This window comes from Vibrio penaeicida (assembly GCF_002933855.1).
GTDB classification, from domain to species: domain Bacteria; phylum Pseudomonadota; class Gammaproteobacteria; order Enterobacterales; family Vibrionaceae; genus Vibrio; species Vibrio penaeicida_A.
Window position 1 is genome coordinate 57,672 of the sequence record NZ_BFAQ01000028.1, and the last position, 57,671, is coordinate 115,342.

Genomic DNA, 57,671 nt, shown 5'->3' on the forward strand with positions numbered 1-57,671 from the left:
AAAGATAATCACTTAGTCATCGAAGTAGCTAGCGCTTCCGTTCAAATGAAACTGAATTATGATCGTTTGCACTTATTGACTCAGCTTCGCCAACAAGGGTACGCAAAACTGATGGGGGTTCAAATTCGAATAAACCCGTCTCTTTACCGAGGGCAAGATATGTCCGATCCGGATCCAGAATGGCAGGACGCTCCTGTTTCAGAGGTCGCCGCAGAGTTCTTAATTGCTACAGCAAATATGCCTAACGCCACACCTAAAGTGAAACAAAGGCTAGAAAACATTGCCAATTTGGCGAAAAAGAAGAAATAACCTAACACTAGAAATAAGAAAATTTGAGAAATAAGAAAATTGGCAGTAAATAAATTCTGTTTTTCAAAAACAAAAAAACCAGACTAGTGTCTGGTTTTTTTAATTATTTGTTTTTTGTGTTCGCTTCTACGCAAGAACCATATTAGGTTCACCGAACGCGACTGGAGACCCAACTTCTTCTTCGAAAGTTGCCCATTCCCACGCTTCTTGATCGGCAAGTACCGCTCTTAGTACTTTGTTGTTCATCGCATGACCGGATTTATAGGCGCGAAGTTCACCAACAATACTATGACCGCACATGTACAAGTCACCAATAGCATCAAGCACTTTATGAGTCACAAATTCGTTTTCGAAACGTAACCCTTCTTCATTAAGAATTCGGTACTCGTCCAAAACAATTGCACAATCAAAGCTACCACCAAGACACAAGTTCTGAGATTGAAGGTATTCAATGTCCTTCATGAACCCAAAAGTTCGTGCTCTTGAGATATCTTTGACAAACGCTTGAGAAGAAAAATCAAAAAGTAGATGCTGTTCGTCAGATTCAATTGCTGGGTGATCAAATTCGATAGCAAAATCCATACGGAAGCCATCATGAGGGACTAACTCAGCCCACTTATCACCATCTTCAACGCGAACCTTTTTCTTAATACGTACGAAACGTTTAGGGGCGTTGAGCGTCTCAATACCAGCCGACTGCAACAGGTAAACAAACGGACTCGCACTGCCATCCATAATAGGGATTTCAGGTGCATCCACTTCAACTATTACGTTGTCAATCCCCATGCCAGCTAGTGCGGCATTGAGGTGCTCAACGGTTGATATTCTGATACCTTCATCGTTGACTAGTGCAGTACAAAGCATGGTGTCGCGAACTGACGCAGGATCGGCAGGGAAATCGACAGGCGGATTCATATCCGTTCTGCGATAAATAACCCCTGTGTTCGCCGCAGCTGGACGAAGAGTAAGTGTGACTTTTCTACCCGAGTGTAAACCCACTCCGGTTGTCTTCACCATCTCTTTCAGAGTTCTTTGTCTGATCATTTACCTACCCCTACTACGTATACCAGCCGTGCGACCGGAAAATCGACCGCACATGCTACCACGTTTCTGACGAATATCAATTATTTCGTACAATAATCAGTCAGCTTGGCGTCTCAAGAACGCTGGAATGTCCAAATAACCATTCTCTTTTTCCTGCTTCGGTGCAGTGTTTGCACCACCTTGAGCAGGAGTCGAAGGGCTAGCTGGCGCAGCTGGCTGACTCTTCACCTCTTCACCTTTTGGCAAGTTATTCGCTTGCAAAGGCTGTGCCGTTTTTTCTTCAACTTTCGCTGCTGGAGCAGCAGGCTGTTGAGCTGGCGTGGTGTTTTGTGGCTTAGAAGCACCTGTTACTAAAGTAATTTCAGGTTTTTTTTCATTGCCAATTCCAGTTGCAACAACAGTTACACGGATTTCATCGGTCATGTCTGGATCCAGAGATGTACCAATAACCACCGTTGCATTATCTGATGCAAATGCTTTTACAGTATTACCGACAGTTTCGAATTCGTCCAGACGCATATCCAAACCTGCAGTGATGTTCACAAGAACACCTCTTGCACCTGCCAAATCAATGTCTTCCAGAAGTGGGCTAGAAATTGCCGTCTCTGCCGCTTCCTCTGCTCGGTCTTCTCCTTTAGAGACACCGCTTCCCATCATCGCATGACCCATTTCCGACATTACAGTGCGTACGTCCGCAAAGTCGACGTTAATCATGCCTGGGCGAGTAATCAATTCAGCAATACCTTGTACTGCGTTCTTAAGAACATCATTCGCGCTTGCAAATGCCTCAAGTAGAGTGACACCACGTCCCAATACTTTAAGCAGCTTTTCATTCGGGATGGTAATCAAAGAATCAACATGCTTTGATAATTCTTCGATGCCTTGTTCGGCAAAAGCAAGACGCTTTTTGCCTTCAAATCCAAATGGCTTAGTCACTACAGCTACAGTTAGAACACCAAGCTCTTTCGCTACTTCTGCGATTACTGGAGCTGCACCTGTACCTGTACCACCACCCATACCGGCCGCTATAAATACCATATCGGCACCGGTTAGAATTTCTTTAAGTCTGTCTCTGTCTTCAAGAGCCGCTTCGCGACCTACCTGCGGGTTTGCGCCAGCTCCAAGACCTTTGGTGATATCGCCACCAATCTGAATGACAGTGTTTACGCTCGTTTTACGAAGTGCTTGAGCATCTGTGTTGACACTGATGAATTCCACGCCTTCAATAGATTCACGCACCATGTGCTCTACGGCATTACCACCGCCACCACCAACTCCAACGACTTTAATTACCGCATCGTCAGACATTTCCATCATCGGTTCAAACATTTGTTATCTCCGTTTTTCCTGTATTTCAGGTTAAAACTCTTTCTGTATCCAATTACGCATTTTTTGAAACAACCCAGAAACATTAGACTGTCGCTTGGGTTCGTTGTAGTCGCCATCTTCAGAGAATTGGCTGTCTTTTGCGTAATGAAGTAATCCAACTGCCGTAGAATCATACGGCTCTTTAACGTAGTCAGTTAGACCACTGATTTCCAACGGTTTACCTACTCTGACTTGGTTGCGAAAAACCCTTTCGGCACATTCCACAACCCCTTCAATCTGTGCAGCGCCACCCGTTAAGACTACCCCTGCTGCGAGATGGTGTTTAATCCCCTCTGCACGCAGTTTGTCTTGAACGTTATCGATGGTCTGATTGACTAAACCCATAAGTTCAGTATATCTGGGCTCTATCACTTCCGATAGTGTTTGTCGTTGCAAACTTCGAGACGGACGACCACCAACACTCGGAACATTCACGGTATCGTCTTTACTGACAAGCTCACTTAGCGCGCAACCGTACTTTACTTTTATCTCTTCAGCATCGCTAACAGGCGTACCAAAAGCAAATGCGATGTCACTTGTCACTGCGTTACCGGCGTAGGAAAATACTTCCGTATGCCTAAGCGCACCACCAGTCCAAATGGATACATCCATTGTCCCAGCACCAATATCGACGACACAAACACCTAGCTCTCGCTCATCTTCGGTTATGACTGCATTACTCGAAGCTAAGCCAGAAAAAACCAGCTGCTCAACTTTCAGTCCGCAACGCTCTACCGCTTTAATAATATTTCTGGCCATGTCGTTATGGCAAGAAATCAGATGAACGCTGACCTCCATCCTTACCCCTGATAAGCCAAGCGGATTCTTAATCCCTTCTTGATAATCAATAGTAAATTCTTGAGGAATTACATGTAAAATTCGCTGTTCATCACCAATTTTTATGGACTTTGCTGTGTGGATCGCACGATCCATATCGTCCTGAGAAACCTCTTCATCTGAAATGGTTCCCATTCCTTTTTCAATCCTGCTAGCAATATGACGCCCGGAAAGCGAAATAAATACTTTGCTGATTTGGCATTCAGCCATTAATTCAGCTTGATCAACAGCCCTTTGTACTGACTTGACCACAGATTCAAGATCATTTACGCCACCTTTGTCCATGCCTCTCGACGGACTTGTGCCAGCGCCAATAATATTAATCTGTCCATCTGGCAGGCATTCACCTACCAAAGCGGAAACGGTCGCAGTACCAATATCAAGACCAACAATGATGTTGTCATCTGTGGTTTTAGTCATCTGTGCTCTCTTGTACTAAATCCTGATTTGGAAACCAACCTATTGCCGCTCCTGTATCATACCGTAAGTCGATATGACTAATCTGTTGCGATTTTGAGCCAAGCTTTTGATAAAGCGCAACAAAACGTGTTATTCGTTCAAGAAGCGCTTCTTTTCCAAGCTCCAAACGTATTCCGCTAGTCAAAATAACTTGCCATGCACGTCTGTCGTTTAGAAGTACGGAAGAAACATTGAGGTCCACTGGAACCAATAACTCTTGAATTTTTTGCCAAGCTTGCAATACTTGCTGATGGCTCCCTTTGGGACCATAAAGTTTAATTTTTTCACTCGTCAGCTCTGCAATATCAGCATCAAATACATTTCCTTCCATATTGAGCATGGAAATACCATTCCAAATAGCTTGGGCTTCATGCTCAACTAAATATACTTTGATTGTGTCTGGCCATTGTTTACGTATCGACACTCTCGCTACCCACGGTAGGGCTAATAAAGCATTTTGAAGCTCATCGACGTCTTGAGACATAAAGGTGCCAATATGCTCGAAAGAAGCAAAGGCACTTTGCACCTCTTTTGGCTGCACGTGGGTCAATTCCCCTTGCAGTACCAATTTAGATAATGGTAGCCGTTGCTCATCCCACATCCAATTTAATGTAGAAAACATCAACCAACCAATAAACAAGACAACAACGACTAAAAAACCTATTCCCAAGAATGTATTATGGGGTTTGGGTAACTCTTCGTACGTTTCTATTTCGCTTTCGTGGCTCACTGAGTACATACCAATGCTATCAATTCTTTAACGATATTCTTGTTCGGTTTGGAGCAGAACATCCTAAAACTAAAGATCATTCGACTGATTTACTCAAACTAGCGATTATACTGACCATCATCCCATAGTCCATCAACCACAAGAATAAATATGGTCTAGTGTGACACACCGGACAAAAAACAGACAAAATAAAGGCTTGGCTATTATTCCTGACGCATACGTTCTACGTTCAACTCTAAACCAGCCAACACTTTGGCAACTTTACCAACATCACCAGCCCCTTGTGTTAATACTAGGTCACCATCTTGGAGAACATTTGCTAGGACACTCGGTAAGTTTTGAGTTTCTGGAACAAAAATTGGGTCTAATTTACCCCTACTACGAATCGTTCGACATAAAGCACGACCATCTGCTCCAGCAATAGGCGCTTCACCAGCTGAATAGACGTCTAGCATAATAAGCACATCAACCTTTTCGAGCACATTCGCGAAATCATCATACAAATCTCTCGTTCTGCTATATCGGTGCGGCTGAAATACCATGACCAATCGCTTGTCTTCCCACCCAGCTCTTGCTGCATCGATAGTGACATCCACTTCACTAGGGTGGTGACCATAGTCATCGACGAGCATTGCCTTACCACAGCCCGTTTCGAACTCTCCCAAGTGATCAAAACGTCGTCCAGTACCTTGAGTACCAGCCATTGCGCTTAGTATCGCTTCATCAGCCACGTCATCTTCTGTTGCTACAGCAATAGCAGCGGATGCGTTTAGTGCATTGTGCTTACCCGGGATGTTCAATGTAATGTCTAGATTGGCTTTGCCTTTGCGCACAACAGTGAATTTACCCTGTTGCCCTTCTTGGCGGTAGTTTTCAATTCTTACGTCTGCATCTTCTGAGAATCCGTACGTAATGACTTGGCGACTGACTCTTGGAATCAGCTCGCGCACAACCGGATCGTCTATACACATGATTGCTTGCCCATAGAATGGCAGGTTATGGAGAAAATCAATGAACGTTTGTTTTAAGGTCTCGAAGTCGCCGCCATATGTATCCATATGATCGGCTTCTATATTGGTAACGATACTGACCATTGGCTGTAAATGTAAGAATGACGCATCACTTTCATCGGCTTCCGCAATAAGAATACGGCTAGACCCTAAACGAGCATTTGTACCGACACTTTTAACTAAGCCGCCATTGACAAATGTTGGATCGAGCCCAGCTTCAGAATAAATCTGCGTGACAAGCGCTGTTGTCGTTGTTTTACCATGCGTTCCTGCCACAGCAATACCATGTCGGAATCTCATTAATTCAGCCAACATTTCAGCACGACGAACGACTGGAATACGCCTTTCTTTCGCGGCAACTAACTCTGGGTTATCTTGTTGAATGGCAGTCGAGACAACGACTACACTCGCTTTTTCAACATTGCCTGCATCATGACCAAAATAAATCGTTGCACCTTTACCACTCAACCTTTCTGTTACTGGATTTTCGGCTAAGTCAGATCCTGAGATGTGGTAACCTTCATTTAAGAGCACTTCAGCGATGCCACTCATTCCGGCACCACCAATTCCGACAAAATGAATGGACTTCACTCTTCTCATCTCAGGCACCATTGCACGGATTTGAGAAATATCTTGGTTGTGTTCTATTGTCATTTTGTGTTTCTCATTCTATCGGTCAACAGACTGTTGAGTTAATTCTTTAATCGCATTCGCTACGTATTGATCAGCATTGGGTTTTGCTGACTTTAGGGCATTGCTTGCCATCTTCACCAAGCTCGCTCTGTCTAGCTGTTTTATGGCTTCTGACAATTTTTCGGCAGTAAGGTCAGGTTGCTCAATCATAATCGCGGCATTAGCACCAACAAGATGATCGGCGTTTAATGCCTGTTGGCGATCTTTATGCATGAAAGGAACAAAAATTGCGCCGACTCCTGCAGATGAGATCTCGGAGACAGTTAATGCTCCGGATCGGCATACAACTAGGTCTGCCCATTCATAAGCAGCTGATACATCATCAATAAACTCGGTTGCTTCAGCTTGAATACCAGCACTGTTGTAGGCTGATTGGACAGACTCTTGGTTTCCTTTACCTGCTTGATGGCGAATAACAAAGCCGTTTCCAAGCAAAGCTGCTGTTTCAGGCAATGTTGTATTGAGAATTCTCGCCCCTTGGCTTCCCCCCATTACCAAAATACGTATGTCGCCTTCACGGGACGCTATCCGAGATTCCGCAGAACCAAGAGTAGTCACATCTTTTCTCACGGGGTTACCCACTACCGGAACATCTTTAAAAGCACCGGGAAAGGCCTGAAAGACTTTGGTTGCGATTTTTGATAGCCATTGATTCGTTAAGCCCGCTACCGCATTTTGCTCATGAAGAACCAAAGGAATCCCCGACAACCAAGCCGCAACACCACCAGGTCCACTGACATATCCACCCATTCCTAACACAACGTCAGGCTGCCATGCTTTGATATGCTTTTTAGCTTGAAAGATAGCATTGAGGATTTGAAAAGGTGCTTTAATCAATTTTAAAACGCCCTGCCCACGAAGACCTTTCACTTGAATAAAGTCGATATCAATGCCGTGTTTTGGTACAAGGTCGGCTTCCATACGGTCAGCCGTGCCTAACCAACGAATTTCCCAGCCTTGGTCTTGCAAGCATTTGGCAACAGCAAGTCCTGGGAAAACATGCCCTCCCGTACCACCAGCCATCACTAATAAACGTTTATTTTGTTTCATTTGAGTTCTTATTTTCAGGAATCTTTATTTGTTGCGACAGTCGCCGCTCGTGATCTATTCGCATCAATATAGCTACCGCGACACACATCACTATTAAACTGGAACCACCATAGCTAATAAGCGGCAGAGTAAGACCTTTAGTCGGAACCATACCCGCTGCTGCACCAACGTTCACCAGTGTTTGAAACGCAAACCATATTCCAATACCAAATGCCAAGTATCCACCAAACATTTGCTTTGCTTCAAACGCTTTCTTTCCAATGAATATCGCTTTCAGTACTAACGCAAAGATCAACATCAGTACAATGCTAACACCAACGAATCCTAGCTCCTCGGCGATAACCGCGAAAACAAAATCGGTATGAGCTTCTGGAAGGTATTCTAACTTTTGTATTGAGTTACCTAACCCCTGGCCGAACCAACCACCTCGACCAAATGCCATCAAAGATTGAGTTAACTGATAACCGCTACCAAAAGGATCGTCCCACGGGTCTAAAAATGACGTGACTCGTCGTACTCGATAGGGCTCGACCAATATCAATACAACAACACCAGCAATCCCAACCATCATCAGTGCTAAAAACTGCCACAGTTTTGCGCCTGCAATAAATAACAGACCAAACATGGTCACCAGCATGACAATCACGGTGCCCAAATCTGGCTGCCCTAACAATAACAGAGCGACAAGACCGAAAACGATAATGGGCTTCATAAAGCCGCCGAAGAATGTTTTCCTAACTTCATCTTGTTTACGAACCAAATAACCCGCCATAAACATGAACAAGGATAACTTGGTCAATTCTGCTGGCTGCAAATTGAAAACCCCTAACGGGATCCAGCGAGAAGCACCATTAACGGACTTACCTGCCACCAACACAACAATCAATAGAACGAAACAAATTCCCAATAATATATGACTATATTTGAACCAACGATCCATGGGTATTTGAACAACAACTGAAGCCGCAGCAAACCCCACAACACAAAACACAAGCTGCTTATACATGAAGTAAAATGGTGTATCTGTAAGGCGACTACTAACGGGAAAAGAAGCTGATGTCACCATGACTAAGCCGATAAGCATTAATCCAAACGACAGCCAAAGTAGCTGTCTATCAAATAGCGCTTTGGGTGCCGGTTCAAACAACCAACGTTTGCAGTCTGAGAATGTTTCGATTAAACGTCCCAACAGAATACCCTTTAGCCTTACAAGGACGCGTAACGTTGAGCGAGTTGAGTAAACGCATCGCCACGTGCCATAAAGTTTGGATATTGATCAAAACTGGCACAAGCGGGGGACAACATGACAATATCGCCCTCGTTTAATTTGGATGCAATGTTTGCTAATGCGTCATCCATAGTATTCCAGCGAATGGCGGATGGGTGTAAAGACAAAAACTCACCGCCATCTTCGCCATAACAATGCAATGTCACTGGTAAAGACGCTAACACAGGTTCAAGTTCAGAAAAATCGGCACCTTTTCCATCCCCCCCAACCAACAAATGAAGTTGTCCTTCGCATTGCAAACCCGACAAAGCCGCTAGAGTACTGGCGACATTGGTAGCTTTGGAATCGTTCACCCACTTTACGCCGCGAGATTGAGCAACAACCTGACAACGATGAGTTAATCCAGTGTAGTTTTGGAGAGCGGATACGGATGAATGGTAGTCGATACCTGCCGCATCAAGTAAAGCCATGGCGACCAAGGCATTCATACTATTGTGTTGACCAACGAGGCTTAACGAAGAAGTCGAAACAAAGGGCTCTTCGCCTTTCGCGAGGAAAAAGTCATCATTCACTGTATTCAAACAATAGTCTGCATTGGAAGGCGCAAAAGTGATGATATCACCGGAATAATTAGGCGTTGGGAACGTCGCTGAATCCTGTTGATTAACAATGGCTTTTTGGGCATTTAAGAAAATTCGCTGCTTGGCGGCACCATAGGCGGCAAAATCGTCGTATCGATCCATATGATCTTCGGTCAGATTCAAATAAGCGGCAGCAGTTAGTGGTAAGTTTGATGTCGTTTCCAGTTGGAAGCTCGATAGCTCAAGCACGTAAAGGTCGGCATCCTCTACAAGGAGATCCAAAGCGGGAATCCCAATATTACCGCCAACTCTTGTCTTACAGCCTGCAGCATTAGCCATCACTCCAGTCAAATCGGTAACGGTGCTTTTACCATTTGATCCTGTAATAGCTATAACAGGTTTCGTTACTGCCCAACCAAACAATTCAATGTCACCGACAATAGGGATGCCTTGCTCAATAGCACGCTGCAATTCTGGTGTGGCTAACGCAATTCCAGGGTTCGCCACAATGAGATCAGCATTCTTAAGCCAGCTCTCATTCCAACTTCCAGTGTGGACAGCAACATCCGCATTCAGTTTATCCAAACCCGGTGGATTGTTTCGGGTATCGATGACTTTCACATTCAGAGATTGCTTCTGGCGTAGCAAGTGATTAACGACAGAAAGGCCTGTAATACCAAGCCCCACGACCACGACGTCTTTCACGTTCTCCCAACGCTGCTTGTTTGGATTTCCATTCATCGATTAACGTACCTTCAAGGTCGCCAGACCAATAAGAACCAAAATAATAGAGATGATCCAGAAGCGCACAATAACGCGAGGCTCTGGCCAGCCTTTCAATTCGTAGTGATGGTGAATAGGTGCCATACGGAAAATACGTTGACCACGAAGTTTGTATGATCCGACTTGAAGAATAACGGATACCGTTTCCATCACGAACACGCCACCCATGATCACCAACAGAAGTTCTTGGCGCACTAATACCGCAATAGTGCCAAGTGCTCCACCTAATGCAAGTGAGCCGACATCACCCATGAAAACCTGAGCAGGGTATGTGTTAAACCACAAAAAGCCCATACCAGCGCCAACGATCGCGGTACACACAACAACCAGCTCACTGGTATAAGGGATATGAGGGATATGCAGGTAGGCGGCAAAATTCACGTTACCCGTAGCCCACGCGATAACAGCAAAACCGGCGGCAACCATGACTGTCGGCATAATTGCGAGACCATCTAACCCATCGGTTAAGTTCACCGCGTTACTGGTACCGACGATCACGAAATACGTAAACACGATATACAGTAAGCCCAGTTGAGGCATAACATCTTTAAAGAATGGCACTACCAATTGAGTTGCAGCTGTGTCTTTACCGTGTGCGTATAGTGCAAAGGCGACGACAAGCGCAATACTCGATTGCCAAAAATATTTCCAACGAGCGATAAGACCATCAGTGTTTTTACGCACGACTTTACGATAATCATCGACAAACCCAACAGCGCCATATCCTAATAAGACCGCCATTACAGCCCAGACATAAGGGTTGGATAAATCAGCCCAGAGTAGAACCGTTATCGCAATGGAGGATAGAATCATCAACCCTCCCATTGTTGGAGTACCGCGCTTACTAAAGTGAGATTCAGGACCGTCATTACGAACAACTTGACCGATTTGCAACATTTGCAAACGCTCAATCAATCGAGGTCCCATCCATAATGAAAGGCCCAGAGCGGTCAATACGCTGAGGATGGCACGAAAAGATAGATATTCGAACAATCGAAAGAAAGAAAAATATGGCTGAAGTAACTCTGCTAGCCAAATAATCATTATTGAATCTCCTTCAAAGCAGCGACTACTTTGCTCATTCCGGCGCTGTTCGCACCTTTGACCAATAGTGTGTGCATTTGATTTTGTTGTGTTTCTAGCTGCTGCTTAATAAATTGGATCATCGCGTCGTGAGAATCAAAATGCTCCCCACCACATTCTTCGCTGATCACTTTTGTGTCGTCCCCGTAGGTCAACACATATTCAAAATTAAATGGTGCCGAATGTTGTCCGACTTCACGGTGAAGTTCAAGGCTTTCGTCACCTAATTCCGCCATGAAGCCCAAAATTAGCCAACGCACGCCATCGTAATGATTCAGCAAATCAGCGGCCGCTTTCATTGCAGGAACGCTGGCGTTGTAACTATCATCGATAAGGCGAACATGTTCATTGAGCTTGATCACTTCTACCCGACCCGAAACATTTGTCATGTTAGCCAGCCCTGATTGTATTTCTGTCAGCGTAGCGCCAGCGTTTTGTCCAAGCGCAGCTGCTGCAACAGCGTTAGCAACATTGTGCTCACCAACTAAAGTTAGGCTTACTGGTACATTTCCAAGCGGGGTACAAAGTGTAAAAGAGGGAAGTCCTTCTTCAGATATTTCAATATCTTTTGCGAAAAAATCAGCACTGGAATCTGAAGCAGAAAACGTAACGACTTGCTTATCGCTTAACGTTCCCCCCCAAAATGCCAAGCCATTACTGTCTTGATTTACAACAGCAATATCGTTACTGGACAAGCCTTGAAAAATTTCACCTTTTGCTTGTTTTACTCCGTCCATAGAGCCAAAACCTTCAAGATGCGCAGCCGCCACATTGTTCACTAGCGCTATTTTGGGCTTCACTATGCGAGTCGTGTAGGCAATCTCTCCAACATGATTTGCCCCCAGCTCAATAACGGCATAGTCGTTTTTCTTTTCTGAGCGAAGCAATGTTAAGGGCACACCAAATTCATTGTTAAAGTTGCCAAGCGTTGCCAATACGTGACCTTTTTGACGCAAGACTGCACTCAACATTTCTTTCACGGTCGTCTTTCCACAGCTTCCGGTTAGAGCTATGGTTAAGCTCTCACTTTGTTCGTGTACCCAAAAACCAAGAGCGCCAAGTGCTTTTGTTGTGTCTTCCACAATTATTTGCGGTATGTCGATGGGAAGTTCGCGCTCAACTAAAAGCGCTTTTGCGCCTTTGTCTATCGCTTGCTGGCAAAAATCATGGGCGTCAAAGCGCTCACCTACAATGGCAATAAACAACGCTGATTCTTCAATGGTGCGAGTATCCGTTGAAACAGAATGTATCTGTACATCGTCTCCCTTCAATGTCCCTTCAAGAATGTGAGCCGCTTGAGAAAGATAAAAGCTGATCATCCCATAATTCCTAATAATTGCTCCGCAGTTTCCCTATCTGAATAGTGCACCGTTTTATCAGCCAATACTTGGTAGTCTTCATGACCTTTGCCTGCCAATAAGATTATGTCGCTTTCAGTTGCATTGCGCAGAGCATATGAACAAGCATCAAATCTATCATGCTTAATCACCACCCTATCTGGGTGCTTCATACCTCCAAGCATATGCTTTACGATTAATTCAGGGGACTCACTTCTTGGGTTATCGTCCGTTAAAATGGCGTGATCGGCCAGCCTTTCTGCTATATCCGCCATCATCGGGCGCTTGCCAATATCTCTATCACCACCACACCCAAAGATTGCCCACAGTTTCCCTTCGCAATGGACACGCAATGCCGACAGCGCTTTTTCTAATGCGTCGGGTGTATGTGCATAATCCACGACAACTTTGGCTTTGCCGCTGCGCTGGAAGAGCTCCATACGTCCAATAACCGGTGAAAGCCTAGGTGCGGCTTCTATTAACGCTTCTTTTTCAAAACCCATCTCCAGCAAAGAACCAAACGCAAGCAGTATATTACTCGCATTAAAAGCGCCAATCAGAGGAACAGAAAGCTTGCCTGCTCCCCAGTTACCGTCAAATGAGAGTTCAATACCTTTGGTGCTGTAGGTCACGTCTGTTGCGTAAAGGGACTTTTCTGTATTTGGATTTGACTCTAAAGACACCGCCAAAGGAGACGATAGTTGTTTAATCCATTGCGCTCCGACCGAATCATCAACGTTGATCACTGCTTTGCGGCAATCATGGTCTCGGAATAACGTAAATTTCGCATCTGCGTAGGACTTCATGGTTTCATGGTAGTCGAGATGATCGCGACTCAGGTTGGTAAACACGCCTACAGCGAAAGTCAGCGCCTTCACTCTACCCTGAATCAAACCATGAGAAGAAACTTCAATGGCCGCATGTTCTGCGCCTTGTTGCCTTAAGCTAGATAAGGTTTCAACTACTTCGATTGCACTGCCAGTGGTATTCATCGCCGGTTTGATATCGTGGAGAAAACCATTACCGGCAGTACCCATTACTGCGGCTTTCTGACCAACCAATTCGATCCATTGAGCGATGATTTGCGTTATGGTGGTTTTCCCATTGGTCCCAGTGACACCAATGAGTTTTGTATCGATGTCGCCATATGCTCGCAAAGCAATTGCCGATAAGATCATATTCAAATCGTTGACGTAAACGATAAGCGTACCGCTTTGTTCTTCATAGCTGCCGTGCGGATGCTCGTCGGTTGCTTGAGCAATCACAGCCACAGCTCCGCTGTTAATAGCCGCTGGAATAAAATCATGACCATTAATTGCATGACCAGAAAGCGCCACAAATGTGTCACCTGGCTGCACTTTTCGACTATCCAATACTAACTGTGCAATACGGACATTAAATTCTTCGGGAATATTTGCATCTGTCCATGGGCTAATCAGAGAAGCTAAATTATGCACGCAATTTCCTCTTATCTATTCTTTAGAAATTCTATTATTCCGAAAACTGGTTTTCATCCGGTGCGACATTGAGAATTTGCAGCGCACCTTTCATAATTTCAGAAAATACCGGTGCGGCAACAGTACCACCGTAATACTGGTCACCTTGCGGCTCATTCACGACCACAACTAATGCCAGCCTTGGATCGCTTACTGGTGCAATACCAGCTGTATAAGCAAAATATTCGTCACTATAACCACCAGCCGTTGCTTTACGAGATGTTCCCGTTTTGGCGGCAATCCGATACCCCGGAACAGCAGCACGTGTGGCACTGCCCCCTTTTTGGGTTACCTTTTCCATCATATTCAGTACTAATTTTACGTTGTGCTCATCGATCACTTGCTTTGAAATATCATGCTTATTGTTTTTCACAATGTGCAAAGGTCGATACATTCCGTAATTGCCTAATGTAGCGTACGCATGCGCTAATTGAATTGGTGAAACCGATAACCCATACCCAAATGACAACGTTGCGATTTCAAACTTAGACCAACGACGTCGAGAAGGGAATATACCCGTAGTTTCACCGACAAGGTTTAAACCACTGACTTCACCAAAGCCCACAGAGCTGTACATTCCCAGCAATGCTTCCAACGGCATAGCAAGTGCTAACTTAGTGACACCGATATTACTCGATTTTTTCAATATGGTGGTGAGATCAGCTTTCCCGACCTTTGACACATCTCGTACTCGACTTCCGCCAATTTGTAGGATGCCATTACCCGTATCAATTTCTGTGTTTTCGTCAGCCACACCATTTTCGAGCGCTGCTAACACAACGAAAGGTTTCACCGTCGAACCCGGCTCGAACGCATCTGTAATGGTGCGGTTTCTCATTCGAAAACTTTGTCGTTGGGAGCGATTGTTTGGGTTATAAGATGGTGCGTTAACCATAGCCAGTACTTCGCCCGTTTTAACATCGAGAAGCACCGCTGAAGCTGAAGTCGCATTGTGATCGGCAACAGCTTGTTTCATCGCTCGGTACGCAATGGATTGTAATCGTTGGTCCACGGTAAGTTGAAGTGGTTGTCCTTCTTCCCTCTCTTCAAGCGAGATATTTTCCACCACGCGCCCAAAACGATCTTTTCGAATGGTACGTTTACCTGCCTCACCCATGAGCCATTTATCGTACGAACGCTCTATACCTTCAAGCCCATGCCCATCGATTCCAGTTACTCCAATCAAGTGAGCACTAACTTCACCTGAAGGATAATAACGTCGAGACTCTTGCTTTAGCCCGACACCCGCTAACTTTAGTTCTCGAATATAATTTGCCATTGCAGGGCTGACTTGGCGTTGAAGATAGATAAAACGGCGCGACTTATTCTTATTGATGCGCGTAATAAGTTTTTGGCGGTCCATTCCAAGTACGTCGGCCAATGCATACCAGCGCTCTATCGGCTCAAGTCCGGACTCTTTAAATATGGTGACTGGATCTGCCCAAACGGCTTCAACGGGTACGGAGACAGCAAGTTGCTCTCCATTCCGATCAGAAATAATCCCTCGGGCGGAAGGTAGTGCTTTGACACGAACAGAGCGCAAATCGCCCTGTCGAATTAGATTATCGGGCTCAATAACCTGAATGTAAGCTAACCGCGCTAATAATGCCCCCATGACACACACAACAAACCCAAGCACAACAGCAAAACGCCAGCGGATAAGAATTGGCGTTTCTTTTTCAGGTTGCTTTCTTGTGTTAGAAGTGGTTTTAGACTTGCTCATTGGAAAGAAACTATAACCTCTTTGTCGGCATCTGGACGCTTCATATCTAATTCTTTCTGGGCCATCTCTTGCACACGGCTGTGCTCTGCCAACGCATTCTCTTCCAGTATCAAGTTGCGCCACTCGTTATCTAAGCGATCCCTTTCAACCAGTTCGCTATCACGTTGGTGGATGGCAGCCCTCGTATCGTGAGTGGTATGTACCACCCACATAGCAGAAGCAAACGCTAACAATAGTAAGGTCGCAGGAACTCTTCCGACAGTAACAATGTCGATGAAAATGAGCTTGGCGAGATTAGGGGAGACGTCCTTGGCACTAGGCATTAAAGTTTTTCCGCAATCCTTAACACTGAACTGCGTGAACGCGTATTTTCATCCACTTCTTGTTTCGAAGGTTTGATGGCTTTACTGAGTGTTTTCATTCGTGCGCTGCCCAGTGCCTTAATTTGATCTTCCGTCATTGGGATACCATGAGGTACTTCAGGTCCTTTACTCTCTTTTCGCATGAAACGCTTAACCATGCGATCTTCGAGAGAGTGAAAACTGATGACAGAAAGACGCCCTTCTGCCGCTAAAATCTCAGCTGCCCCTTTCAAAGCGGTATCGATCTCTTCCAATTCACTATTGATGTAAATTCGAAATGCTTGAAAACTGCGAGTCGCTGGGTGCTTTTTCTCTTTGAAATTTTTAGGGGCTGCATCTGAAATCAACTTAGCGAGCTGACCTGTACGTGTCATTGGCTCGTTTTCTTCATTTTCACGATAAGCGACAATGGCTTTAGCAATTCGTCTTGCGTGCTTATCTTCACCAAATTCACGAATGACCCACGTAATGTCATCTAAATCGGCTTCTTTTAGCCACTCAGAAACGGGCATACCTGACGTCGGATCCATTCTCATATCCAATGGACCATCTTTCATGAAACTGAATCCACGTTCAGCGTCATCTAATTGTGGAGAGGAGACACCAAGGTCAAGAAGCACGCCATCAACTTTGCCTACAAGATCATAGCGCTCGGCGTATTCTGCAATACCCGAAAATGGACCATGAACAATAGTAAAACGAGGATCATCAATTTTTTGGGCTTCAGCAATCGCCGTCGGATCGCGATCGATACTGAACAAGCGACCATTCTCTCCCAACTTAGAAAGAATGGTTCGGCTATGACCACCACGACCAAAAGTGCCGTCTATATAAATGCCGTCGGGTTTAATTGCCAACCCATCAATGGATTCATTTAGTAAAACGGAAATGTGCTGAAAAGTTTCTGTCATGGTTTTCTCTTGTGCCGAATGGCGAAAATAAAGCAAGGGTTTAGTGTACTGATTTCGCTCTTTGCTGCCAGTACTTAATCTTATTTTGTTAGCTTTTGTATCTAAGTCTCGCTTAGTTTAGCCACAATAGTCTTAAATGCGTCAGCAAATAGCAAAAAACCCATCATTACTCGGTAAAGTAATGATGGGTTCTGAATAGGTGGAGTCGACACATAAGCCGGGTTCTGTTCCGCTTGCGCGGCAGTAGCCATTCGTCTAGGCCAGCAATCGCTCACTGGCTCAAGCAACCTACCCGCTTCCTTACGCGAGCAACGCAATGTGGAAGCCTATTTGGTCTTGCTCCGGGTGGAGTTTACCTTGCTACGAACTGTTGCCAGTCGCACGGTGCGCTCTTACCGCACCCTTTCACCCTTACCTGTGCCCTTCCCGAAGGAAATAGGTCATCGGCGGTTTTCTCTCTGCTGCACTTGTCGTGGGCTTGCGCCCCCCAGGCGTTACCTGGCACCCTGCTCTTTGGAGCCCGGACTTTCCTCCCCTCCGTCAGTCTCCCGAAGGACATCAACGAAGCAGCGACTACCCAGTCAACTCCGACCGCGGATTGTATAGAGATAGATGCCTACTGTCTAGGGGCTCATTAGGGTTGACGATATTTTTAATGCCAATCGTATAAAACTCAAGCAACTTATCGACGAGTCTTAATCTAAATGCTCCAATCCCCATTTATACAGAGCATTTTTTTTGAGGTTGTATATTTCGGCCGTCATTGCTGCCGCTTTTTTGAGTGGTAACTCTTTGGTTAAAATACTCAAAGTACGAGTCACCTCATCAGGTATTTCTTCTGTGGCTTGCTCTCGGTGACCGTGTATGAGCAGCACCATTTCACCTTTTTTACGGTTATCATTTTCTTCAATCCAAGGAATAAGTTCGCCTAAAGGCATCCCTTGAATCGTTTCATACGTTTTGGTCAGCTCTCGGGCTAGAACCACTTCTCTATCAGAACCAAGTATCTCAAGCATATCCTTGAGGGAATCCATGATGCGATGTGGCGACTCATAAAAAATACAGGTACGCTCAGCCTTGGCAATTTCAAGGAATTTATCTTTTCGACCTTTACTCTTCGGAGGAAGAAAACCTTCAAAACTGAATCGGTCAGAAGGCAGCCCGGCAGCGCTCAATGCTGTCACTACAGCACAGGCACCAGGTAATGGCACAACTTTGACACCCGCCTGACGACATTGATTCACTAGGTGATAACCTGGATCACTGATTAATGGCGTTCCAGCATCGGAAACCAGAGCAATAGAAAGCCCTTGTTGTAACCTATCAACCAGTACTTGCGCTTTTTGTTGTTCATTGTGATCATGCAGAGCGAATGTTTTCGTCGATATATTGAAGTGGGAAAGTAACTTGCCTGTGTGTCGGGTATCTTCAGCAGCAATAAGATCCACGTTGGATAAAACTTCTATGGCTCGCTGCGTAATATCTCCCAAATTTCCGATTGGGGTGGGAACAATATAGAGAGTTGAGACCTCAGACGGGGAAGAATTGTTGTCTGTCATTTGTTTACCATCACTTCAACGATTAATATAGAGACAATTTTGTATTTGTTTAACAAGAACTCATGGCTATGAAGCACCAGAATAAATTTAGTGTACCACGCCTTCTGACCCCTATCGCCTTGGCAGTAACTTTAGCGGCGTGTTCGACTACTTCACAAACACCTGTGAATATTGACGTTACACAAGATCCAACGCAAAGTGCACAGGTCTATGTCATGCAAGCCGACAGTGCGAAAGGTGGCACCCAAAATGATCTTCTGATCATGGCGTTAAAAGCGGCTTTGCAAGAAAACGATTTGGTCAGAGCCGATCATTTAGTAAAACGTCTATCTAAGCAAGCTTTATCACCTGTGCAGATGGCCGAATGGCAAATTTCTCGGGCGCAATTGCTCTTCCGCACTGGCGAAATTCAATCCGCTCTGCAGCAATTGAATTATCAGCCTTGGTGGGAGCTAAGTAATGCTCAGTGGATTGAATATCATGAATTTCGTGCTCAGTTATTTGAACTGCTGTCGGATCATCTAAACGCCAGTCGAGAATACATTGCTGCGAATCAGTATTCGCTTGAAGATGCGCAAGTAAGAAATCATCAGAATATTTGGCTCAATCTGAGTACGTACTCTGAGTACGATATTACTTCTCTACAAGCCGAGGATGGGGAAGCAGAATTGCAAGGCTGGCTTCAGCTTGCTGTCTACATGAAAACCATTTCCGGAAATCCAGCTCAACTCAAAAATACGTTAGAAACTTGGTTTGAAGCCAATCCAGAGCACCCAGCGAACATCTATACCCCTAATGATGTCCAAGCCATTCTCGCCTTAGAAATCATCAAACCTAAGAATACCGGGCTGGTATTGCCTCTCAGCGGTAAATATGGAAAGCAAGGTCAGTTGGTTCGCGATGGCTTCATTCATGCAATGATGGATGATTTTAATCGGGAAGACATGGCGACATTGACGGTTCTTGATTCCGCTGCGCTTTCAACGGATGAAATACAGCAAGAACTTGAAAAGCGTCATGTTGATTTTGTTGTCGGTCCACTCGTGAAAGATAAAGTAGAAATACTGCAACAATCTACACAACTTCCGATGCTTGCGTTAAATATTCCAGACGCAAAGCTACCTGAAACCCGTGTGTGTTATTTCACTCTCTCTCCCGAACAAGAAGTTGCTCAGGCAGCCAAATATTTATTCGCAAACGGGTTTCAGTATCCTCTGATTCTTGCTCCCGTAGGGAGTTTTGGTGAGCGAGTGACTCAAGCGTTCAAATCAGAATGGGAGAAATACAGCAAAAACCCAGCTGCGTTCAGCTATTTTGGTAACAAATCTCAGCTTCAAAAGAACATCAACTCAATCTTTGGTCTGGCGGACAGCCAAGCTCGTATTGCCCAACTTAATCGCCTAATCAATATTCAAACTGAGTCTCAACCTCGCAGCCGCCGCGATATTGATGCGGTCTATGTTGTGGCTAAAAGTTCCGAGCTGACTCTCATTAAACCTTTTATCGAAGTGGCCATCAATCCAGACACAACGCCTCCTAAGCTGTTTTCAAATTCGCGAAGTAATAGTGGGAAAAAGCGTCAGTATGAAGACTTAAGTGGTGTGGTATACAGCGACATACCGATGCTAATTGAGCAAAACTCCACTTTAAAAGCGCAACTTGAAGAAAACTGGCCGAAAAGTGGTAATGTAGAAAAACGCCTGCATGCGCTTGGAATGGACGCATACAAACTCATCTTAGAGTTGCCACAAATGAAAGTTATGCCAGAATACTCAGTTAAAGGGCAAACTGGCACTCTAACCATTAATAACGAGTGTGTAGTTCAGCGCGAAGTTAGCTGGGCTGAGCATGAGGCTATTTAACCGTAGAGCGTTAGGTGAACGATACGAATCCTTTGCCAGTAACTATCTTGCTGGTAAAGGGCTAAAACCGATTGAATCTAATTTTAATACCAAAATGGGTGAATTAGATTTGATTATGAAAGAACAAAGCACATTAGTGTTTGTCGAAGTAAAGTATCGTAAACAAAGCCACTACGGGCACGCAGCGGAAATGGTAACACCAGCAAAACAGCGCAGGCTGGTTAAAGCCGCTATGATATGGCTAAGCAAGAACAACTTATCTCCTTATGATACCGATTTTCGGTTTGACGTCGTCGCTATTCATGATGAGGGGCGGCAAGTTGAGTGGATAAAGAACGCAATAACTCAAGGATAATCGATGCTAGACAGCATTAAAGAAAGCTTTACAGAAAGTATTCAAATTCAAATTGCAGCGGCTGAAGCGCTGCCGGATCACATTATGCATGCCGCGCAGGCAATGGTGACCAGTTTGCTTAACGGCAATAAAATTCTTTGCTGCGGTAATGGTGGATCAGCCTCGAATGCTCAGCAATTTGTTTCTTGCTTGCTTAATCGTTTTGAAACTGAAAGACCGAGCCTTCCAGCTATGGCACTTACAGCAGACAATACAACTCTAACTGCTGTCGCCAACGATTATCACTATCAAGAAATTTTTTCCAAGCAAGTACGAGCATTTGGTCAAACAGGTGACATTCTTCTCGCTATTTCGACGAGCGGAAATAGCAAAAACATCATCAAAGCAATGGAAGCAGCTGTAACCCGAGATATGACCATTATCGCATTCACGGGTAAAGATGGCGGCGAGATGGCTGGGCTACTAGGTGAATCGGATGTCGAAATTCGCATCCCATCCCACCGCACTGCTCGTATCCATGAAGTTCACATGGTAACCCTGCATTGTCTATGCGACCTTATCGATCAAGTGCTCTTTCCATCGCATGACGAATAGCGGGTCTACAGCAAAGCATTTTGATTAGAGGTGCAAAAATGAAAAAATGGATTTTAGCCGCAGCTTGCAGTTTGAGTCTTACAGGCTGTGCTGGATTGTTGGTGGCTGGTGCAGCAACCACTGCCAATATCGTTTCAGATACGCGTACAACTCAAGAACAATGGCAGGATAGCCAATTGGAATTTGAGGTAGCTGGTATTGGAAACAAAGCTCCTTATTCCGGAAACGTAAAAGCAACCGCAACCGCCTTTCGTGGCAAAGTTATTCTAATCGGTCAAGCTGTCACTCAAGATTACAAAGAGCAGTTCGGTACGAGAGTGTCAGAAGCAGAGGGGGTAAGTAATGTATCTAACCAATTACGTGTTCGCCCACTGCTTGATTTGCAAACTATTACACACGACAGCTGGATTACCACAAAAGTGAAAACCAGTTTGATTGCAAACGAAAATCTGACAACGGTAAAAATCAAAGTTATTACTGAAGATGGTGAAGTTTTTTTACTCGGGTACGTTACCCCTGAACAGGCAGACATCGCGACCGACATTGCACGCAATATCTCTGGTGTGAAGCAAGTTATTCGAGCTTTCGAAATAGCTGAACAGCCTTAGCTTCGAATGATAGTTACCTGAATAGGATCCTTCTTCTTATCTCAATAAAAAAGCAGCGAAAATTCGCTGCTTTTATGTATTATCCGATTAGAGAATAGGAACCTAGTGACTATTTGACGACTCTTAAGCTAGGGCGACCTTTCGGTCTCTCAGGCGAAGTATTATCCAATGGGGACTCGTCTTGTTCGGATTCCACAATGCTGTCAACAACATCAAATCCGATATCTTCAGAATCTTCCTCAACAATACCTTCCTCTGCGTCTATGTAACCTTCTTCAGGTTCAAACATAGTTCCTGCACCATTTTCACGAGCATATATCGCATGCACAGCGTAAAGAGGTGCGATGACAGAATGAGGTTTACCGCCAAATCGGGCGTTGAAAGTAATCGCATCATTGCTCATTTCCAAGTTACCCACCGCACGAGGGGCAATATTCAAAATGATTTGACCATCCTGAATAAACTCTTGAGGAACTCGTACACCAGACAACGTTGCATCAACAACCAAATGCGGGGTTAAGTCATTATCAACCAACCACTCATAAAACGCGCGTACCAAATAAGGGCGGCGCGGTGTCATTTTCTCTATATCCATTAACGAACCAAACGCATTTCACGCTCAGCTTCTGTTAAAGAAGCTAAGAAAGAATCACGCTCAAATACGCGATTCATATAAATCTTAAGTTCTTTCGAACCCGGTCCAATTAAATCAATTCCCAACGTAGGCAAACGCCATAGAAGCGGAGCCAAGTAGCAATCGATCAAGCTGAATTCTTCACTCATGAAGTATTCGTATTCTGCAAAAATTGGAGCAAGAGTAAGTAGATCGTTACGCAATTTAGTGCGAGCAGATTCTGCTTCTTCAGCGTTCCCTTTCTGTACCTTTTCTGCCAACGAATACCAGTTGTTCTCAATTCGGAACATCATCAAACGGCTGTTACCACGGGCAACAGGGTAGACTGGCATCAATGGTGGGTGCGGAAAACGCTCATCCAGATACTCCATGATAATCTTGGAGTTATATAGTGCTAGTTCACGGTCGACCAAGGTTGGCACCGTCTTATAAGGGTTTAGTTCGATAAGCTCACTTGGTAAGTTTGCTTCATCAACCAGTTCAACTTCGAAACTCACCCCTTTCTCAGCCAGAACAATACGAACCTGGTGGCTGTACATATCAGAAGCACTAGAAAATAGAGTCATCACGGAACGTTTATTGGCAGCTACAGCCATTGAGCCCTCCAGCACACTTGAAAATAAAAAAAACAATGGAGACCATCTGCCTCCATTGTAGAAAAATTAGCGATGTATTATAGCACGATTAGTGAACATCACGCCAATACTCTTTCTTGAGGAATACTACCACTATAGTCAAGAGAACGAGGAATGCCATAGCCCACCAGCCCATGACATGACGCTCAAGTTTGACGGGGTCTCCTGAGTACTCCAAGAAGTTCACTAAATCCCTAACGGCATCATCATACTCCGTCGGGCTAAGTTCTCCCCGACCATCCGTTTCAATTCGGGCAATTACCTGTTTCTCTTCGCCATTTACAGTGTGTGTTTCATACACTGCAGTTGGCACACCCTGCAACTCTTCAAGTACATGTGGCATACCAACGCTAGGGAATACAACGTTGTTTACGCCAAAAGGACGGGATGGATCAGCATAGAAAGAACGAAGGTAGGTGTATAGCCAATCCGCTCCACGAACTCTTGCGACTAAAGTCAGATCGGGTGGTGGCGCACCAAACCAGTTACCAGCTTGTTTATCTGGAATCGAGTTTTCCATTAACGAACCGATTTTAACTTCCGGATCAAAAATCAAATGTTCCTTCATAAGATCAAGAGGAATATTAAGATCAGTAGCTACACGTTCATAACGCTGATACTGCGCTGAGTGACAACCAAAGCAATAGTTCATAAATAGCTTCGCACCATTTTGCAGAGAAGCCTTATCGCTTAAATCATTATTCGCTTTGTCTAGTGGTACGTTAGCACCAGCTGCCATCACTAAAGACGGCATCAAAGCAAAAAGCATTACAATCCACTTTTTCATTTGAATGTCACCCTCTCTGGTAATGGTTTCGTGGCTTCATTTTTACTGTAGAAGTACAGCAACACAAAGAACATGAAATAACCCAAACTAAATATCTGCGCCATAAGCGTGTAGGTTGGTGTCGCAGGTAAAGCACCTAAAACACCCAACGCGATAAAACAGATGGTGAACTGAATGATATTGAATAAGTGGAACTTACTGCGATAACGATAAGAGCGTACTTTACAACGATCAAGCCATGGTAGTAGGAACAACACAACAATCGAAGCCCCCATAGCAACCACACCTAACAACTTATCCGGTACAGCACGTAATATGGCGTAGAAAGGCGTGAAGTACCAAACTGGCGCTATATGCTCTGGTGTTTTCAGCGGGTTTGCTGCTTCGAAGTTAGGTGGCTCAAGGAAGTAGCCTCCCATTTCTGGATTAAAGAACAATACGTAGCAAAACAGGAATAAGAACCCAGCAACGCCGACTAAATCTTTTACGGTTCCATACGGATGGAAAGGTACCGAATCAATAATGTCGTATTTTTTGCTGTAATAGTCATGGAATTTGAATTGCGTTTTATAGTCGTCACCCATACTGCCTTTCGGTAGTTTGGTTTCAATACCATCAGGGTTATTAGAGCCGACTTCATGCAAAGCTAAAATATGCAAAACAACGAGAAGCAGTAATACGATTGGTAATGCTATGACATGAAGTGCAAAGAAACGGTTAAGCGTCGCACCAGAAATAACATAGTCACCACGAATCCAAAGCGTTAAGTCATCTCCGATTACAGGGATCGCACCGAATAGCGAAATAATTACCTGCGCCCCCCAATACGACATCTGCCCCCAAGGAAGTAGGTACCCCATAAAAGCTTCAGCCATGAGCACAAGGAAGATCAACATACCAAAGATCCACAGTAACTCACGAGGCTTTTGGTAAGATCCGTAAATTAGCCCACGGAACATGTGGAGATATACCACAACAAAAAATGCAGACGCGCCAGTTGAATGCATGTAGCGAAGAAGCCAACCATACTCAACATCTCGCATTATGTATTCAATGGAAGCAAATGCACCATCACCAGACGGTACATAATTCATTGTCAACCAGATGCCCGTTAAGATCTGATTAACCAAAACCAACATTGCTAAAGAACCGAAAAGATACCAGAAATTGAAGTTCTTTGGCATTGGGTATTCTGAAAGGTGCTTTTTATAAGCATTCATTGCGGGTAGGCGTTTTTCTACCCAATCGAGTAGCACTTGCATTAGGCTTCCCCTCCTTCATCAACCCCAATAAGAATCTTAGAGTCGGTCAAGTATGTATGTTTGGGAACAACCAAGTTTAACGGAGCTGGAACCCCTTGGAATACTCGTCCCGCCATATCAAACTTAGAACCGTGACATGGACAAAAGAAGCCAGACTTAACTCCTTGTACTTGCTCGTTAAAGCTATCAGGTAGATAAGTTGGAGAACAACCCAAATGAGTACATATCCCTACTGCGACGAAATACTCAGGTTTGATAGACCGATAAGCATTTTGTGCATAAGAAGGTTGCTGCTCCTCTGATGACGCTGGGTCACGAAGCTGCCCGTCCAGCTCCTTGAGTTCTTCAACAATGGAATTTGAACGACGGACTACCCAAACAGGTTTACCTCGCCATTCAACACGAACCATTTGACCTTCTTCCAGCTTCCCAATTTCAACTTCAACGGGGGCTCCGGCGGCCTTAGCTTTGGCGCTAGGGTTCCAAGATTTGATAAAAGGAACGGCGACGGCGATACCTCCCACAGCACCCACAACTGCAGTTGTGGCTGTTAGGAAGCGCCGACGTCCGTTATTTATAGGCGCATTGCTCATCCAACATTCTCCCATTTGCTCCCAGTGTCTTATTATTTTTTCGACTTCCAAAAGAGCATGGCTAAAAATTACGCGTTTTTTATACTTATTTGCTTAAGAAATGATAAATAAAACCCTACTTTTTGACAAGGTAATACTACTTTTTTGTAACAAATGTGAGTGAAAGTGGCGATTACATCACAAAAGATAGGGACATTTAAAAAATGTAACGTAAGAAGAAAGAGTTAGAAGGAATTTTCAGGAAGGAAATAAACAAAAAGCCCGGTATAAATACCGAGCTTTTGGTGCCACAATCCAGTAAAACTGGAGCGGTAACTTTCTGAATAGAGAAAGATTAACGCTTAGAGAATTGTGGACGACGACGTGCTTTACGTAGACCAACTTTCTTACGTTCAACGCAACGAGCGTCACGAGTAACGTAACCAGCTGCACGTAGCGCAGGACGTAGAGACTCATCGTACTCCATAAGAGCGCGAGTGATGCCGTGACGGATCGCGCCAGCTTGACCAGAAATACCACCACCAGAAACAGTGATGTATAGGTCTAGCTTCTCAGTCAATTCAACTAGCTCAAGTGGCTGACGAACAACCATACGAGAAGTTTCACGACCGAAGTAAACATCAAGGCTACGCTTGTTGATTACAATTTCACCGCTGCCTGGTTTGATGAAAACACGGGCTGCTGAGCTTTTGCGACGACCAGTGCCGTAGTATTGATTCTCTGCCATTTTCATAATCCCCGATTAGATGTCTAGTACTTGTGGTTGTTGAGCAGCATGGTTGTGCTCAGCGCCAGCGTAAACTTTCAGCTTACGGTACATAGCACGGCCAAGAGGACCACGTGGTAGCATGCCTTTAACCGCAAGTTCGATAGCCATTTCAGGTTTACGATCGATCAACTTTTCAAAAGTGATAGATTTTAGACCACCTGGGAACTCAGAGTGACGGTAGTACACTTTACCTTTAGCTTTGTTACCAGTAACAGCAACTTTCTCAGCGTTAACAACGATGATGTAATCACCAGTGTCTACGTGAGGAGTGTATTCTGCTTTATGCTTGCCGCGTAGGCGAGATGCAATTTCACTTGCAATACGACCCAGAGTTTTACCTTCTGCATCTACAACGTACCAGTCGCGTTTTACAGTTTCTGGTTTAGCAACGAAAGTTTTCATGCTAATAATTACCTATTAAAAAATTTACACTTAAGGAACAATTACTTGTCCCCACTGTCTGAAAGCCCCATTCATCACCCCTTCGAGTGTTGGAAACTCTCGGCATAGCTACTTATCATATGTAGCCAGAGGCTCGCAGTAACGGTAGGTCGCAGGATTATAGAGAAGAGTGAGGAAAAAATCACCTTTTTTTCTCTAAAAAGATCATTTTTTTCCTCTTTGGGAAGTGACTCGGCAAATTGCACCTTTTTCTGATACTAAGGTAAGTGTTCTTTAGCCAAATAATCATGACTTTGCATTTCAATTAGACGCGACTGACAGCGCTTAAATTCGAAGTCCAAATGCCCTTCTGTGTAGAGTTCTTCCAAAGCCACCTCTGAAGAAATTATGAGTTTTACATTCCTTTCATAAAACTCGTCGACTAACGCTATAAATCGCCTTGCTGCGTCGTCATTACTTTTCCCCATTTGCTTTACATCACCCAGTAATACAGTGTGATACTCACGAGACATCTCAATGTAATCATTTTGACTTCTCATCGATTCACACAACTGCGCGAACGTCGCCATCAATACGTCATCATGAACATTAATGACATCAATTATTCTATGATTCACCTCGATTTGAGTAATGCATTGATGACCATCACCAACCAATTGGCGATAATATCGATTCAAATTGATTGTGGCGCCTTCGTCCAACGGAAAATGGAAAATTTCAGCCTGCTCAAGGGTTCTAAGTCGATAATCAATACCACTGTCGACATTAAGTACATCACAATGCTTTTCGATTAGCGCGATCGCTGGTAAAAAACGAGCCCTCTGCAATCCATTTCGGTACAGATCTTGTGGCGGAATGTTAGATGTAGCGACGAGAACAACATTTCTGGCAAACAGCGCCTGCATCAAGGTGCCCAAAATCATCGCATCAGTAATATCCGACACAAAAAACTCATCAAAACAAATGATGTCAGCTTCAGACTTTAGTACATCAGCCACTTTCTCTAGAGGATCCGCAACTTCACCCAATGCTTTTAGTTCATCATGAACCCGATACATAAAGCGGTGAAAATGAACTCTAAGTTTCTTATCGGTGGGCAAAGCATCAAAAAACGTATCCATTAGATAGGTTTTCCCGCGCCCTACACCGCCCCAAAAATACAAACCATTTGGTGGTTCTGGTTTTTGAGGCTTCTTCCCAATCATTTTTTGCCAGGTAGAAAGTGGTTCGATAGGGGTATTTAAATAGTCTTGAAATTGGTGATATAAATTGTCCAATTTTTCAACAGCAAGTTGCTGGGCAAGATCAACCGAAAATCCGTTATTTTCTATATCTTCTTGGTATTTAAGCTTAGGCGTCATTGGAAACTACGTTAATTATTGTTCATTAATCGTGTTGATATTATTACGATTATAGCGACTTGAAAGAGTTGATACATGCCGTTTTTTTGTTCTCAGTATAAATCGCTTTCTCTTTATCGTACTCTGAACTCATAGTACCATGCCCCTTCGGCTGTGTAACACACCAATAACAAATCAAGCCTTAAGGGTGACTTGGTCTCTGCAATTGAATTCCCCAAAATTCAGCCAAACACAGCTTACTGTAACGATGATAAAGGAGCATTTATGCCTGGGATGTATATTGTCATTGGGATTGTGATCGGATTAGTTGCCGGTTATTTTCTAGCAAAACTGATGACACCGGATGCGAATAAGCAAAAATCCATTCAAAAAGATTTAGAGAAATCCAAATTCGAATTAGAGCAACAAAGACAAGAACTTGCGGATCACTTCGCTCAAACAGCAGAAATGTTAGATGTGCTTGGAAAAGACTACACCAAGCTTTACCAACATATGGCGAAAACATCGACTGAGCTATTGCCTAATGTTCCCGAACAAGATAATCCATTTGTAAAAAAGATAGCCCAACATACTGAAGAAGAAACAGTTTCTAAAGATAACGGTCAACAAGCACCTAAAGATTATGCACACGGTGCAACGGGTCTGCTGAAAGACCAAGAGAAAGAAGTCATCAATACACCTACCGATGAACCTGCTCCAAAACTGTCTTGATGCAAAAAGCTATCTTGATACAAAAATCGGTCTTGGTACAAAAAGTATCATGACTTGAAAAATAGATGATTGAACTTTATTTAGGTTACTGAGTCATAATCTTCACCTATCAAAGAGGAGCCTTATGATGAAAAAACCTTTGCTTGTTTTAAGTGCATTAACATTAAGCTTAAGTTCAATCATCGCGCCACTGCCCGCTACTGCGGCATTACCAGTAGCGGTTAGCGGTGTACAGTTACCTAGCCTTGCACCTATGCTTGAAAAAGTAACCCCTGCGGTTGTAAGCATTGCTGTCGAAGGCAAACATGTTGCCACTCAACGTGTTCCAGAAGCATTCCGATTCTTTTTTGGCCCAGATTTTCCTGCTGAGCAAGTGCAAGAGCGTCCGTTCCGCGGACTGGGCTCTGGTGTCGTTGTTGACGCCAAAAAAGGGCACATTGTCACCAATTACCACGTAATTAAAGGCGCTGATGAAATCCGCGTCCAACTACACGATGGTCGTGAATACGATGCAGAACTCATCGGTGGCGATGAAATGTCGGATGTGGCATTACTCAAATTGGAAAAGTCAGAAAACCTAACCCAAATCGTATTAGCTGATTCCGACAAATTACGCGTTGGCGATTTTACCGTTGCAATAGGTAACCCGTTTGGCTTAGGTCAAACTGTTACTTCGGGAATTGTTTCTGCGCTTGGGCGCTCTGGCTTAAACGTGCAAAATTTTGAAAACTTCATTCAGACCGATGCCGCGATTAATAGTGGTAATTCCGGTGGAGCATTGGTGAACCTAAACGGCGAACTGATCGGCATAAACACTGCGATTCTTGGGCCAAATGGCGGTAATGTTGGGATTGGATTCGCGATTCCTGCCAATATGATGAAAAACCTGACACAGCAAATACTGGAGTTTGGTCAAGTTAAGCGTGGTCTGCTGGGAGTTCAGGGAAGCGAAATCACATCAGAGCTGGCTGATGCTCTTGGTTATAAATCCAATAAGGGTGCATTTGTAAGCCAAGTAGTCCCTGAAAGTGCGGCAGATGAAGCGGGACTGGAAGCGGGAGACGTTATTGTTTCATTAAACGGTAAGTCCATTAGCACGTTCGGAGAACTGCGAGCGAAAATAGCCACGCTAGGTGCCGGTAAAGAAATCACCATTGGGGTTATTCGTGACGGTAAAAACAAAACATTTGACGCGACCCTGCAAGAAGCTGGTGACAATAAGACACGGGCAGACAAACTGCATGAAGGTCTTGCTGGCGCGGAGCTTTCAAACACAGATAACAACGACCCACTATCTGGCGTGAAAGTGACAAGTGTAGAGAAAGGTTCTCCTGCCGATGCTTATCAACTAAAGGAAGGTGATATCATCATAGGCGTTAACCGTACTCGTGTTAAAAACCTTGGACAACTTAGAACCATCTTGGAAGACAAACCAAGCGTGTTGGCATTGAACATACAACGAGGCGAAAGAACGATCTATCTTGTTGTTAGATAACGATTGAGGTTGAATAAGTTCTTGTTGTTGAATAAGTTATTGATGTTAATTTAGCACTTATTGTCATTTGACGAGAAACATTTCTAAAAAGGAAGCAAAATTACTGCTTCCTTTTTTATACCTGCTTTTTAAAAGTTCTTCCTGAGCTAACAGATAGCTGACATAGCCAGTACTGGCATACGTTGGCTAATCAGTGCTATGCTTTCTCTCTCAATATAAATCAAATTCTTATGGGGCTTTCCCCTTTATACCCACTCTGAGGATAGTATGTGGAAAACCCTTTTTCGCTCTTCATTCATAGGTCTCCTCACCGCAGGTTTACTTCTTGCTGTATTGCCATCGCTACGGACAGCTGCGGTAGAAGCAACAATAGATGACACGCCATCTAATATCGAAGATCTTCAGGTATCGTTCAGTCACGCTGTACGTAGAGCAAGCCCTGCCGTAGTCAACATTTACACAAGCAAACCAAGTGATGAAGACAGAAATGGAATCAAGCAAGATCTTGGTTCAGGCGTAATTGTGAGTAAAAAAGGTTACATCATTACAAACTACCACGTCATTGCTCAAGCGGCGGAAATAACGGTAGCCTTACAAGATGGTAGATATTTCTCCGCTCAATTAGTTGGGAAAGACCGTAGAACCGATATCGCAGTTTTGCGTATTGAAGGGGCAAATCTACCAGTTATCCCTTTGAACCCGAACTATCAAGAAAAGGTCGGCGATGTTGTACTCGCGATAGGCAACCCGTATAACTTAGGGCAAACCACCACTTTTGGTATCATCTCAGCGATAGAGCGCTTTGCCATCAGCGCTGACGGTCGTCAGCCCTTTATACAAACAGACGCGGCAATCAATAAAGGTAACTCAGGCGGTGCTTTGGTTAACACCAAAGGCGAGTTAGTCGGTATCAATACGGCTTCCTTCCAGCAAGCGACAAACACAAATACCTATGGAATTTCATTTGCTATACCGTACTTTTTAGCGGATAGGGTAATGGAAAAAATCATTGCTGATGGTCGTGTTATTCGCGGTTACATCGGCATTAGTGGTCAAGACATCACCTCCATCTCATCAAGAATACTTGGAGCAGAATACGTAGGCGGCATCATCGTGATGAGTGTTGATGTCGGGGGTCCGGCAGAAGATGCAGGTATTAGAGTAAAAGACATCATACTTGAAATTGGTGGTGAAAAAGTTAACGGAAAAGAAGGCGTTCTTGAAATTGTAACAGGTCTTCGCCCTGGTGCCGAAGTAGAGATGACCGTTCTTCGTAAAGGCGAGAAAGTAAAACTCAATGTACTCGTAGGTGATGACCCACAAGGTTAGAACACCCTCCCTTTACTATTGCCCCATTCACATATGTTACTCAATTCACACCAAACAAAAAACCCCTAGCTAAACTAGGGGGTTTTTTATTATTCACTGTCCGATTCAGGGGCAGATAACTGCGCGCTACTCTCAATTTCAATTCGAGTCACTCGCTGCAAGCCTCTCGGTAACAAGCTGCCTCTTCGACCTCGCTCTCCTCGGAAGTTATCCAGGTCAGCAGGTTTCAAACCAAGTTTGCGTTTTCCAGCGTACAAAGTAATAGAGACACCACTAGGAAGAGCCATTAAGTGAGAAACCGTTTCTTCACGCTCTTTGGCTTTCGCTGATGGGATATTAATGATCTTATTCCCTTTACCTTTGCTAAGTTGGGGAAGATCTTTAATAGCAAATATTAGCATTCGACCTTGATTGGTGATCGCGAGGATCTCGTCATTATCCAAATCAGAAATAGCGCTTGGCGTCATCACCTCAGAATTTTGAGGAAGATTGACCAACGCCTTACCGCTGCGGTTTTTGGAAAGTAAATCTGTGCCTTTACAGACAAACCCATAACCCGCATCGGAACCAACAAGCCAAAGCTGTTCTTCTTCACCCATGATCACCTGGCTAATCGTTGTACCCGCGGTAATGTTCAAGCGACCTGTAATGGGTTCACCTTGGCTCCGCGCCGAAGGCAATGAGTGAGATTCAAGCGAATAACTGCGACCATCTGTACCCAGAAAAACAGCTTGTTGATTACTCTTACCACGAGCATGAGCAAGATATTTATCACCCGATTTATAGTTCAAACTCTCTGAGTCGACATCATGCCCTTTAGCATGACGTATCCACCCTTTTTCTGACAGAACCACAGTGATTGGCTCACTTGGCATCAGGTCTCGTTCGGTCAACGCTTTCGCTTCTGCACGTTCAACAATAGGTGAACGACGATCATCGCCGTATTTCTCAGCATCAGCTTTGATCTCTTTTTTAATCAAAGTATTCAAGCGACGCTCAGAGCCAAGCAACTGCTCAAGTTTCTCACGCTCTTTTTCTAACTCTTCCTGCTCTCCACGAATCTTCATTTCTTCCAGCTTGGCAAGATTACGAAGTTTTGTATCGAGGATCGCATCAGCTTGAATTTCAGAGATACTAAAGCGAGACATCAGCACCGCTTTCGGATCATCTTCTGTTCGAATGATTTCGATCACTTCATCAAGGTTTAGGTACGCGATCAACAAACCTTCCAAGATGTGCAGACGCGCCAACACTTTGTCTAAACGATATTGCAGCCTGCGACGGACAGTTTCACGGCGGAACTCAATCCACTCTTTCAGGATCATCACCAGCCCTTTCACTTGCGGGCGATTATCCAAGCCAATCATGTTTAAGTTAACACGATAGCTTTTTTCCAGATCCGTGGAAGCAAACAAATGATTCATCAATTGATCACTGTCTACTCGATTGGATCTTGGAACGATAACAATACGTGTTGGGTTTTCGTGATCAGATTCGTCACGAAGATCGTCAACCATTGGTAGCTTCTTCGCTCGCATCTGATTAGCGATCTGCTCCAGCAATTTAGCGCCAGAGACTTGATGGGGTAGAGAAGTAATGACGATCTCACCATTCTCTTTGTTCCACACCGCGCGCATTTTTATGCTACCGCGACCATTGCGGTAAATCTTCTCGATTTCAGCTTTCGGAGAAATGATCTCCGCTTCTGTCGGATAATCCGGACCTTGGACATGTTGCATTATGTCTTCAAGTTCCAGTTTAGGATTATCAATCAGCTTTATTGTGGCATCTGCCACTTCACGAACGTTATGTGGTGGGATGTCTGTCGCCATACCAACCGCAATACCCGTTACACCGTTTAGAAGAATATGTGGCAGCCTTGCAGGCAACATTTGTGGCTCTTGCATCGTGCCATCAAAGTTGGGTTGCCATTCAACGGTTCCTTGACCTAACTCTCCAAGTAATACTTCGGCAAACTTAGACAGTTTGGCTTCGGTATATCGCATCGCTGCGAAGGATTTCGGATCATCCGGCGCACCCCAGTTTCCCTGACCATCAACCAATGGGTAACGATAGGAGAAAGGCTGTGCCATCAATACCATGGCTTCATAACATGCAGAATCGCCGTGAGGGTGATACTTACCCAACACGTCACCCACAGTACGAGCCGATTTTTTGTATTTGGACGCTGCGGATAAACCGAGCTCCGACATGGCATAAATAATACGTCGCTGAACCGGTTTTAAGCCATCGCCTATATAAGGCAGGGCACGATCCATGATGACGTACATTGAGTAATTGAGATAAGCATCTTCAGTAAACCTGCGCATTGGCAGCTGTTCAACGCCATCGTATGTTATTTCTGTCGACATCTATTAAACCTCAGCCAAATCACCGTTGCTTTGTAACCAAGTTCGGCGGTCATCCGCACGTTTCTTGCCAAGCAACATATCCATCATTTCCATGGTTGCATCGCTGTCGTCTATGGTTAATTGAACCAAGCGACGCGTGTTGGGATCCATGGTTGTTTCACGTAGCTGAAGTGGGTTCATTTCACCCAAACCTTTGAATCGCTGAACGTTGATTTTGGCTTTCTTCTTAGAAAGGCGCTCCAATACCCCTTCTTTTTCGTCATCGTCTAGGGCGTAGAAAACTTCTTTGCCACAGTCAATTCGATACAAAGGAGGCATTGCAACGTAGATATGACCCGCTTCTACGAGCGCACGGAAATGGCGCGTAAACAGGGCACATAAAAGCGTAGCGATATGAAGACCATCAGAGTCCGCATCCGCAAGAATACAAATTTTTCCGTAACGCAAACCGTCTAGGTTGTCGTTGTCTGGATCAATGCCCAAAGCAACAGAAATGTCGTGTACTTCCTGAGAAGCCAATACCTGATCGGCGGACACTTCCCATGTATTCAGTATTTTACCGCGAAGTGGCATTACCGCTTGAAACTCACGATCTCTAGCTTGTTTTGCACTACCACCGGCAGAATCCCCTTCCACGAAGAAGATTTCAGTTCGGCTCAAGTCTTGAACGGAACAGTCGGTTAATTTACCTGGAAGTGCTGGACCTGACGCAATTTTCTTACGTACGACTTTTTTGCTCGCTCGCATACGGCGGTGCGCATTAGCAATACACACTTCCGCTAGTTGCTCAGCCAATTGTGGCTTTTCATTTAACCACAGGCTAAAGGCATCTTTCACTACACCTGAAACAAATGCCGCGGTTTGACGAGAAGATAGACGCTCTTTGGTTTGCCCAGCAAATTGCGGATCCTGCATTTTAATCGACAGCACATAAGAACAGCGGTCAAATACATCATCACCCGTCAGTTTGATACCGCGTGGTAATAAGTTTCGAAACTCACAGAATTCACGCATGGCATCCAAAAGACCTTGGCGAAGACCATTAACGTGAGTACCACCCTGCTTGGTGGGAACCAAGTTTACGTAGCTCTCTGTGATCATTTCGCCGCCTTCAGGCTGCCAAATCACGGCCCATGTCGCCATTTCCGTTTCAGCAGAAAAGTCGCCGATATAAGGCTCTTCAGGAAGAACGGTATAGCCTTTCACACCTTCGGCAAGGTAGTCTTTTAGGCCATCTTCATAGAACCATTTGTGTTCTTCGTTATTTACCTTATCGCTGAATGTGATTTCTAGCCCAGGGCATAACACCGCTTTCGCTCGTAGGTTATTGATCAACCTAATAACAGAGAATTTGGCGCTATCAAAATACTTGGCGTCAGGCCAGAAGTGAACGGAGGTTCCTGTATTGCGATGTCCACAAGTGCCCGTCACCGTTAAATCACTGACTGTCGTGCCGCCCTCGAATGCAATTTCATGCACCTGACCTTCACGTTTTACTGTTACTTCAACACGTTTGGATAGGGCGTTTACAACGGAAATACCTACGCCGTGTAATCCGCCAGAAAATTTATAGTTGTCGTTGGAAAACTTACCGCCAGCATGGAGCTTGGTCATAATAAGTTCCACACCCGAAATGCCTTTCTCTGGGTGAATATCGACGGGCATACCTCGACCATCATCGATCACTTCTAGTGATTGGTCGCTATGCAGAATGACTTTTATCTTCTTTGCATGCCCAGCAAGTGCTTCGTCGACTGAGTTATCGATAACCTCTTGTGCAAGATGGTTTGGACGCTCAGTTTCGGTATACATACCTGGACGGTGTCGTACTGGGTCGAGACCTTCAAGAACAGACAGGTCTTTCGCATTATATTGTTCAGTCATAATACGGAATAATACTCAAATGATTAGAATGCAATCAGCACTTTGATGCGTGATTGTTAAGTTTTTTGGTGACATTGTAGAAAGTTGCGCCTAGTTGTAGAAAAAGACATCAAAAGCACAATGATAAAACTATGATGGAACATACTCTGGAACAGACAAGGGGATGTCAAGAGACCAAGGTAAGTAAACCTCAAAATTATGACCCCATCCCAACTTGGGTTATCTGCCCCTCCGTGTTTGAATTTTTAGACTACCGCGTTAAATTCTTAAGAACTCTATGATTTGTTGAGGATATCTTTCAAAGCCAACAAAACTGTGGTTTCCACCTGGCTCGACTGTTTGTTTTGCGTCTTTATATCGTGTAACGGCTTGCCGATAATCCAATACTTCATCATCTTCTTGTTGAAGTAACCAGAAATCTTGTGGATGTTTAATAATACCTACATCAAGAGCCTTTAGCTCAGCCATGTGCTTTTCTTCTAACACATATTCTTCTTCAGTATAGGGGTTAACTTGCTTCCCTAAGTAATCCGCTAGCAATTCATAAGGTTTCACTGCTGGGTTTACCAAAACAGCTCTAAAACCAAAATGAGAATTTAGCCAAGTCGACAAATACCCACCTAGAGAACTACCTATCAATCCAATTTGATAGTCTGACTGATATTTTTCCACTGTTTCAAGCAGAAACTCGGCGGCAAGTTGTGGGTAGCAAGGAAGCTGTGGCGCAATAACTTTGATGTCCGGTCGGTTTTCATTGCACCACTCTAATATTACATTCGCTTTATGCGACTGAGGGGAACTGTTAAACCCATGTATATACAGCAACAATGAAGGCTTATTTTCGCTCAAGTTAGTAACCTCCAGCAGAAAAATCGGGGAGAAACTCACCATCGGACAGTCGCCCGACTTCCAGTTTTAGTTCACCCTCTCGGGTAAGAGTGAGCATACGCCAACCTGGGGATTCATTATCTAACGCAAAATCATCGGAGTTAGGTTTAAATTGCACACAGGTTGAAGGAGTTGCCACCACCCTTACTCCCTGATACATAACATCAAAATCTTGATGAACATGTCCGCAAAGTACAGCTTCTACATTTTGGTGATGACTTAATACCGACCAAAAGTCATCCGCATCTTTTAAAGTATGCTGATCAAGCCAATGACTGCCTACCAAGACTGGATGGTGATGTAGTAGAACAATGGTACGGTGCTCTGGAAACTCAGTTAGTTTAGATTCAAGTAAATCTAGCTGTTCTTGGCTCAATCGCCCATGAGGAACACCCTCAACTTGGCTATCCAGTAAGATGATCTGCCATTTGTTATTAAGCACGACATGCGAAGTTGTCTTAATTTGCGTCGACGGGAAAATACTGTACATGCCCGGTTTAAAATCGTGATTGCCGGGCAACCAAAAACATGGCTTCTTTAATGGAGCAATGCCTTCTTCAAATTTCTGATAAGAAGCTGCAGTATGATCTTGCGAAATATCACCTGTTGCCAGAATGGCTTCGAATTCCAGTTTCCGAGAAATAACCGTATTTATAACAGCATGAAAACTATCTTGGGTGTTAACACTCAACAAGCACCCGTCTTCAGGTTCAAACAAATGAGTGTCAGTAATCTGCAATAGTCTGATATCGCGATTTGAATCTAAGGACAATTTCAAAATAAAACCTGGCTAAATCTCTCTACACTATTTTTAATAACGTTGGTTTTTGATAACGCTGGTGCTTAGTAAATGGGGCTTCGGCTAATACCGTTCTTAAGACAGAATGTAAGCCACTCACCTAAAAATTGGTTAAGTTGAAACTTTTCATCCTTTTGCACCATTTTTGTATTGGGGTAATCATAACGAGCAAATACACGAGAAATCTGCTCGCTTGCACACACTTCTGCAACACGAGCATCGTGATAAAGTCTTACCGTCATCTTCGGAAGTGGAAAAACGGGTTGTTCATCACACTGACACACATCAATAAGCGTGGTGTATTTGGTCACTTCACTCACTTCCAACTGATAAGCCATTGACGCCACCTGATAGGAGCGCACATCGCCGACATTGGGCTGACCTGGCAGCAATGCATTCAATTTGGCGTAATTGGTCTCATAGACTCTCATGAGCGCTGCAAGATCAACATGATATGGCTTATTCAACATTCTTTACTTCCATCGAGATTTTAGTTCTTCATGATGCAATTCCAACCATTGCAGTGCAATTATTGAGGCACCATTCTCAATAATTCCGTCTCTAACAAGCTGGTAAGCTTCTTGGCGACTCATCACATGCACTTTTATGTCCTCATCTTCATAGTCTAAGCCATGAATGCCCTTAGCGCTTGATGCCGCTACCTGACCAATGAAAACATCCAACTTTTCAGAACAACCTCCTGAAGAGGGGTAATAACTCGTTATGGCTTCTATTTCCCCAATTTCAACTCCGGCCTCTTCAACGGCTTCGCGGCGGACAACTTCCTCAGAGGATTCATCCGTATCTATAACGCCAGCCACTATTTCGAGTTGCCATGGACTATTATGTTCAAGAGCCCCGACTCGAATTTGCTCAATCAAAACAACTTTGTCTTCGATAGGGTCATAGGGCAGCATCGCAGCAGCATGGCCTCTTTCAAACATTTCGCGCTCAACGGGGTTACTCCATCCACCAGAAAACAATTTGTGCTGGAATGTGTATTTCACCATCGAGAAAAAGCCTCGATAAAGCGATTTTCTTGAGATGATTTTTACATCTTGTGGAGTAAACTGTTGATGTTTGTTGTCTGATTGCTGCATTGTGTGTCTCCGGAGATGAGAATTCTAATCATTGTATCCTGATATCTCCAATGATTGCGCTCAACTTTTTTGATAATGATTGCAAAAATATTTAAATGAATAATTTATTTGCTGTGCATCTCAGCGATAAATTGCTAAAAATGCAAAGATAGGCATAAAAATCAAGCGAGTTGCGTTACACTCGCATAGCTTCAATTTTTATATTACAAGGCAGGAAAGGCAAAATGAAAAAGCTGCTTCCACTATTGATTACCGCTGCACTGGGCAGTAATGCAGCCTGGGCAGATAACCTAGCTGAAATTTACGATTTAGCAAAACAAAACGATCCTCAATTACTAAGCGCCGCCGCACAACGCGAAGCAGCATTTGAAGCCGTTAACAGCTCTCGCAGTACTTTGCTTCCTCAAATAAACCTCACTGCTGGCTACAACATACGACAAAGCAGTTTAAACTCACGCGACAGTAATTCTCTGACGGCTGGGGTTGGCTTAAAGCAGGAGCTTTACAACCGAAGTAGCTGGGTAAGCCTTGATCAGGCTGAGAAAAGCGCTCGACAAGTTGACTCAGCATACGCTGCAGAGCAACAAGGTCTGATATTGCGCGTTGCAACTGCGTATTTCGAAGTATTGCGAGCTCAAGACAGTCTTGATTTTGTACGTGCCGAAAAAGCAGCCGTTGCTCGCCAGCTTGAACAGACTAAGCAACGCTTTGAAGTCGGTCTGTCAGCGATTACAGATGTACACGATGCGCAAGCACAATACGACAGTGTATTAGCATCTGAAGTACTTCAAGAAAACACGCTAGCAAACAGCTACGAAGCTCTGCGCGAGATTACGGGTGAAGAGCACCAGAAAATCGCCATTCTTGATACAAAACGTTTCTCAGCGGCCAGACCCGATGCATCAACACAGGCATTGATCGAACAAGCGCAACAAGAGAATTTAGCGCTGCTGACCAAACGCATCGCGCAAGATATCGCAAAAGATTCCATCTCATTAGCCGACGCTGGTCATTTACCGAGTCTAACGTTAGATGGTGGCTATAATTTCACTGACATTTCTGGCACCGAAGGCGGTACTAGTAATAGTGATTTCAACGACTTTAATATTGGCTTAAACTTGTCTGTTCCGCTTTACACTGGTGGTAACACTACATCGCTAGTAAAACAGGCTGAAGCAAAATATGTCGAAGCAAGTCAGAATTTAGAAAAAACATACCGTACAGTTGTAAAAGATGTGCGTGCTCACTACAACAACATTAATGCGACTATCGGCGCAATTCGTGCTTACAACCAATCTGTCGTTTCTGCGCAGTCTGCGCTTGAAGCAACCGAAGCTGGATTTGATGTGGGTACTCGTACCATAGTTGACGTGTTGGATTCTACCCGCCGTTTGTACGATGCCAACCGTAACCTGTCTGACGCTCGTTATAACTATATTTTGAGTGTGCTGCAGTTACGTCAAGCCGTGGGTACATTGAATGAGCAAGATGTTTTGGACATTAACACTGGGCTTAAACCTGTAAGTTAATCGATACCAAACATTAAATACTAATAAAAAACGACGCTTTAGCGTCGTTTTTTTGATTGTTCATGAACAAAGTAAGCAGTGCTTAACCGCGCCCACCTTTGATTGCTTCAATAATCTCAGTAGTCGAGCATCCATCTTCGAAGTTCAACACTCGCACTTCACCGCCAGCATCAATGACTTCTTTACCACCAGCAATCTCTTCTGGTTTGTAGTCTCCACCCTTTACCAACAAACTCGGAAGAACTTCAGAAATCAGACGCTGTGGCGTTTCTTCGCTGAATGGTACAACCCAATCAACAGCGCCCAAACCGGCCAATACAGCCATTCGGCGATCTGTTGAGTTAACGGGTCTACCCGGTCCTTTCAACGCTTTCACAGAGGCATCCGTATTTACGGCAACAATGAGCCTGTCGCCGAGCTCGGCGGCATGGTTAAGATAGGACACGTGACCGGCATGCAAAATATCAAAACAGCCGTTGGTCATTACCACTTTTTCACCTTTCGCGCGCGCTTGTTTAACCGCTGCAATCAGCTCATGCTCACCAATTACACCATAGTCGGTATCTTGACTGCCATGTACCGCTTCGGCTAATTCGATGGTTGATAACGTGGAAGTACCAAGCTTTCCGACAACAACCCCAGCGGCGGCGTTCGCTAGTGCACAAGCTTCATCTATTGCCTTACCAGCAGCGACAGAGGCAGCAAGCACAGAAATAACCGTGTCGCCTGCACCTGTGACATCAAACACTTCTTTCGCTTGAGTTGGAAGATGGAAAGGTTCCTGACCTTTACGGAGCAAAGTCATACCATGCTCACTTCGAGTCACCAGCAGTGCCTCGAAATCAAATTCTTCAATCAGAGCCAGCCCCTTTTCTACAAGCTCTTCTTCATTTTTAACTTTACCAGTAACTAACTCAAATTCTGCCATGTTAGGCGTTAGCAATGTTGCTCCACGATAGCGTTCAAAGTCAGCCCCTTTCGGGTCGATAAAGACAGGTACATTGGCTGAACGTGCTTTCTGGATGAACTGCTGAACGTGTTCTAACGCCCCTTTGGCATAATCGGACAGAATGACCGATTTCACGCTTGGTAACGCTTTTTCCATTCGCTCTAGTACGTACTGCGCGTCAGTATTTTCAAAGCTGTCTTCAAAATCTAACCGGATAAGCTGCTGACCACGGCTCATCACTCGCAGTTTGGTAATCGTTGGGAAATCGGGAAGTGAAACGAAATCACACTTCACTTTTAGAGACGTTAACTGTTCATTCAGTACTTGCGCTGGTTCATCTTGCCCCGTTAAACCAACTAAATGAGCATGACCACCAAGGCTAGCAATATTCATTGCCACGTTTGCCGCACCGCCCGGACGCTCCTCGTTGTCTTCAACTTTAACAACAGGTACTGGTGCTTCTGGTGAGATGCGACCTGTTGGTCCATACCAGTAACGATCGAGCATTACATCGCCAACAATCAGCACTCCAGATTGAGTGTAGTCCGGCAAAATTGGTTTCATGTTTGTCTCCAAAAATACAAATCCGGCGGAATAGTAACATAGCCGCCAGACGCAAAAAAACCGTAAGGTCAGAGTCTATTCTCTAACAACTTCAATAGATGTTCAGTCGATCAACCATTCATTCCATGAATACACGACGCATTCTCTTTCATCTTGGAACCTTGACTCCGCTACATCAGCGTCTTGATTTAATAAGTTCCGGTGATGAATTTCGTCTCTTAATGCGGTGTAGGCAGAAGTCAGCTTGGCTGCTTGTTGCGCTGGCAACAACGATAAATTTGCAGCCGCTTCAAGAATTCGAACATTATCAGAGTACGTCATTAATGATGGGGATTCTGAACTGAAATTTAAGACCAAATATTGAACCAAAAATTCAATATCGGTAATGCCACCGGGATCTTGCTTCAGCATAAATCGCCCAGCCTTTTTTCCCCCGAGATGACTGCGCATTTTCTCACGCATATCCGCCACGTCTTTTTTGAGTTTGCTGAGATCACGATTTACAGATAATACTTTTGCTCTCGTTGCTTCAAAAGCCGATTTTAACGGCGCATCACTGTATATAGCACGAGCTCTAACTAAAGCTTGATGTTCCCACGTCCATGCTTCTTGCAATTGATATTCTTCGAATGCATCGGTCGGGCTGACTAACATGCCGGATGCGCCCGAAGGTCGGAGCCTTGTGTCTGCTTCATACAAAATGCCAGAAGCCGTACGAACTGAAAAGATGTGGATGACTCGCTGGGCCAAGCGCAGGTAGAACTGCCTGCCATCGATTTCTTTTTTGCCATCCGTATTCACGTGCACAGGACAGTCGTGCATGAACACAATATCCAGATCAGAATTATATCCAAGCTCCCAACCACCGACTTTACCGTAACCAATAACGGCAAAACCTTTACCTTCGCGCTCTTTCAGGTGGGTTGGCTCGCCATATTTTTCGGTCACTTGTAGCCAAGCTTGCCCCACTACCGCTTCTACTATGGCTTCTGCTAAATAGGTTAAGTGGTCACTCACTTTCATTACAGGTAGCACACCTGCGATATCTGCAGCAGCAATACGCAGTATGCAAATTTGCTTAAACTGTCGTAGCGCCTCCATTTGCTGCTCCATGTCATCTTCTGGAATACGCGCTAGGTAATCTCGCAACTCAGATTTGTACTCGGTTGGTGGCGTTGGATTATAGAGGTGCTGCGGATCCAAAAGCTCATCAAGCAGTATAGGGTAGCGGGAAAGTTGCTCCGATATCATCGGGCTTGCAGTACACAACCTTACTAACTGAGTAAGGGCTGCTGGATGCTCATCAAGAAGCTCTAGATACGTCGTTCGAGTACAAATATTGTGGAGCAAATGTAAAACCCGAGATAAACCAAACTCAGCATCTTTGTGATTAAAGAGTGCGTGGAAAACCTTAGGCATCAATCGATTCAATACTTCGCGACCACGCGGACCCAACGTTTTTTTCGCCAAGTCCTTTTTAAAGCCCATGATGGTCTTCACCAATGGCTCTGGAGATTCGACTTTGAGGTCATCTTCGAAAATGTGCATCAATACATCTTCTGTATTGGCAAGATCCCACATTTCCTTGAAGTGCTTAGAAACTGTTTGAGCTTCTTCTTCATCATCGCCAATAAGTTGCTCAAAAACCGCATGAATGTTGGACATATGTCCGTCAATCGAATCGCGCAGCGTATCCCAACTTGATGATTTCATCGCGACAACCAAACGTTGTTGATCCAACTCTTTATCTGGCAAGGTTTGAGTTTGCTGATCGCCAATGGCTTGAATTAAATTTTCGAGTCTTCGAAGGAATAGATACCCCTCTCTAAGATGCTTAACTTCATCCTCAGATAACAGCGTTTTGGCTTCAATTGCATCGAGTGTTTCCAGTAAACCCCGCCCTCTTAAGCTGGGCTCACGACCTCCACGAATCAATTGAAAGACTTGAGCGATAAACTCCACTTCACGTATGCCGCCAGCACCAAGCTTTATATTGTCTGACAATCCGCGGCGGCGCACTTCGGTGCTGATCATGGATTTCATTCGACGAAGGGATTGAATGGCACTGAAGTCGATATAGCGTCTAAAAACAAATGGGCGAAGCATCCCCCGTAGCTCCTGATACTCTGGGTACATTTCGCGGCCCATCACCCGAGCTTTAATCATGGCGTATCGTTCCCAATCACGCCCTTGCTCTTGGTAATAATCTTCTAGCGCGACATAACTCATCACCAACGGACCGCTTTCACCAAAGGGTCTCAGCCGCATATCAACACGATAACAAAAGCCATCAAACGTTTGCTGATCTAATGCTTTGATCATTCGCTGCCCTAAGCGAGTAAAGAATTGTGCATTGGCAATGCTGCGGCGCGCACCTTGAGTTTCTCCATTTTCGGGATAGGTAAAAATAAGATCGATATCTGAAGAAAAGTTGAGTTCACCACCACCTAACTTACCCATGCCAATGATCAGCATCGGCTGTGCTTCACCATTTTCATTGCATGGTGTTCCCCACTCTTTACAACTGGTTTGATAAAGGTGCCTATAAGTCTCAAAGATCAGTGCTTCGGCTAGGGAGGATAAATGAAGGAGGCTGTTTTCCAGTGACCAAGACCCCGTAAAATCTCGCCAAGCTATATACACCATTTCTCGACGCCTAAACTCGCGCAGCTTTTTCATCATGGCGTTTTCATCAACACATTTAGCTAACTGTTTTTTCAACCTATCACGGTAATCGTCTGCTCGATTTTGTGTTGAAAGCATTTCCGGCAAACGCTGACAAAGCTTCTCGTCTCGCTGCATGCTGTCGGCGATAAAATCACTCAATCCTAATACGCGCTCAAGATCCGACAATTTGGCTTGAGGCCAAGTGTCAAAAACTGAAGGATACTGTTCTTCTATTTTCTGGCGTGAGAATTGGGCTTGTTCAGCAATGGGCGTCGGTAAGGTCATTGTTCATCCCTGTCAACGAGTTAGGTGGTTTGTTCGATTTACCATATCACATAAAAAAACGCCCACATATGAAATGTGAGCGCTATTTGCATTCTATGAGTTTAAAAATAGATTAAACATTAAATGACTGTATTTTTCCGTCCAATTCTTCAGCGTTAGCTTGCATGATCTCTGAGGTTTCTAACAGCTCACCAACCACAACAACAGAGGCCTCTACCAGCTCGCGAACATTGTCTAGGTTTTGGTTCATCTCTTCCGCGACCGTACTTTGTTGCCCTGCCGCTGTCGCAATTTGGAAATTCATGTCATTGATTTGGCTCACTTGAGCAACAATGCCATCCAGCTCAGTACCAGCATTGGTAACCAGCTCCACACCTTCTGCGGCTTCAACCACACTTTTTTCCATTAGCTCAACTGCTGAATTTGCGCTGGTTTGAAGTTGAGTAATCATTTCTTGAATCTCAATCGTCGCACCTTGCGTTCTTTGAGCGAGGTTTCTAACTTCATCGGCAACCACCGCAAAACCACGGCCAGCTTCACCTGCACGTGCTGCTTCAATTGCCGCATTCAGCGCCAAAAGATTGGTCTGTTCAGAGATGCCTTGAATCGTCCCAACAACGCTACCAATGGCTTCTACACGTTCTTCTACTTGGTTCACAGCCTGAGCAGACTCAGAGATATCACCTGAGAGCTCACTCATCTTACCTACAGTATCCTGCACAAATCGCTGACCTTGCTGAGCTTGATTCGATGCATTTTCAGTCACAGATGAAGCACTTTGAGCATGTTCTGCGACTGTCTGAACGGTTGTAGTCATTTCGCTCATTGCCGTGGCGAGTTGGTCGATCTCGTTAAACTCTTCTTGAGCAGAATCTTTGGTTTCCGACATGCTGATCGTCATTACTTCCGTAAGAGCAGATAGCTCTTGAGAAGAGTCGACTTGCAGTTTGATCACCTCTTGCAGCTGAGAACGTGTTCGCTCAAGCTCACGAGCAAGATCGCCGTACTCGTCTTTGCATTCTAGGTTGATGGGTGTCGATAGGTCTTTGTCTGCCATTCTTTGTATGCTTGAAGCAATGTACTGAGTCTGACGCAGCATAATTCGCGCAGCGCCAAGTAACAGGGCAACAAACACAATGATCATCACCAAGGTTTGCCAAAAGATTTGCGATAGATAATCGTCATAGCGAGCCTGAGCAACATCTCCGCTTTGAGAGGCAATAACAAACCAATCTGCACTGCTTAATTTGGATGCATACTCAAATCGGTTACCGCCTTCCAATTCAAAACCAAAGCCAGCCGATGCACCATTAATAAGACCAGATAAAAGCTGTCCGCTTTCCGTTGACTGAGTAAGATCAGAAATGGTTCTTGCGGAAGGGTGACCTAGGACTTTGCCAGTATCGCGCTCAACCAAATAGATGTAATGGTTGTTGTCGCGGCTTTTAACCAACGCAGTAATGGTTTTTTCCGCCAGCGATGTCGCGTCTTCCCCATTACTTCTTAAAACACTGTCAATAAAAGAGGCTTGTGCATGGGAAACTTCTTGCGCTTGGTCTTTTTGGACAAGAACCACAGAGTCGTAAAAAGTATTCGCATCCCAAAGTTGCTTAACAATGATTAGGACGGTGCTGAATACCATCAGCATCACTAATTTTGGTACCAACCGAATATCTGTAATGACTCTTTCCCACGGCTTGAACTTCATGCTCGCCATAGTACGTACTCCATATAGTGTTCATTTACCTGCGAACAAATACTGCCGCACTCTTTGTGAGACGTGGATTTTTTTGTAGTTGTAGATTTATTTTACGCCTCGTATGAAAAAACGATGATAACAAAGACACTTCGTTGCCATTGAGTTACCTGTCACTTTTCGCTGATGGATTTCCCTAATTGTGATCCAATACTTGTTGTTCACTCATATTGTTGGAAATCCCGTCAATTGTGTATCGGCGGTGACACAGGAATCTGTAGTAACTTTTTGAGTTTGGTAAAGAAATGAGCTCACGATGAGCCAAAGACTAAAGTGCACCTATTCAACAAAGTGCACTTTAAAGGAGAGATTTACTGCCAATAAGGGGTCGTATCAATACTCATTTGGCGGGTTTGCTCCATAGCATGCAAAATTGAGTTTTCTTGTCGGTTCAACCAGCGCTCCAGCTGCATTTGGTTTTCACCTTCTAAGCTTGGAAGCAATTTATGCAGCGGCTCTAACATCAATAAATCGTCAATACCTTGCTTAAGATCTTCCCAAGGTAAGCGGAATGCATTTCTATCTTCTGTATCATAGAGAGAGGCAAAACAGATCCCAGTGTACAGATTTCTGGATAAGCGGTATTGCTGGTCAATGTATTCTTGACGGTTCAATTGACGCTCTGCTGGAAATGCTTCAACCAATTCAGCCCACGTTCTATCAAGTTGCTTGACCGAAAAGCTTCGTATGTCTTGTGCCATTTTCTCACGCGCTTTGTCATCAAGGAACGGCTGCCAACCACGAGTAAGTATCCATCGGCTCAAATCAAGCAACAATCGTGTATAGCGCGAGGATTTGAGAAGTTTTAACGAATGCTCTCTACTTGGTAACGCTTGGAATTGAGTGCCAAGCTGTTCGACAAGCCACTTTCGCGCATCCAGCTTTCGCAACGCATGCCCTTTATCGTCCATCAGCTCATCAAGGTAATCCGCCTCTTTGAGCCAAGTCAGCTCATCTTCTAACCACATCAATTCTTGTCGCAAAATAGCGCTTGCTCGCCTTGGAACTATGCCCCCAAATACCGACAGTGTTTGGCGAATGAATCCAATTGAGTGTGCAATTTCGTGTAAAGCATCGAACTCATCACGCTCTACATAGATTTGCTCGTGGTAATGCCAGTGACCCAATGCATGCTCTAAAGACTGAATAAGGCAATACTCAGCGTTGTGAGAACTTTCCGTCGCCACTAACGATAGAGGCATAACGTCATCACCTTGATGACCATAAGCCAGTCGGTATCCGCGTGCCGCTTTACTCAAGTTACCCAAACGCATGCCGCCATCTTCACACAATATCCGTGCAAGGTTGAACAGCGCATCGGTTTGTCCGGACTTTAACTCCAGCTCGACTTCGCAAATTTCGTCTTTGTTGTCACCCGCCGTCACCCAACCTTGATCAAACGCCACTTCAACTTGGCTGCCATCCGTCATACTGATCAGCCATTGCTCACGCTTGAAATCGGTAGAAAAAATAGGAGTAAGTTCTTGTTGCAACGTGTCTATTGCTTTGCCATTAGGCCAAATGTCGCTAGGATGAAGGTGTAGGTCGGGAATATTGTTGGTATGTTCGGCGTTATATTCAGGTCGTTGATGTAAACCAGCGACAACACGCCCCGCAGTTTTAACTGTTTGCACAAAGACATCATCATAACGACGAATTCGCAGACCTATGTCATGTTGTCTTAACCAATTTTCTGGCGTATCGAAATAGGTATTACCCAGCTCTCGACAACTGTGCTGAAGAACTTTCTCTTCAGCTATTTTGGCTACCAAAGTCGTTGAAAATTCAGGTGAAACGAAAAACTTCAGTTCTATCTCAGTTTCCATATTTATACCTTTAACGGATGACCCTGAAAGCATATTGCTTAATCCCATCGTCGACAAGTGGCAATTAACGCCCAAATGATGATCTAAAACAGTTTTAATGATGGATTGATTAGGTTAACATGCGCGACTTTATAGCCATCGTTCAAGATTTCGCCTTTATGGCTGAAGTTTCTTATAGGTTATATTTTTTAGGTTGAATAGCCATGCCAGTGAATACAATTATGGGGTTATTTGCAAAGTCCCCAATTAAACCTTTGCAACGCCACGTTGTGTGTGTGAACGAGTGCTGCTCTCACTTAGTTAACTTCTTTGAAGTTAGTGCTAAGGGTGACTGGGAAAAAGCAGGCGAAATTCGTGCACAAATCTCTCACTTGGAGAGAGAAGCGGACGTCTTAAAACGTGAGATTCGTCTGAAACTGCCACGTGGCTTATTCATGCCTGTAGATCGTACCGATATGCTTGATTTGCTGACGCAGCAAGACAAGCTAGCCAACCTTGCAAAAGACATTGCAGGTAGGGTGATTGGTCGTCAATTGCAAATCCCAGAACCACTTCAGGAAAACTTCATTTTATACGTTAAGCGTTGTCTTGATGCCGCCGATCAGGCTCAGAAAGTCATCAGCGAATTAGACGAATTATTGGAAACTGGCTTTAAAGGTCGAGAAGTCACGTTGGTGGCTGAAATGATCAATCAATTGGATGCCATCGAAGACGATACCGATGCCATGCAAATTGTATTACGCCAGCAACTAATGGCGATCGAATCGAAATACAATCCGATCGACATCATGTTCTTATACAAGATTTTAGAATGGGTAGGTGGCATCGCCGATCAAGCTCAGCGCGTTGGCGCTCGTCTTGAACTGATGCTATCTCGTTCTTAAACGAAAACTGAAACACATAACATGAGATTGGATTGTATCAAGGCACACGGAAGGCTTGTGTGCCTTTGCTGCGCGCTTGTTCAAAAATCCTCTCATACGTTATCCAACAACTAGGTATTACGATGGATATCCTCGCGAACTACGGCACTATCATTATTATAGTGGCTGCACTATTTGGCTTCTTAATGGCAATCGGTATCGGTGCCAATGATGTAGCAAACGCCATGGGTACGTCAGTTGGCTCTAAAGCGCTGACGGTAAAACAAGCGATCATCATCGCAATGATTTTCGAATTTGCTGGTGCTTATTTAGCAGGTGGTGAAGTAACCGATACTATCCGTAAAGGTGTTATCGAGACATCTTACTTTGCTCATCAGCCTGACGTTCTTGTTTACGGCATGATGTCTGCGCTTCTTGCGGCGGGTACATGGCTATTGCTTGCGTCGTACATGGGCTGGCCGGTTTCTACTACACATTCCATTATTGGCGCTATCATAGGATTCGCGTGCGTTTCCGTTGGTACTGAAGCTGTTGATTGGCAATCAGTTCAGGGTATTGTCGGGAGTTGGATTGTAACACCGCTGATATCAGGGATATTTGCATACCTGATATTCGTCAGTGCACAACGCCTAATTTTCGACACCGAGAACCCACTGTTTAATGCTAAACGTTTTGTACCGGTATACATGTTCATTACCACCATGGTAATTGCATTGGTTACCATTAAAAAAGGTTTGAAACACGTTGGCTTGCATTTGAGCAACACTGAAGCATGGCTATGGTCTGCCGGTGTATCGGGTTTAATCATGATTGGCGGTTACCTTTATATTCAGAAGAAATTTGCTCACCGCGAAGACGACCACAGTTTTGCTGGTGTTGAGAGCATCTTCAGTGTGTTAATGGTGATTACCGCATGTGCGATGGCGTTTGCCCACGGCTCGAACGATGTTGCGAACGCGATTGGTCCTCTATCTGCTGTGGTTTCTACCGTAGAAAACCTCGGTGAAATCGTAACTAAAACCTCCATTGCATGGTGGATCTTGCCACTCGGTGGTATCGGTATTGTGGTAGGTTTGGCGACCATGGGTCACAAAGTGATGGCAACTGTAGGCACCGGCATTACAGAGCTCACACCAAGCCGTGGTTTCGCAGCTCAGCTTGCTACCGCTTCAACGGTTGTTTTGGCTTCTGGTACTGGCTTACCCATTTCCACAACGCAAACGTTAGTGGGTGCCGTTTTAGGTGTGGGGTTTGCTCGTGGTATCGCAGCACTAAACCTCGGTGTTGTGCGTAACATTGTTGCGTCTTGGGTTGTTACCCTACCAGCTGGGGCATTGCTGGCAGTAATCTTCTTCTATGCAATTCAAGGCTTATTTTTGTAAGCCTTTTGTTAGACACATGTCATTATTGACTCAAACGCACAGAAAGGGAGGCTTTGCCTCCCTCTTTTGTTGCACCACTGCCTGAAAATTCATACTATCTCTGTCTAATTAAGAATAAATGAATGGCGTAAACGTTGTTCAACTCCATCAGTTAAGGGACGTACCGTGAAAAAACTTATTTGTCTGGCCCTCTTTAGCATGCTTGTCGCGCCTGTCAGCTTCGCAAAAGATCGTTACATCTCAGACAACTTATTCACTTATATGCACGCAGGACCAAGCAATCAGTTTCGAATCATCGGCAGTGTTAATGCAGGCGACAAAATCACACTGGTTGCGACAAATCGAGATTCTGGATATAGCCAAGTTGTCGACTCAAAAGGCAGAAAAGGCTGGGTAGAAAGTAAATACGTGTCCACTCGCCCAAGTATGGCTGAACGATTACCTGCACTTGAAAAAGAGTTGGGTGAAGTGAAAGAGAAGCTCGCGAATGCGCGTAGAAGCTCTGACGATGAGAAATCGGGGTTGGTTGACTCTCTTGAAGCTCGCAACGAGCAAATCAAAGAGCTTGAGAAGAACTACGCCGATATGAACAAGCAACTTACCGCTTCTCAAAGCGAAGTACGCGAACTACGCGCTAAGCTAGATACGCAGAAAGAAGACCTACTATTGAAATACTTCATGTACGGTGGTGGTGTTGCGGGAATTGGTCTTATCTTTGGACTGGTTCTTCCTCACCTGATTCCTCGTAGGAAAAAGGCACCATCTGGCTGGGCTTAATGCTTCAGTCAAATAAAGATTGAAAACAAAAAGGGCACATTATGAGGTGCCCTTTTTTGATCGTCGCATTTCATGAAAAATAGTGTTTTTTTGGAAAGTAGTGTTTCTTGAAAAACAGCAGCTAACGCCACTCATGCAATGCTGGCAACTCAATTTTCTGACCAGCAAACTCCACTACAACCGTTCTAGGGGTGATGCTATTGATCATCACTTTATCGTCCACCCAATCTCCCTCTTTTAGCTCCTTGCCATTCACTTTAACCCAGCGTCGATCTTTATTTGACGCATACATATGAGTTTGTAGGTTAAGTGCAGGAAGCTTCCCCTGGAATCGGCGTTCATTGCCCACTAAGGGCGTGGCTTCAACGGGTTCATCATCATAGCGGCGAGAATTCGGATTAGCTGTATCGTGAATTGCAGATTGAACGGCTTGCGCCAACTCTGGAGATAAAGAGGAAAGATCTAAGTTATCCAGCGTTTCTTTCTTTTGCTCTATAGGCTTTTGAGACTTTTGGTCCGTTTGAGATTTTTCCTGCGTTTGGGAGCTCAGTACCCTCGTAGTTTCCGTTGCCGTGTCATACAGCACTTCAGTGGGTAGACCATCCACCGTTGGCATATCTTTAAGTGGCTTAGCATCAGGGTAATCCATTACTCTAGCAAGTTGCGTTTTTACTGTTTCAACTTGGATGATAGGAGTACTATCTGGTTGATAGTTAAGATAATGCCATGAAGAAACCAAAGCGGCGGGAATGACAAATACCATTGTTTTCAAAATACTGGAACCTACTGAGGGTGTATTTAATTCGCTCATTGAATACCCCAAAATAACGTGAAGTGGCAGAACGCCCTCAATTCTTTTATTTGAATAAACGCATTAAGCATCCGATGGTACCTCTGTCATTTTAGTCAGTGAAGGCGCAGAATCGTTCACTATTAGATCCAGATACTGTAAGGTCTTCGCTCCCACGATTCCATCAACAAATAACCCCTGCCAACGCTGAAAAGCTTCCACTTTATCTTTCAATGCTTCATCAAAAATATTGCTGCTCTGTGACGCTTCACCAAGCGCTTTAGCAAGCATCGACTCTAACTTAACAACGGACTCACCTTGCTGACCAAGCTTAAGAGTCTCCGCTATTGGATCATGCCAAATAGCGCGGTATTCACCGGCCCAATGTTGCTCTAGCCACCCAACAGGCACTTCTACTCGACCATCACCAACCAATATTTGGGCAGTTTCATCAGACACTGCGTACAGCAGCGCATAATGACGTTTATCGCCAACATTCAGTGCAAAAACAACAGGACGACCTTGTTGTAACACCTCATCTAGCCCACCAGATTCAATGGTGCAATAGTAGGATGAACGTGACCTTTCGCAATCTGTGTCACGAACCGAGGCTTTCAGTCCCCATAACTCAAACAGTTTTAATGTTGCTTTTGTTTCACCTTCACTGCGCTTTAAATATGGCGATAAAGTATCAGCAACGGGGATTTGGATCGTCTTGGTCGTCACTTGAATTTCCGGAGTTTGAGCAGGAATCAACTTCTGTAGAGCAAGAGGCGTGGCGAAATAGGTAAATGTTGCGAGTGCTGCACTCCCTGTTAATAGCAAGATGTTTTGCCAAACAGAAGACGAAGTTGACGATGGTAACGGAGTGCCTTGAGCGGGAGCTTGAAACGCCATGACATCCTGACAAGCTTGTTCCGCTCGCGCTTTATTAACTACCTTGACACCACTTTGGCTTGCGTATTGTAGGCTTTTATCGCAGATCAGATTAATAAGACGAGGGATGCCCTGGGTATATTTTGCGATAACTTTAATTGCAGCGGGTTCAAAAGTGTTTTGAGAACCATTTGCTAACCCAAGTCGAAACTCAATGTACTCGCTCACCTCCGCAGGGTTAAGGGGCAACAAGTGATAGCGACCGGTAATGCGCTGCGCAAGCTGCCTTAATTCTGTTGTCTGCAACTTTGCTTGTAGTTCAGGCTGCCCAATCAACAATACTTTTAAGAGCTTTTGGCTATCGGTTTCCAAATTAGTGAGAAGCCGTAATTGCTCAAGCACATCTGGCAGCAGATGCTGTGCTTCATCAATGATTAAAAGCGTTTGAAACCCACCAGCATAATTACCAAGTAAGAAGCGCTGAATGGATTGCGTCAATACCTTAAGGCTTGCTGATTCTGGGTATTTAATACCAAATTCATCGCAAATCGCTTCCAACAAGTCTTGGTTTGAATAAGTTGGATTTAAAATTAGCGCGGCTTTGGTTTCTTCTCCAAGCGCGGAAAGCATGGCTTTCGAAACGGTTGTTTTGCCTGTTCCAACTTCACCAGTAAGCATTGCAAACCCGCCACCTTCACCTAAACCAGATTGAAGATGGTTCATTGCTTCTCTGTGACGCGCACTCAAATACAAATACCGAGAACTCGGTACTATGGAGAACGGCATTTCCGTGAAACCGAAAAAATCCTTATACATGCTTATCTCTCTTCGCTAAGATTCTGGCAAATTACCATTGTGACGAGGTTTGTAAAGCCTCGAGGCATAATTAGGAGGTCAAACTTGGACGTATATTTAGTCGGTGGCGCTGTGCGAGACCAATTACTGGGTATTCCGGTACACGACAAGGATTGGGTCGTGGTTGGTAGCTCACCAGAAAAGATGCTCGCCAATAGGTACCAAGCTGTCGGAAAAGACTTTCCTGTGTTCTTACACCCAGAAAGTCATGAGGAATATGCATTGGCGCGTACCGAACGAAAGTCAGGGCATGGTTACACTGGCTTTGAATGTCACTTTGCGCCTGATGTGACCATTGAAGACGACCTCCTCCGAAGAGATTTAACCATCAACGCCATGGCTCAACACGAGGACGGACATATTGTCGATCCTTACGGCGGACAACATGACCTCAATAACAAAATCTTGCGCCACGTTTCTGATGCATTTGTCGAAGACCCTCTTCGCGTTCTTCGCGTGGCCCGGTTCGCAGCCAAGTTGGCTTCATTAGGTTTTACTGTCGCGGATGAAACCATCGAATTGATGTCCAAGATAGCGCAATCCGGCGAGCTTGAACACTTGACGCCTGAACGGGTTTGGCAGGAATGGCATAAGTCTCTCAATACAGACAGACCTAACGTATTTCTAGAAGTACTCAGACAATGTGGCGCTCTAGAAGCCGTCCTTCCAGAACTGGATGCTTTATTTGGTGTTCCACAGCCAGAGCAATGGCACCCAGAAATCGATACTGGTATTCATACACTGATGGTCGCTAAGCAAGCAGCCAATTTGAGCCAAGACCCCGTGATACGATTTGCAGCGCAAGTTCACGACTTAGGAAAAGGGGTTACGCCAAAAGAAGAATGGCCGAGCCACAAAATGCATTGCCATACAGGGCTCAACATCATAAAGACATTATGTGAACGTATTAAAGTTCCAAACGAGTTCAGAGATACCGCCTTGGTCGTATGCGAACATCACACAAATGTGCACCGTGCGGAAGAACTCAAAGCAAAAACAAAACTTAAAATACTGAATAAATTGGATGTGTGGCGTAAACCTGAACGCTTGGCACAACTCTTAACCTGCTGTGAAGCCGATCATCGCGGTCGGCTAGGTTTAGAAAGCAAACCCTACCCTCAATCGGCACTCTTCAATCAAGCTTATCAGGCTGCTTTGCAAGCGGATGTACAAAAGGTCATTCAGGATGGCTTTCAAGGAAAAGAAATACGTGAAGAGTTAGACAAGCGACGATTGCGCTTTATTCAAGAATTGTAAAACCAAAAGACCGTACACAAACGTCATTACACAAACGCCACTATAGCAATAGTGGCGTTTCTTCAGTTCGCTTTACAGACCGAGCGTTTACTCTTGAGGAACCACTTTCCCAATGTAAGGTAAGTTACGGTATTTCTGAGCGTAATCGATACCAACACCAACAACAAACTCATCGGGAATTTCAAAACCAATGAATTTTGCATCGACTGCAATTTCTCGACGAGAGGGTTTGTCTAAAAGAGTACAAATCTCGATAGATGCAGGCTCGCGAATTTCTAAAATTTCGCACACTTTACTCAACGTGTTGCCCGTATCGATGATGTCTTCCACCAACAAAACATCTTTGTTTTTGATGTCATCATCCAGATCTTTCAAAATACGCACATCGCGTGAGCTTTCCATCGCATTGCCATAGCTAGAGGCGGTCATGAAATCGACAGTATGATGTTTACCAATGACACGTGTCAGATCAGCCATAAAAACAAACGAACCACGAAGCAGCCCCACCAGCACCAACTCTTTGTCTGAATCTTTGTAGCGCTCGGTGATTTTCTTACCCAATTCGATAACTCGATCCTGAACGTCTTGCTCAGAAATCATTACTTCAACTGTATGTTTCATACTGCTCTCAATTAGTTAGTGGCTGATTTTGCAGGTAAAGTCACATTATCAATAATTTGAATTTTCGTTAATGTGCACCCAATAACACATTTTACCACTGCAAACGACTCAGGGTAAATTTTTAACTTGGTCATGAAATTGAGCACTTTTTAACATTTCTTGATTGACACTTTTATATGCACCATTACACTCATATGGCAAATCTAATTATAAAATAATCATTAATCTTCATATGTTGGCAAGGAAAATCAATTATGGATACTGTAAAAAAACGTCCAAGAACAAGGCTATCTCCACAGAAACGTAAAGAGCAACTGCATGATATTGCGATAGAAGTATTCGCAAAACGCGGTATCGGTCGCGGTGGTCACGCTGATATTGCTGAGATCGCTCAGGTATCAGTTGCTACTGTTTTCAACTACTTCCAAACCCGCGAAGATTTGGTTGATGAAGTACTGAGCCAAGTTGAAAAACAATACGCTCTGTTCATCAATGAAAGTATTCTTCCAGAAGCAACTGCCGAAGAAAACTTAACGAGCTTAACCAAGAACATCATCAAGTTTGCACTGGATGGCACGCACTGGATGAAAGTTTGGTTCGAGTGGAGCACGTCTACTCGTGAAGAAGTATGGCCTTTGTTCCTATCCAGTAACGAAGAGTCTCAGAAACGTGTTGAAGACATGTTCCTGACAGCAATGCAACGTGGCGAAGTATGCGACGAGCACAAAGCAGAAGATTTAGCTAAGCTATTGCACGGCATTTGCTACTCTCTATACGTTCAAGCGAACCGCAACCCAGATCCAGAGTACTTAGAAGGGCTTGTAGCTAGCTTTCTGGGTATGCTTTGTATTTACAAGCAAGATTAAAACGCGCTTTTGTAAAACAGTAAAATAGTTAACGGAGGGGTTTTCCCCTCCGTTTTTTGTTTTGGTCTGTTGTCTACCCGAAAACGCCATGAGAGCCTAAACAAAAAAACCGCTGACTGGCAGCGGTTTTTATCATTCAGCTTTTAGCTTTTAGCTTTTAGAAAAATTACTTTTTCTTCTTCACAGCTTTTTTGTTTGGAAGGTCAGTAATAGAGCCTTCAAATACTTCAGCAGCCAAACCTACAGATTCGTGTAGAGTTGGGTGAGCGTGGATGGTTAGAGCGATGTCTTCTGCATCACAGCCCATCTCGATAGCCAAACCAATTTCACCTAGTAGCTCACCACCGTTAGTACCAACGATAGCGCCACCGATTACGCGGTGCGTTTCTTTATCGAAAATAAGCTTAGTCATACCATCAGCACAGTCAGACGCGATTGCACGTCCAGACGCAGCCCATGGGAATGTCGCTGTTTCGTAGTTGATGCCTTCGGCTTTTGCTTCTTTCTCTGTCTTACCAACCCACGCCACTTCTGGCTCGGTGTAAGCAATTGAAGGAATAACTTTAGGATCGAAGTAGTGTTTCTTACCAGAAATCACTTCTGCAGCAACATGGCCTTCATGCACACCTTTGTGTGCCAGCATTGGCTGACCAACAACATCACCAATCGCAAAGATATGAGGAATGTTTGTGCGCATTTGCTTATCCACATTGATAAAGCCGCGCTCATCAATTTCGATGCCGGCTTTTTCACCATCGATAAGAAGACCGTTTGGTACACGACC

The 57,671-nt window shown here is 44.4% G+C and carries 51 protein-coding genes and 1 other RNA gene (2 of these 52 cut by a window edge); 14 read left to right on the forward strand and 38 right to left on the reverse strand.

Features of this window, described 5'->3' with window-relative positions; genetic code table 11:
- Positions 1–309, forward strand: partial view of a DUF721 domain-containing protein gene (locus tag VPNCDNU1_RS16160; RefSeq protein WP_104401398.1) — the 3' portion only. The gene continues 156 nt to the left of window position 1, outside the view; the window shows 309 of its 465 coding nt (coding positions 157–465); its start codon lies beyond the left edge, outside the window; the stop codon is at positions 307–309.
- A gap of 126 nt (positions 310–435) precedes the next feature.
- Here VPNCDNU1_RS16160 and lpxC read toward each other — a convergent pair whose 3' ends face one another.
- The 16 genes from lpxC to rsmI all read right to left on the reverse strand — a co-directional run bounded on the left by lpxC (position 436) and on the right by rsmI (position 18,563).
- The gene (lpxC, locus tag VPNCDNU1_RS16165; protein ID WP_101112416.1) at positions 436–1,353 is read right to left on the reverse strand and encodes a UDP-3-O-acyl-N-acetylglucosamine deacetylase; all 918 of its coding nucleotides are present in this window, start codon (positions 1,351–1,353) and stop codon (positions 436–438) included.
- A 96-nt stretch (positions 1,354–1,449) separates the two neighbouring features.
- Entirely contained in the window at positions 1,450–2,682 is a 1,233-nt protein-coding gene (gene ftsZ, locus VPNCDNU1_RS16170) for a cell division protein FtsZ (RefSeq protein WP_104401286.1), read from the reverse strand.
- Between the two features lie 30 nt (positions 2,683–2,712).
- On the reverse strand, positions 2,713–3,978 hold the full coding sequence (ftsA, locus tag VPNCDNU1_RS16175; RefSeq protein WP_101112418.1) for a cell division protein FtsA: 1,266 nt from the start codon (positions 3,976–3,978) through the stop codon (positions 2,713–2,715).
- Positions 3,971–4,756, reverse strand: coding sequence for a cell division protein FtsQ/DivIB (locus tag VPNCDNU1_RS16180; RefSeq protein WP_104401287.1), 786 nt, complete (start codon positions 4,754–4,756; stop codon positions 3,971–3,973). The genes ftsA and VPNCDNU1_RS16180 overlap by 8 nt, the downstream gene beginning before the upstream one ends.
- A gap of 194 nt (positions 4,757–4,950) precedes the next feature.
- Positions 4,951–6,411, reverse strand: coding sequence for a UDP-N-acetylmuramate--L-alanine ligase (murC, locus tag VPNCDNU1_RS16185; protein ID WP_104401288.1), 1,461 nt, complete (start codon positions 6,409–6,411; stop codon positions 4,951–4,953).
- A gap of 15 nt (positions 6,412–6,426) precedes the next feature.
- Positions 6,427–7,500, reverse strand: a complete 1,074-nt coding sequence (murG, locus tag VPNCDNU1_RS16190) for an undecaprenyldiphospho-muramoylpentapeptide beta-N-acetylglucosaminyltransferase (protein ID WP_104401289.1) — start codon at positions 7,498–7,500, stop codon at positions 6,427–6,429.
- Complete coding sequence (ftsW, locus tag VPNCDNU1_RS16195) at positions 7,487–8,677, reverse strand: cell division protein FtsW (protein WP_104401399.1); 1,191 nt, start codon at positions 8,675–8,677, stop codon at positions 7,487–7,489. The genes murG and ftsW overlap by 14 nt, the downstream gene beginning before the upstream one ends.
- A 29-nt stretch (positions 8,678–8,706) precedes the next feature.
- The gene (gene murD, locus VPNCDNU1_RS16200) at positions 8,707–10,050 is read right to left on the reverse strand and encodes a UDP-N-acetylmuramoyl-L-alanine--D-glutamate ligase (protein ID WP_104401290.1); all 1,344 of its coding nucleotides are present in this window, start codon (positions 10,048–10,050) and stop codon (positions 8,707–8,709) included.
- A gap of 3 nt (positions 10,051–10,053) precedes the next feature.
- Positions 10,054–11,136, reverse strand: a complete 1,083-nt coding sequence (gene mraY / locus VPNCDNU1_RS16205; RefSeq protein ID WP_101112423.1) for a phospho-N-acetylmuramoyl-pentapeptide-transferase — start codon at positions 11,134–11,136, stop codon at positions 10,054–10,056.
- Positions 11,136–12,494, reverse strand: coding sequence for a UDP-N-acetylmuramoyl-tripeptide--D-alanyl-D-alanine ligase (locus tag VPNCDNU1_RS16210; protein ID WP_104401291.1), 1,359 nt, complete (start codon positions 12,492–12,494; stop codon positions 11,136–11,138). The genes mraY and VPNCDNU1_RS16210 overlap by 1 nt, the downstream gene beginning before the upstream one ends.
- Positions 12,491–13,969 (reverse strand): UDP-N-acetylmuramoyl-L-alanyl-D-glutamate--2,6-diaminopimelate ligase, encoded by a 1,479-nt coding sequence (gene murE, locus VPNCDNU1_RS16215; RefSeq protein WP_104401292.1) that lies wholly within the window; start codon positions 13,967–13,969, stop codon positions 12,491–12,493. The genes VPNCDNU1_RS16210 and murE overlap by 4 nt, the downstream gene beginning before the upstream one ends.
- Before the next feature lie 34 nt (positions 13,970–14,003).
- On the reverse strand, positions 14,004–15,731 hold the full coding sequence (locus tag VPNCDNU1_RS16220; protein ID WP_104401293.1) for a penicillin-binding transpeptidase domain-containing protein: 1,728 nt from the start codon (positions 15,729–15,731) through the stop codon (positions 14,004–14,006).
- Positions 15,728–16,054, reverse strand: a complete 327-nt coding sequence (gene ftsL / locus VPNCDNU1_RS16225) for a cell division protein FtsL (protein WP_104401294.1) — start codon at positions 16,052–16,054, stop codon at positions 15,728–15,730. The genes VPNCDNU1_RS16220 and ftsL overlap by 4 nt, the downstream gene beginning before the upstream one ends.
- Positions 16,054–17,004, reverse strand: a complete 951-nt coding sequence (gene rsmH, locus VPNCDNU1_RS16230) for a 16S rRNA (cytosine(1402)-N(4))-methyltransferase RsmH (RefSeq protein ID WP_101112428.1) — start codon at positions 17,002–17,004, stop codon at positions 16,054–16,056. Before rsmH ends, ftsL begins: the two co-directional genes overlap by 1 nt.
- Before the next feature lie 197 nt (positions 17,005–17,201).
- Positions 17,202–17,593: RNase P RNA component class A (gene rnpB / locus VPNCDNU1_RS16235), an RNA gene on the reverse strand.
- Positions 17,594–17,699: 106 nt separating this feature from the next.
- Positions 17,700–18,563: a 16S rRNA (cytidine(1402)-2'-O)-methyltransferase gene (gene rsmI / locus VPNCDNU1_RS16240; protein ID WP_104401295.1), complete on the reverse strand. Its 864-nt coding sequence runs from the start codon at positions 18,561–18,563 to the stop codon at positions 17,700–17,702.
- 68 nt (positions 18,564–18,631) lie between these two features.
- On the opposite strand from rsmI, the gene VPNCDNU1_RS16245 reads away from it, so the two are divergent.
- The 4 genes from VPNCDNU1_RS16245 to VPNCDNU1_RS16260 are packed head-to-tail and all read left to right on the forward strand — an operon-like array spanning position 18,632 to position 21,982.
- A complete protein-coding gene (locus VPNCDNU1_RS16245; RefSeq protein ID WP_104401400.1) occupies positions 18,632–20,425 on the forward strand; it encodes a penicillin-binding protein activator in 1,794 nt (597 codons plus the stop codon).
- Positions 20,412–20,780: a YraN family protein gene (locus VPNCDNU1_RS16250; RefSeq protein WP_104401296.1), complete on the forward strand. Its 369-nt coding sequence runs from the start codon at positions 20,412–20,414 to the stop codon at positions 20,778–20,780. Before VPNCDNU1_RS16245 ends, VPNCDNU1_RS16250 begins: the two co-directional genes overlap by 14 nt.
- 3 nt (positions 20,781–20,783) lie before the next feature.
- Complete coding sequence (locus tag VPNCDNU1_RS16255) at positions 20,784–21,374, forward strand: phosphoheptose isomerase (protein ID WP_104401297.1); 591 nt, start codon at positions 20,784–20,786, stop codon at positions 21,372–21,374.
- A gap of 38 nt (positions 21,375–21,412) precedes the next feature.
- Complete coding sequence (locus tag VPNCDNU1_RS16260) at positions 21,413–21,982, forward strand: BON domain-containing protein (RefSeq protein WP_104401298.1); 570 nt, start codon at positions 21,413–21,415, stop codon at positions 21,980–21,982.
- Positions 21,983–22,091: 109 nt separating this feature from the next.
- Here VPNCDNU1_RS16260 and sspB read toward each other — a convergent pair whose 3' ends face one another.
- The 8 genes from sspB to zapE all read right to left on the reverse strand — a co-directional run bounded on the left by sspB (position 22,092) and on the right by zapE (position 28,425).
- Entirely contained in the window at positions 22,092–22,577 is a 486-nt protein-coding gene (sspB, locus tag VPNCDNU1_RS16265; protein ID WP_104401299.1) for a ClpXP protease specificity-enhancing factor, read from the reverse strand.
- Positions 22,577–23,212, reverse strand: coding sequence for a stringent starvation protein SspA (gene sspA / locus VPNCDNU1_RS16270; RefSeq protein ID WP_101112435.1), 636 nt, complete (start codon positions 23,210–23,212; stop codon positions 22,577–22,579). The genes sspB and sspA overlap by 1 nt, the downstream gene beginning before the upstream one ends.
- Positions 23,213–23,300: 88 nt before the next feature.
- Positions 23,301–24,038, reverse strand: a complete 738-nt coding sequence (locus VPNCDNU1_RS16275; protein WP_104401300.1) for a cytochrome c1 — start codon at positions 24,036–24,038, stop codon at positions 23,301–23,303.
- Positions 24,035–25,300, reverse strand: coding sequence for a cytochrome b (locus VPNCDNU1_RS16280; RefSeq protein WP_104401301.1), 1,266 nt, complete (start codon positions 25,298–25,300; stop codon positions 24,035–24,037). Before VPNCDNU1_RS16280 ends, VPNCDNU1_RS16275 begins: the two co-directional genes overlap by 4 nt.
- A complete protein-coding gene (gene petA, locus VPNCDNU1_RS16285; RefSeq protein WP_104401302.1) occupies positions 25,300–25,893 on the reverse strand; it encodes a ubiquinol-cytochrome c reductase iron-sulfur subunit in 594 nt (197 codons plus the stop codon). The genes VPNCDNU1_RS16280 and petA overlap by 1 nt, the downstream gene beginning before the upstream one ends.
- 334 nt (positions 25,894–26,227) lie before the next feature.
- Positions 26,228–26,620 carry a 30S ribosomal protein S9 gene (rpsI, locus tag VPNCDNU1_RS16290; protein WP_101112439.1) on the reverse strand — a complete coding sequence of 131 codons (393 nt, stop codon included), beginning with the start codon at positions 26,618–26,620 and terminating at the stop codon, positions 26,228–26,230.
- Positions 26,621–26,635: 15 nt separating this feature from the next.
- Positions 26,636–27,064, reverse strand: a complete 429-nt coding sequence (rplM, locus tag VPNCDNU1_RS16295) for a 50S ribosomal protein L13 (protein ID WP_101112440.1) — start codon at positions 27,062–27,064, stop codon at positions 26,636–26,638.
- A 257-nt stretch (positions 27,065–27,321) separates the two neighbouring features.
- Entirely contained in the window at positions 27,322–28,425 is a 1,104-nt protein-coding gene (gene zapE, locus VPNCDNU1_RS16300) for a cell division protein ZapE (RefSeq protein WP_104401303.1), read from the reverse strand.
- Between the two features lie 264 nt (positions 28,426–28,689).
- On the opposite strand from zapE, the gene zapG reads away from it, so the two are divergent.
- The 3 genes from zapG to degS all read left to right on the forward strand — a co-directional run bounded on the left by zapG (position 28,690) and on the right by degS (position 31,960).
- The gene (gene zapG, locus VPNCDNU1_RS16305) at positions 28,690–29,136 is read left to right on the forward strand and encodes a Z-ring associated protein ZapG (RefSeq protein ID WP_104401304.1); all 447 of its coding nucleotides are present in this window, start codon (positions 28,690–28,692) and stop codon (positions 29,134–29,136) included.
- Positions 29,137–29,263: 127 nt separating this feature from the next.
- Positions 29,264–30,631 (forward strand): Do family serine endopeptidase, encoded by a 1,368-nt coding sequence (locus tag VPNCDNU1_RS16310; RefSeq protein ID WP_104401401.1) that lies wholly within the window; start codon positions 29,264–29,266, stop codon positions 30,629–30,631.
- Positions 30,632–30,898: 267 nt separating this feature from the next.
- The gene (degS, locus tag VPNCDNU1_RS16315; RefSeq protein ID WP_104401305.1) at positions 30,899–31,960 is read left to right on the forward strand and encodes an outer membrane-stress sensor serine endopeptidase DegS; all 1,062 of its coding nucleotides are present in this window, start codon (positions 30,899–30,901) and stop codon (positions 31,958–31,960) included.
- Between the two features lie 89 nt (positions 31,961–32,049).
- Here the strand turns inward: degS and parC are convergent, their stop codons facing one another.
- From parC to nudF, 6 genes are all read right to left on the reverse strand, one after another.
- Positions 32,050–34,332, reverse strand: coding sequence for a DNA topoisomerase IV subunit A (parC, locus tag VPNCDNU1_RS16320; RefSeq protein ID WP_104401306.1), 2,283 nt, complete (start codon positions 34,330–34,332; stop codon positions 32,050–32,052).
- Positions 34,333–34,335: 3 nt separating this feature from the next.
- Positions 34,336–36,216 carry a DNA topoisomerase IV subunit B gene (gene parE / locus VPNCDNU1_RS16325; RefSeq protein ID WP_104401307.1) on the reverse strand — a complete coding sequence of 627 codons (1,881 nt, stop codon included), beginning with the start codon at positions 36,214–36,216 and terminating at the stop codon, positions 34,336–34,338.
- A gap of 258 nt (positions 36,217–36,474) precedes the next feature.
- Complete coding sequence (gene yqiA / locus VPNCDNU1_RS16330) at positions 36,475–37,065, reverse strand: esterase YqiA (protein WP_305848803.1); 591 nt, start codon at positions 37,063–37,065, stop codon at positions 36,475–36,477.
- A gap of 1 nt (position 37,066) precedes the next feature.
- On the reverse strand, positions 37,067–37,882 hold the full coding sequence (cpdA, locus tag VPNCDNU1_RS16335; protein WP_104401309.1) for a 3',5'-cyclic-AMP phosphodiesterase: 816 nt from the start codon (positions 37,880–37,882) through the stop codon (positions 37,067–37,069).
- A gap of 65 nt (positions 37,883–37,947) precedes the next feature.
- A complete protein-coding gene (locus VPNCDNU1_RS16340) occupies positions 37,948–38,373 on the reverse strand; it encodes a DUF1249 family protein (protein WP_101112449.1) in 426 nt (141 codons plus the stop codon).
- Between the two features lie 3 nt (positions 38,374–38,376).
- A complete protein-coding gene (nudF, locus tag VPNCDNU1_RS16345; protein ID WP_104401310.1) occupies positions 38,377–39,003 on the reverse strand; it encodes an ADP-ribose diphosphatase in 627 nt (208 codons plus the stop codon).
- A 224-nt stretch (positions 39,004–39,227) separates the two neighbouring features.
- Between nudF and tolC the strand changes: the two genes are divergently transcribed.
- On the forward strand, positions 39,228–40,532 hold the full coding sequence (tolC, locus tag VPNCDNU1_RS16350; protein WP_104401311.1) for an outer membrane channel protein TolC: 1,305 nt from the start codon (positions 39,228–39,230) through the stop codon (positions 40,530–40,532).
- 82 nt (positions 40,533–40,614) lie between these two features.
- On the opposite strand, the gene hldE is transcribed toward tolC, so the two are convergent.
- The 4 genes from hldE to VPNCDNU1_RS16370 form a co-directional block, all read right to left on the reverse strand.
- A complete protein-coding gene (hldE, locus tag VPNCDNU1_RS16355) occupies positions 40,615–42,045 on the reverse strand; it encodes a bifunctional D-glycero-beta-D-manno-heptose-7-phosphate kinase/D-glycero-beta-D-manno-heptose 1-phosphate adenylyltransferase HldE (RefSeq protein WP_104401312.1) in 1,431 nt (476 codons plus the stop codon).
- 102 nt (positions 42,046–42,147) lie between these two features.
- Positions 42,148–44,997 carry a bifunctional [glutamate--ammonia ligase]-adenylyl-L-tyrosine phosphorylase/[glutamate--ammonia-ligase] adenylyltransferase gene (gene glnE / locus VPNCDNU1_RS16360; protein WP_104401313.1) on the reverse strand — a complete coding sequence of 950 codons (2,850 nt, stop codon included), beginning with the start codon at positions 44,995–44,997 and terminating at the stop codon, positions 42,148–42,150.
- A gap of 112 nt (positions 44,998–45,109) precedes the next feature.
- Positions 45,110–46,714: a methyl-accepting chemotaxis protein gene (locus VPNCDNU1_RS16365; protein WP_104401314.1), complete on the reverse strand. Its 1,605-nt coding sequence runs from the start codon at positions 46,712–46,714 to the stop codon at positions 45,110–45,112.
- A gap of 350 nt (positions 46,715–47,064) precedes the next feature.
- Positions 47,065–48,579, reverse strand: coding sequence for a CYTH and CHAD domain-containing protein (locus VPNCDNU1_RS16370; RefSeq protein WP_104401315.1), 1,515 nt, complete (start codon positions 48,577–48,579; stop codon positions 47,065–47,067).
- Positions 48,580–48,782: 203 nt separating this feature from the next.
- Here VPNCDNU1_RS16370 and VPNCDNU1_RS16375 point away from each other — a divergent pair, with 203 nt between their 5' ends.
- The 3 genes from VPNCDNU1_RS16375 to VPNCDNU1_RS16385 all read left to right on the forward strand — a co-directional run bounded on the left by VPNCDNU1_RS16375 (position 48,783) and on the right by VPNCDNU1_RS16385 (position 51,622).
- Positions 48,783–49,463: a TIGR00153 family protein gene (locus tag VPNCDNU1_RS16375; RefSeq protein ID WP_101112456.1), complete on the forward strand. Its 681-nt coding sequence runs from the start codon at positions 48,783–48,785 to the stop codon at positions 49,461–49,463.
- A gap of 122 nt (positions 49,464–49,585) precedes the next feature.
- Complete coding sequence (locus VPNCDNU1_RS16380) at positions 49,586–50,845, forward strand: inorganic phosphate transporter (protein WP_104401316.1); 1,260 nt, start codon at positions 49,586–49,588, stop codon at positions 50,843–50,845.
- 165 nt (positions 50,846–51,010) lie between these two features.
- Complete coding sequence (locus tag VPNCDNU1_RS16385; protein WP_101112458.1) at positions 51,011–51,622, forward strand: TIGR04211 family SH3 domain-containing protein; 612 nt, start codon at positions 51,011–51,013, stop codon at positions 51,620–51,622.
- 121 nt (positions 51,623–51,743) lie between these two features.
- Here the strand turns inward: VPNCDNU1_RS16385 and VPNCDNU1_RS16390 are convergent, their stop codons facing one another.
- Positions 51,744–52,433 (reverse strand): general secretion pathway protein GspB, encoded by a 690-nt coding sequence (locus tag VPNCDNU1_RS16390; RefSeq protein ID WP_104401317.1) that lies wholly within the window; start codon positions 52,431–52,433, stop codon positions 51,744–51,746.
- A 63-nt stretch (positions 52,434–52,496) separates the two neighbouring features.
- Positions 52,497–54,104, reverse strand: coding sequence for an ExeA family protein (locus VPNCDNU1_RS16395; protein WP_104401318.1), 1,608 nt, complete (start codon positions 54,102–54,104; stop codon positions 52,497–52,499).
- A gap of 84 nt (positions 54,105–54,188) precedes the next feature.
- Here VPNCDNU1_RS16395 and VPNCDNU1_RS16400 point away from each other — a divergent pair, with 84 nt between their 5' ends.
- Positions 54,189–55,400 (forward strand): multifunctional CCA addition/repair protein, encoded by a 1,212-nt coding sequence (locus VPNCDNU1_RS16400; protein WP_104401319.1) that lies wholly within the window; start codon positions 54,189–54,191, stop codon positions 55,398–55,400.
- A gap of 87 nt (positions 55,401–55,487) precedes the next feature.
- Here VPNCDNU1_RS16400 and hpt read toward each other — a convergent pair whose 3' ends face one another.
- Positions 55,488–56,021 carry a hypoxanthine phosphoribosyltransferase gene (hpt, locus tag VPNCDNU1_RS16405; protein WP_104401320.1) on the reverse strand — a complete coding sequence of 178 codons (534 nt, stop codon included), beginning with the start codon at positions 56,019–56,021 and terminating at the stop codon, positions 55,488–55,490.
- Between the two features lie 254 nt (positions 56,022–56,275).
- On the opposite strand from hpt, the gene VPNCDNU1_RS16410 reads away from it, so the two are divergent.
- Positions 56,276–56,887 carry a TetR/AcrR family transcriptional regulator gene (locus VPNCDNU1_RS16410; protein WP_101112463.1) on the forward strand — a complete coding sequence of 204 codons (612 nt, stop codon included), beginning with the start codon at positions 56,276–56,278 and terminating at the stop codon, positions 56,885–56,887.
- 166 nt (positions 56,888–57,053) lie between these two features.
- On the opposite strand, the gene lpdA is transcribed toward VPNCDNU1_RS16410, so the two are convergent.
- Positions 57,054–57,671: the 3' portion of a dihydrolipoyl dehydrogenase gene (gene lpdA / locus VPNCDNU1_RS16415; RefSeq protein ID WP_101112464.1), read on the reverse strand. It continues 813 nt past the right edge of the window; only the last 618 of its 1,431 coding nucleotides appear in the window; its start codon lies off the right edge, out of view — the gene reads right to left on this strand; the stop codon is at positions 57,054–57,056.

Excerpts from the sequence above, each read along its gene's own strand:
- VPNCDNU1_RS16395 (WP_104401318.1), bottom strand. The coding sequence starts at position 54,104 with ATGTATAAGGATTTTTTCGGTTTCACGGAAATGCCGTTCTCCATAGTA.
- nudF (WP_104401310.1), bottom strand. The coding sequence starts at position 39,003 with ATGCAGCAATCAGACAACAAACATCAACAGTTTACTCCACAAGATGTA.
- VPNCDNU1_RS16410 (WP_101112463.1), top strand. The coding sequence starts at position 56,276 with ATGGATACTGTAAAAAAACGTCCAAGAACAAGGCTATCTCCACAGAAA.
- rpsI (WP_101112439.1), bottom strand. The coding sequence starts at position 26,620 with ATGGCAGAGAATCAATACTACGGCACTGGTCGTCGCAAAAGCTCAGCA.
- ftsA (WP_101112418.1), bottom strand. The coding sequence starts at position 3,978 with ATGACTAAAACCACAGATGACAACATCATTGTTGGTCTTGATATTGGT.
- VPNCDNU1_RS16245 (WP_104401400.1), top strand. The coding sequence starts at position 18,632 with ATGAAGCACCAGAATAAATTTAGTGTACCACGCCTTCTGACCCCTATC.
- tolC (WP_104401311.1), top strand. The coding sequence starts at position 39,228 with ATGAAAAAGCTGCTTCCACTATTGATTACCGCTGCACTGGGCAGTAAT.
- rsmH (WP_101112428.1), bottom strand. The coding sequence starts at position 17,004 with ATGACAGAAACTTTTCAGCACATTTCCGTTTTACTAAATGAATCCATT.
- sspA (WP_101112435.1), bottom strand. The coding sequence starts at position 23,212 with ATGGCTGTAGCTGCCAATAAACGTTCCGTGATGACTCTATTTTCTAGT.
- ftsL (WP_104401294.1), bottom strand. The coding sequence starts at position 16,054 with ATGCCTAGTGCCAAGGACGTCTCCCCTAATCTCGCCAAGCTCATTTTC.
- VPNCDNU1_RS16250 (WP_104401296.1), top strand. The coding sequence starts at position 20,412 with ATGAGGCTATTTAACCGTAGAGCGTTAGGTGAACGATACGAATCCTTT.
- hldE (WP_104401312.1), bottom strand. The coding sequence starts at position 42,045 with ATGAAACCAATTTTGCCGGACTACACTCAATCTGGAGTGCTGATTGTT.
- murC (WP_104401288.1), bottom strand. The coding sequence starts at position 6,411 with ATGACAATAGAACACAACCAAGATATTTCTCAAATCCGTGCAATGGTG.
- petA (WP_104401302.1), bottom strand. The coding sequence starts at position 25,893 with ATGAGCAATGCGCCTATAAATAACGGACGTCGGCGCTTCCTAACAGCC.
- VPNCDNU1_RS16365 (WP_104401314.1), bottom strand. The coding sequence starts at position 46,714 with ATGGCGAGCATGAAGTTCAAGCCGTGGGAAAGAGTCATTACAGATATT.
- VPNCDNU1_RS16280 (WP_104401301.1), bottom strand. The coding sequence starts at position 25,300 with ATGCAAGTGCTACTCGATTGGGTAGAAAAACGCCTACCCGCAATGAAT.
- VPNCDNU1_RS16310 (WP_104401401.1), top strand. The coding sequence starts at position 29,264 with ATGAAAAAACCTTTGCTTGTTTTAAGTGCATTAACATTAAGCTTAAGT.
- mraY (WP_101112423.1), bottom strand. The coding sequence starts at position 11,136 with ATGATTATTTGGCTAGCAGAGTTACTTCAGCCATATTTTTCTTTCTTT.
- rsmI (WP_104401295.1), bottom strand. The coding sequence starts at position 18,563 with ATGACAGACAACAATTCTTCCCCGTCTGAGGTCTCAACTCTCTATATT.
- glnE (WP_104401313.1), bottom strand. The coding sequence starts at position 44,997 with ATGACCTTACCGACGCCCATTGCTGAACAAGCCCAATTCTCACGCCAG.
- VPNCDNU1_RS16370 (WP_104401315.1), bottom strand. The coding sequence starts at position 48,579 with ATGGAAACTGAGATAGAACTGAAGTTTTTCGTTTCACCTGAATTTTCA.
- zapE (WP_104401303.1), bottom strand. The coding sequence starts at position 28,425 with ATGACGCCTAAGCTTAAATACCAAGAAGATATAGAAAATAACGGATTT.
- rplM (WP_101112440.1), bottom strand. The coding sequence starts at position 27,064 with ATGAAAACTTTCGTTGCTAAACCAGAAACTGTAAAACGCGACTGGTAC.
- hpt (WP_104401320.1), bottom strand. The coding sequence starts at position 56,021 with ATGAAACATACAGTTGAAGTAATGATTTCTGAGCAAGACGTTCAGGAT.
- VPNCDNU1_RS16275 (WP_104401300.1), bottom strand. The coding sequence starts at position 24,038 with ATGAAAAAGTGGATTGTAATGCTTTTTGCTTTGATGCCGTCTTTAGTG.
- lpxC (WP_101112416.1), bottom strand. The coding sequence starts at position 1,353 with ATGATCAGACAAAGAACTCTGAAAGAGATGGTGAAGACAACCGGAGTG.
- VPNCDNU1_RS16255 (WP_104401297.1), top strand. The coding sequence starts at position 20,784 with ATGCTAGACAGCATTAAAGAAAGCTTTACAGAAAGTATTCAAATTCAA.
- parE (WP_104401307.1), bottom strand. The coding sequence starts at position 36,216 with ATGACTGAACAATATAATGCGAAAGACCTGTCTGTTCTTGAAGGTCTC.
- VPNCDNU1_RS16210 (WP_104401291.1), bottom strand. The coding sequence starts at position 12,494 with ATGATCAGCTTTTATCTTTCTCAAGCGGCTCACATTCTTGAAGGGACA.
- VPNCDNU1_RS16220 (WP_104401293.1), bottom strand. The coding sequence starts at position 15,731 with ATGAGCAAGTCTAAAACCACTTCTAACACAAGAAAGCAACCTGAAAAA.
- VPNCDNU1_RS16390 (WP_104401317.1), bottom strand. The coding sequence starts at position 52,433 with ATGAGCGAATTAAATACACCCTCAGTAGGTTCCAGTATTTTGAAAACA.
- VPNCDNU1_RS16340 (WP_101112449.1), bottom strand. The coding sequence starts at position 38,373 with ATGTTGAATAAGCCATATCATGTTGATCTTGCAGCGCTCATGAGAGTC.
- VPNCDNU1_RS16180 (WP_104401287.1), bottom strand. The coding sequence starts at position 4,756 with ATGTACTCAGTGAGCCACGAAAGCGAAATAGAAACGTACGAAGAGTTA.
- degS (WP_104401305.1), top strand. The coding sequence starts at position 30,899 with ATGTGGAAAACCCTTTTTCGCTCTTCATTCATAGGTCTCCTCACCGCA.
- zapG (WP_104401304.1), top strand. The coding sequence starts at position 28,690 with ATGCCTGGGATGTATATTGTCATTGGGATTGTGATCGGATTAGTTGCC.
- murG (WP_104401289.1), bottom strand. The coding sequence starts at position 7,500 with ATGAAACAAAATAAACGTTTATTAGTGATGGCTGGTGGTACGGGAGGG.
- parC (WP_104401306.1), bottom strand. The coding sequence starts at position 34,332 with ATGTCGACAGAAATAACATACGATGGCGTTGAACAGCTGCCAATGCGC.
- VPNCDNU1_RS16380 (WP_104401316.1), top strand. The coding sequence starts at position 49,586 with ATGGATATCCTCGCGAACTACGGCACTATCATTATTATAGTGGCTGCA.
- VPNCDNU1_RS16375 (WP_101112456.1), top strand. The coding sequence starts at position 48,783 with ATGCCAGTGAATACAATTATGGGGTTATTTGCAAAGTCCCCAATTAAA.
- murD (WP_104401290.1), bottom strand. The coding sequence starts at position 10,050 with ATGAATGGAAATCCAAACAAGCAGCGTTGGGAGAACGTGAAAGACGTC.
- ftsZ (WP_104401286.1), bottom strand. The coding sequence starts at position 2,682 with ATGTTTGAACCGATGATGGAAATGTCTGACGATGCGGTAATTAAAGTC.
- sspB (WP_104401299.1), bottom strand. The coding sequence starts at position 22,577 with ATGGATATAGAGAAAATGACACCGCGCCGCCCTTATTTGGTACGCGCG.
- VPNCDNU1_RS16260 (WP_104401298.1), top strand. The coding sequence starts at position 21,413 with ATGAAAAAATGGATTTTAGCCGCAGCTTGCAGTTTGAGTCTTACAGGC.